55 protein-coding genes (2 of these 55 running past the window's edge) are annotated in these 55074 nt (G+C 61.0%); 30 read left to right on the top strand and 25 right to left on the bottom strand.

Annotated features, from left to right (window positions below):
* Both ACOYXG_RS18645 and ACOYXG_RS18640 read left to right on the top strand, forming a co-directional pair.
* Positions 1–1766: the 3' portion of a DUF4118 domain-containing protein gene (locus ACOYXG_RS18645; RefSeq protein WP_460353305.1), read on the top strand. It extends 886 nt beyond the left edge of the window; 1766 of the gene's 2652 nt are visible here — the last part of the coding sequence; its start codon lies off the left edge, out of view; the stop codon is at positions 1764–1766.
* Positions 1767–1814: 48 nt separating this feature from the next.
* Complete coding sequence (locus ACOYXG_RS18640; RefSeq protein WP_096794947.1) at positions 1815–2510, top strand: response regulator; 696 nt, start codon at positions 1815–1817, stop codon at positions 2508–2510.
* Between the two features lie 119 nt (positions 2511–2629).
* Here ACOYXG_RS18640 and ACOYXG_RS18635 read toward each other — a convergent pair whose 3' ends face one another.
* Positions 2630–3667, bottom strand: coding sequence for a patatin-like phospholipase family protein (locus ACOYXG_RS18635; protein WP_460353302.1), 1038 nt, complete (start codon positions 3665–3667; stop codon positions 2630–2632).
* A 216-nt stretch (positions 3668–3883) separates the two neighbouring features.
* Between ACOYXG_RS18635 and ACOYXG_RS18630 the strand changes: the two genes are divergently transcribed.
* The 3 genes from ACOYXG_RS18630 (at position 3884) to ACOYXG_RS18620 (ending at position 6031) form a co-directional block, all read left to right on the top strand.
* Entirely contained in the window at positions 3884–4162 is a 279-nt protein-coding gene (locus ACOYXG_RS18630; RefSeq protein ID WP_007963692.1) for a hypothetical protein, read from the top strand.
* 79 nt (positions 4163–4241) lie between these two features.
* Positions 4242–5009, top strand: a complete 768-nt coding sequence (locus ACOYXG_RS18625; RefSeq protein WP_460353299.1) for a CHAD domain-containing protein — start codon at positions 4242–4244, stop codon at positions 5007–5009.
* 227 nt (positions 5010–5236) lie between these two features.
* Positions 5237–6031 (top strand): acyl-CoA thioesterase, encoded by a 795-nt coding sequence (locus tag ACOYXG_RS18620; RefSeq protein ID WP_460353296.1) that lies wholly within the window; start codon positions 5237–5239, stop codon positions 6029–6031.
* 5 nt (positions 6032–6036) lie between these two features.
* Here ACOYXG_RS18620 and ACOYXG_RS18615 read toward each other — a convergent pair whose 3' ends face one another.
* The 3 genes from ACOYXG_RS18615 to ACOYXG_RS18605 all read right to left on the bottom strand — a co-directional run bounded on the left by ACOYXG_RS18615 (position 6037) and on the right by ACOYXG_RS18605 (position 9118).
* Positions 6037–6402, bottom strand: a complete 366-nt coding sequence (locus tag ACOYXG_RS18615) for an Mpo1-like protein (RefSeq protein ID WP_047295495.1) — start codon at positions 6400–6402, stop codon at positions 6037–6039.
* 213 nt (positions 6403–6615) lie between these two features.
* A complete protein-coding gene (locus ACOYXG_RS18610; RefSeq protein WP_460353293.1) occupies positions 6616–8097 on the bottom strand; it encodes a methyl-accepting chemotaxis protein in 1482 nt (493 codons plus the stop codon).
* A gap of 214 nt (positions 8098–8311) precedes the next feature.
* Complete coding sequence (locus ACOYXG_RS18605; RefSeq protein WP_460353290.1) at positions 8312–9118, bottom strand: TatD family hydrolase; 807 nt, start codon at positions 9116–9118, stop codon at positions 8312–8314.
* Positions 9119–9353: 235 nt separating this feature from the next.
* Between ACOYXG_RS18605 and ACOYXG_RS18600 the strand changes: the two genes are divergently transcribed.
* From ACOYXG_RS18600 to ACOYXG_RS18590, 3 genes are all read left to right on the top strand, one after another.
* Positions 9354–10775 carry an MltF family protein gene (locus ACOYXG_RS18600; RefSeq protein WP_097088316.1) on the top strand — a complete coding sequence of 474 codons (1422 nt, stop codon included), beginning with the start codon at positions 9354–9356 and terminating at the stop codon, positions 10773–10775.
* A gap of 108 nt (positions 10776–10883) precedes the next feature.
* On the top strand, positions 10884–11318 hold the full coding sequence (locus ACOYXG_RS18595; protein WP_007964771.1) for a DoxX family protein: 435 nt from the start codon (positions 10884–10886) through the stop codon (positions 11316–11318).
* 248 nt (positions 11319–11566) lie between these two features.
* A complete protein-coding gene (locus ACOYXG_RS18590; protein ID WP_003226820.1) occupies positions 11567–11875 on the top strand; it encodes a hypothetical protein in 309 nt (102 codons plus the stop codon).
* A 5-nt stretch (positions 11876–11880) separates the two neighbouring features.
* Here the strand turns inward: ACOYXG_RS18590 and greB are convergent, their stop codons facing one another.
* The 3 genes from greB to ACOYXG_RS18575 are packed head-to-tail and all read right to left on the bottom strand — an operon-like array spanning position 11881 to position 15600.
* Positions 11881–12378 carry a transcription elongation factor GreB gene (gene greB / locus ACOYXG_RS18585; RefSeq protein WP_016770885.1) on the bottom strand — a complete coding sequence of 166 codons (498 nt, stop codon included), beginning with the start codon at positions 12376–12378 and terminating at the stop codon, positions 11881–11883.
* A gap of 34 nt (positions 12379–12412) precedes the next feature.
* Positions 12413–14917: an ABC transporter permease gene (locus ACOYXG_RS18580; RefSeq protein WP_103368332.1), complete on the bottom strand. Its 2505-nt coding sequence runs from the start codon at positions 14915–14917 to the stop codon at positions 12413–12415.
* On the bottom strand, positions 14917–15600 hold the full coding sequence (locus tag ACOYXG_RS18575; protein ID WP_007964778.1) for an ABC transporter ATP-binding protein: 684 nt from the start codon (positions 15598–15600) through the stop codon (positions 14917–14919). The genes ACOYXG_RS18580 and ACOYXG_RS18575 overlap by 1 nt, the downstream gene beginning before the upstream one ends.
* 10 nt (positions 15601–15610) lie before the next feature.
* Here ACOYXG_RS18575 and ACOYXG_RS18570 point away from each other — a divergent pair, with 10 nt between their 5' ends.
* The 3 genes from ACOYXG_RS18570 to ACOYXG_RS18560 all read left to right on the top strand — a co-directional run bounded on the left by ACOYXG_RS18570 (position 15611) and on the right by ACOYXG_RS18560 (position 17675).
* Positions 15611–16216, top strand: coding sequence for an arylesterase (locus ACOYXG_RS18570; RefSeq protein WP_007964780.1), 606 nt, complete (start codon positions 15611–15613; stop codon positions 16214–16216).
* A 57-nt stretch (positions 16217–16273) separates the two neighbouring features.
* Positions 16274–16567, top strand: a complete 294-nt coding sequence (locus ACOYXG_RS18565; protein WP_460353284.1) for a hypothetical protein — start codon at positions 16274–16276, stop codon at positions 16565–16567.
* Positions 16568–16703: 136 nt separating this feature from the next.
* Positions 16704–17675, top strand: a complete 972-nt coding sequence (locus ACOYXG_RS18560) for a L,D-transpeptidase family protein (protein WP_027613458.1) — start codon at positions 16704–16706, stop codon at positions 17673–17675.
* A gap of 122 nt (positions 17676–17797) precedes the next feature.
* Here ACOYXG_RS18560 and oprI read toward each other — a convergent pair whose 3' ends face one another.
* Complete coding sequence (gene oprI, locus ACOYXG_RS18555; RefSeq protein WP_025113130.1) at positions 17798–18049, bottom strand: outer membrane lipoprotei OprI; 252 nt, start codon at positions 18047–18049, stop codon at positions 17798–17800.
* A 635-nt stretch (positions 18050–18684) separates the two neighbouring features.
* On the opposite strand from oprI, the gene ACOYXG_RS18550 reads away from it, so the two are divergent.
* Positions 18685–18966, top strand: a complete 282-nt coding sequence (locus tag ACOYXG_RS18550) for a GNAT family N-acetyltransferase (protein ID WP_003226804.1) — start codon at positions 18685–18687, stop codon at positions 18964–18966.
* A gap of 60 nt (positions 18967–19026) precedes the next feature.
* Here ACOYXG_RS18550 and ACOYXG_RS18545 read toward each other — a convergent pair whose 3' ends face one another.
* Together ACOYXG_RS18545 and ACOYXG_RS18540 are read right to left on the bottom strand one after the other, a co-directional pair.
* Positions 19027–20103 carry a 3-deoxy-7-phosphoheptulonate synthase gene (locus tag ACOYXG_RS18545; RefSeq protein WP_027613457.1) on the bottom strand — a complete coding sequence of 359 codons (1077 nt, stop codon included), beginning with the start codon at positions 20101–20103 and terminating at the stop codon, positions 19027–19029.
* A gap of 129 nt (positions 20104–20232) precedes the next feature.
* On the bottom strand, positions 20233–20676 hold the full coding sequence (locus ACOYXG_RS18540) for a PilZ domain-containing protein (protein ID WP_003226800.1): 444 nt from the start codon (positions 20674–20676) through the stop codon (positions 20233–20235).
* On the opposite strand from ACOYXG_RS18540, the gene ACOYXG_RS18535 reads away from it, so the two are divergent.
* The 5 genes from ACOYXG_RS18535 (at position 20675) to cysB (ending at position 24642) form a co-directional block, all read left to right on the top strand.
* The gene (locus ACOYXG_RS18535) at positions 20675–21061 is read left to right on the top strand and encodes a thioredoxin family protein (protein ID WP_115989230.1); all 387 of its coding nucleotides are present in this window, start codon (positions 20675–20677) and stop codon (positions 21059–21061) included. The two genes, ACOYXG_RS18540 and ACOYXG_RS18535, sit on opposite strands and share 2 nt — an antisense overlap.
* Positions 21062–22018 carry a putative 2-dehydropantoate 2-reductase gene (locus ACOYXG_RS18530; protein WP_027613455.1) on the top strand — a complete coding sequence of 319 codons (957 nt, stop codon included), beginning with the start codon at positions 21062–21064 and terminating at the stop codon, positions 22016–22018.
* A gap of 28 nt (positions 22019–22046) precedes the next feature.
* On the top strand, positions 22047–22952 hold the full coding sequence (locus tag ACOYXG_RS18525; RefSeq protein WP_027613454.1) for a 5'-nucleotidase: 906 nt from the start codon (positions 22047–22049) through the stop codon (positions 22950–22952).
* A 98-nt stretch (positions 22953–23050) separates the two neighbouring features.
* Positions 23051–23554, top strand: a complete 504-nt coding sequence (locus tag ACOYXG_RS18520; RefSeq protein ID WP_027613453.1) for a universal stress protein — start codon at positions 23051–23053, stop codon at positions 23552–23554.
* A gap of 113 nt (positions 23555–23667) precedes the next feature.
* Complete coding sequence (gene cysB / locus ACOYXG_RS18515) at positions 23668–24642, top strand: HTH-type transcriptional regulator CysB (protein WP_007908591.1); 975 nt, start codon at positions 23668–23670, stop codon at positions 24640–24642.
* Between the two features lie 9 nt (positions 24643–24651).
* On the opposite strand, the gene ACOYXG_RS18510 is transcribed toward cysB, so the two are convergent.
* Together ACOYXG_RS18510 and ACOYXG_RS18505 are read right to left on the bottom strand one after the other, a co-directional pair.
* Positions 24652–25134 (bottom strand): GreA/GreB family elongation factor, encoded by a 483-nt coding sequence (locus ACOYXG_RS18510; protein WP_003226791.1) that lies wholly within the window; start codon positions 25132–25134, stop codon positions 24652–24654.
* 2 nt (positions 25135–25136) lie between these two features.
* A complete protein-coding gene (locus ACOYXG_RS18505; protein WP_041069540.1) occupies positions 25137–25547 on the bottom strand; it encodes a hypothetical protein in 411 nt (136 codons plus the stop codon).
* 124 nt (positions 25548–25671) lie between these two features.
* Here ACOYXG_RS18505 and earP point away from each other — a divergent pair, with 124 nt between their 5' ends.
* Positions 25672–26814, top strand: coding sequence for an elongation factor P maturation arginine rhamnosyltransferase EarP (earP, locus tag ACOYXG_RS18500; protein WP_460353276.1), 1143 nt, complete (start codon positions 25672–25674; stop codon positions 26812–26814).
* Between the two features lie 48 nt (positions 26815–26862).
* Entirely contained in the window at positions 26863–27432 is a 570-nt protein-coding gene (locus ACOYXG_RS18495; RefSeq protein WP_003226785.1) for an elongation factor P, read from the top strand.
* 190 nt (positions 27433–27622) lie between these two features.
* Here ACOYXG_RS18495 and ACOYXG_RS18490 read toward each other — a convergent pair whose 3' ends face one another.
* The 3 genes from ACOYXG_RS18490 to ACOYXG_RS18480 all read right to left on the bottom strand — a co-directional run bounded on the left by ACOYXG_RS18490 (position 27623) and on the right by ACOYXG_RS18480 (position 29857).
* The gene (locus tag ACOYXG_RS18490; protein WP_333989037.1) at positions 27623–28042 is read right to left on the bottom strand and encodes an organic hydroperoxide resistance protein; all 420 of its coding nucleotides are present in this window, start codon (positions 28040–28042) and stop codon (positions 27623–27625) included.
* 320 nt (positions 28043–28362) lie between these two features.
* Positions 28363–28827 carry a MarR family winged helix-turn-helix transcriptional regulator gene (locus tag ACOYXG_RS18485; protein WP_096794958.1) on the bottom strand — a complete coding sequence of 155 codons (465 nt, stop codon included), beginning with the start codon at positions 28825–28827 and terminating at the stop codon, positions 28363–28365.
* A 73-nt stretch (positions 28828–28900) separates the two neighbouring features.
* Positions 28901–29857, bottom strand: coding sequence for a LysR family transcriptional regulator (locus ACOYXG_RS18480; protein ID WP_096794959.1), 957 nt, complete (start codon positions 29855–29857; stop codon positions 28901–28903).
* 110 nt (positions 29858–29967) lie between these two features.
* Between ACOYXG_RS18480 and ACOYXG_RS18475 the strand changes: the two genes are divergently transcribed.
* Positions 29968–30717 carry a sulfite exporter TauE/SafE family protein gene (locus tag ACOYXG_RS18475; protein WP_027613445.1) on the top strand — a complete coding sequence of 250 codons (750 nt, stop codon included), beginning with the start codon at positions 29968–29970 and terminating at the stop codon, positions 30715–30717.
* Here the strand turns inward: ACOYXG_RS18475 and ACOYXG_RS18470 are convergent.
* Positions 30707–31561, bottom strand: coding sequence for a LysR substrate-binding domain-containing protein (locus ACOYXG_RS18470; protein WP_025113145.1), 855 nt, complete (start codon positions 31559–31561; stop codon positions 30707–30709). The genes ACOYXG_RS18475 and ACOYXG_RS18470 overlap by 11 nt on opposite strands.
* Positions 31562–31657: 96 nt before the next feature.
* Between ACOYXG_RS18470 and ACOYXG_RS18465 the strand changes: the two genes are divergently transcribed.
* Both ACOYXG_RS18465 and ACOYXG_RS18460 read left to right on the top strand, forming a co-directional pair.
* Positions 31658–31879, top strand: a complete 222-nt coding sequence (locus tag ACOYXG_RS18465) for a DUF1127 domain-containing protein (protein ID WP_007964812.1) — start codon at positions 31658–31660, stop codon at positions 31877–31879.
* Between the two features lie 64 nt (positions 31880–31943).
* Positions 31944–33170, top strand: a complete 1227-nt coding sequence (locus ACOYXG_RS18460; protein WP_330206485.1) for a winged helix-turn-helix domain-containing protein — start codon at positions 31944–31946, stop codon at positions 33168–33170.
* A gap of 117 nt (positions 33171–33287) precedes the next feature.
* On the opposite strand, the gene ACOYXG_RS18455 is transcribed toward ACOYXG_RS18460, so the two are convergent.
* The gene (locus tag ACOYXG_RS18455; RefSeq protein WP_007964815.1) at positions 33288–34634 is read right to left on the bottom strand and encodes a class II 3-deoxy-7-phosphoheptulonate synthase; all 1347 of its coding nucleotides are present in this window, start codon (positions 34632–34634) and stop codon (positions 33288–33290) included.
* A 153-nt stretch (positions 34635–34787) separates the two neighbouring features.
* Here ACOYXG_RS18455 and ACOYXG_RS18450 point away from each other — a divergent pair, with 153 nt between their 5' ends.
* Positions 34788–35543, top strand: coding sequence for a spermidine synthase (locus ACOYXG_RS18450; protein WP_027613441.1), 756 nt, complete (start codon positions 34788–34790; stop codon positions 35541–35543).
* A 119-nt stretch (positions 35544–35662) separates the two neighbouring features.
* On the opposite strand, the gene ACOYXG_RS18445 is transcribed toward ACOYXG_RS18450, so the two are convergent.
* Positions 35663–36454, bottom strand: coding sequence for a crotonase/enoyl-CoA hydratase family protein (locus tag ACOYXG_RS18445; protein WP_134787011.1), 792 nt, complete (start codon positions 36452–36454; stop codon positions 35663–35665).
* Positions 36455–36875: 421 nt separating this feature from the next.
* On the opposite strand from ACOYXG_RS18445, the gene ACOYXG_RS18440 reads away from it, so the two are divergent.
* Positions 36876–38549, top strand: a complete 1674-nt coding sequence (locus tag ACOYXG_RS18440) for a DEAD/DEAH box helicase (protein WP_027613439.1) — start codon at positions 36876–36878, stop codon at positions 38547–38549.
* Positions 38550–38666: 117 nt separating this feature from the next.
* On the opposite strand, the gene ACOYXG_RS18435 is transcribed toward ACOYXG_RS18440, so the two are convergent.
* Positions 38667–39434 carry a DODA-type extradiol aromatic ring-opening family dioxygenase gene (locus ACOYXG_RS18435; protein ID WP_460353269.1) on the bottom strand — a complete coding sequence of 256 codons (768 nt, stop codon included), beginning with the start codon at positions 39432–39434 and terminating at the stop codon, positions 38667–38669.
* Positions 39435–39538: 104 nt separating this feature from the next.
* Between ACOYXG_RS18435 and ACOYXG_RS18430 the strand changes: the two genes are divergently transcribed.
* On the top strand, positions 39539–40192 hold the full coding sequence (locus tag ACOYXG_RS18430; protein ID WP_336839302.1) for a thiopurine S-methyltransferase: 654 nt from the start codon (positions 39539–39541) through the stop codon (positions 40190–40192).
* Between the two features lie 183 nt (positions 40193–40375).
* Here the strand turns inward: ACOYXG_RS18430 and htpX are convergent, their stop codons facing one another.
* Together htpX and ACOYXG_RS18420 are read right to left on the bottom strand one after the other, a co-directional pair.
* A complete protein-coding gene (htpX, locus tag ACOYXG_RS18425; RefSeq protein ID WP_007964827.1) occupies positions 40376–41263 on the bottom strand; it encodes a protease HtpX in 888 nt (295 codons plus the stop codon).
* Positions 41264–41567: 304 nt separating this feature from the next.
* Positions 41568–42779, bottom strand: coding sequence for a pyridoxal phosphate-dependent aminotransferase (locus ACOYXG_RS18420; protein WP_003226761.1), 1212 nt, complete (start codon positions 42777–42779; stop codon positions 41568–41570).
* A gap of 223 nt (positions 42780–43002) precedes the next feature.
* Between ACOYXG_RS18420 and msrB the strand changes: the two genes are divergently transcribed.
* The 3 genes from msrB to ACOYXG_RS18405 all read left to right on the top strand — a co-directional run bounded on the left by msrB (position 43003) and on the right by ACOYXG_RS18405 (position 44443).
* Entirely contained in the window at positions 43003–43398 is a 396-nt protein-coding gene (gene msrB / locus ACOYXG_RS18415) for a peptide-methionine (R)-S-oxide reductase MsrB (protein WP_460353264.1), read from the top strand.
* Positions 43399–43499: 101 nt separating this feature from the next.
* Entirely contained in the window at positions 43500–43985 is a 486-nt protein-coding gene (locus tag ACOYXG_RS18410) for a glutathione peroxidase (RefSeq protein WP_027613435.1), read from the top strand.
* Complete coding sequence (locus ACOYXG_RS18405) at positions 43982–44443, top strand: MarR family winged helix-turn-helix transcriptional regulator (protein WP_027613434.1); 462 nt, start codon at positions 43982–43984, stop codon at positions 44441–44443. Before ACOYXG_RS18410 ends, ACOYXG_RS18405 begins: the two co-directional genes overlap by 4 nt.
* Here the strand turns inward: ACOYXG_RS18405 and ACOYXG_RS18400 are convergent.
* Positions 44427–46748 (bottom strand): hybrid sensor histidine kinase/response regulator, encoded by a 2322-nt coding sequence (locus ACOYXG_RS18400; protein WP_210558379.1) that lies wholly within the window; start codon positions 46746–46748, stop codon positions 44427–44429. The two genes, ACOYXG_RS18405 and ACOYXG_RS18400, sit on opposite strands and share 17 nt — an antisense overlap.
* 165 nt (positions 46749–46913) lie before the next feature.
* On the opposite strand from ACOYXG_RS18400, the gene ACOYXG_RS18395 reads away from it, so the two are divergent.
* Both ACOYXG_RS18395 and ACOYXG_RS18390 read left to right on the top strand, forming a co-directional pair.
* Positions 46914–47804 (top strand): ATP-binding protein, encoded by an 891-nt coding sequence (locus ACOYXG_RS18395; protein WP_027613432.1) that lies wholly within the window; start codon positions 46914–46916, stop codon positions 47802–47804.
* Positions 47801–48283, top strand: a complete 483-nt coding sequence (locus ACOYXG_RS18390; RefSeq protein WP_460353259.1) for a GAF domain-containing protein — start codon at positions 47801–47803, stop codon at positions 48281–48283. The genes ACOYXG_RS18395 and ACOYXG_RS18390 overlap by 4 nt, the downstream gene beginning before the upstream one ends.
* Here the strand turns inward: ACOYXG_RS18390 and ACOYXG_RS18385 are convergent, their stop codons facing one another.
* The 3 genes in view from ACOYXG_RS18385 to ACOYXG_RS18375 are tightly spaced (at most 48 nt apart) and all read right to left on the bottom strand, a layout consistent with a single transcriptional unit that may run on beyond the window.
* Complete coding sequence (locus ACOYXG_RS18385; RefSeq protein ID WP_460353256.1) at positions 48284–51229, bottom strand: HD domain-containing phosphohydrolase; 2946 nt, start codon at positions 51227–51229, stop codon at positions 48284–48286.
* 48 nt (positions 51230–51277) lie between these two features.
* On the bottom strand, positions 51278–54916 hold the full coding sequence (locus tag ACOYXG_RS18380) for a transporter substrate-binding domain-containing protein (RefSeq protein ID WP_460353254.1): 3639 nt from the start codon (positions 54914–54916) through the stop codon (positions 51278–51280).
* A gap of 8 nt (positions 54917–54924) precedes the next feature.
* Positions 54925–55074: the final stretch of a response regulator transcription factor gene (locus ACOYXG_RS18375; RefSeq protein WP_027613428.1), read on the bottom strand. The gene runs 477 nt beyond the window's last position; only the last 150 of its 627 coding nucleotides appear in the window; its start codon lies off the right edge, out of view; the stop codon is at positions 54925–54927.

The following is a 55074-nucleotide window of genomic DNA, read 5'->3' as shown; positions in this document are numbered from 1 at the left end:
TGCAAAATGCCCAGCAACTGGCCGAACGCCTCGGCGGCGAAGTGGTATTGCTGCGCGCCGGCGAAGTGGCGAAAACCCTGATCCAGCATGCCGCCGAACGCCGTGCGAGTCTGCTGCTGGTCGGGCAGTCGCGGCCGAGTCTGCGCCGTCGCCTGTTCGGTGGCGGGCTCGCCGCGCGTTTGCTGCGCCAGGCCCACGGCCTGGAAATCAACGTCCTCGACAACGACCATGAACACCCGCAATCGCGCCTGAGAACTACGCCGACGCTGGTCTGGTTCGACTATCTGTTGGCGCTGGTTGCCACGCTGTTGGCCAGTGCCCTGGCCTGGGCGGTATCGAGTATTTTGCCGCTGCCGAACATCTCGTTGGTGTTCCTCGCGGCGGTGTTGCTGGTGGCGGTGCGCAGCAGCCTGGGCCCGGCGCTGGCCTGCGCGGCGTTGTCGTTTCTGACCTACGACTTCCTGTTCATTCCGCCGAATTTTTCCTTCGCCATCCAGCGTGAAGAAGACGTTCTGACCTTGCTGTTCTTCCTGCTGATGGCGGCGCTCACTGGCAACCTCGCGGCGCGTCAGCGGCGGCAGTTGCAGGCATTGCGCGATACGCAAGAAGAGACCACGGAGCTGCTCGACCTGTCGCGCAAACTGACTGCGGCGACGGATCGTCAGGCAGTGATCAGCGCTGCTGCGCAGCACCTCAACGGCTGGAGCGATCTGCAATTGTGCCTGCTCAACCGCGACGGCCAGGGCGGCTGGAAAGTCGAGACCGGCGGGCCTCTGGAATTCAGCGAATCGGAACGCGCCGCCGCCGACTGGGCCTGGCAACACGATCAACCGGCCGGCATGGGCACCGGCACGCTGCCGTTCGGTCGCTGGTGGTGGTGGCCGCTGTCGGTGGAGGACGGGCCGCTGGCGCTGCTCGGGGTCTGCGCCAAAGAAGGCCAGACCTTGAGCGGACAGCGTCGACGCTTGCTCACTGCCTTGAGTCAGCCACTGGCTCAGGCACTGGCCCGTGCGCAACTGGCGGACGATCTGGAAGCTGCGCGCCTGCACGGCGAAACCGAGCAATTGCGCAGTGCGCTGCTGGCCTCGGTATCGCATGATCTGCGCACACCGCTGACCGCCATGCGCGGCAGCATCGACAGTCTGCTGGCCCTCGGCGAAGCGATTCCGCTGGAGGATCGCCGCGAGTTGCTCGAAGGCACCCGCGACGAAGCCGAACGCCTCGATCGCTATATTCAGAACCTGCTGGACATGACCCGCCTCGGCCACGGTGCATTGAAGCTCGCGCGCGACTGGGTAGCGCCGGCGGACATCGTCGGCAGTTCGCTAAATCGCCTGCGTGCGGTGCTTGCGCCGTTGCAGGTCAGCACCGACGTGCCGTCCGAGTTGCCGCTGCTGTTCGTGCATGCGGCGCTGATCGAGCAGGCGCTGGTCAATGTGCTGGAAAACGCCGCACGCTTCTCGCCGGTTCACGGTCGTTTGCAACTGAGTGCCGGGGCGAGTGAAGACGAGATTTTCTTCACGGTCAGCGATGAGGGGCCGGGGATTCCCGAGGACGAGCGAGCGAAAATTTTCGACATGTTCTACACCGCCGCGCGTGGCGATCGCGGTGGGCAGGGCACCGGTCTGGGACTGGCGATCTGTCAGGGCATGGTCGGCGCGCATGGCGGGCGGATCAGTGTCGCCGACGGCATTGACGGGCGCGGCACCAGCATCACTCTGCACCTGCCGTTGCAGACGCAACCGGGGATGGACAATGAAGCCTGATCACGACTGCGCTACTCTCTTCCCAATCTTTTGTGTTGATGTGAATTCATGAGCCAGACCGCGACCATTTTGGTCATCGATGACGAACCGCAGATCCGTAAATTCCTGCGCATCAGCCTCGCCTCACAAGGCTACAAAGTGCTGGAGGCCGGCACCGGCGCCGAGGGGCTGGCCCAGGCGGCGCTGAACAAGCCCGACCTGCTGGTGCTCGACCTCGGCCTGCCGGACATGGACGGCCAGCAGGTGCTGCGCGAGTTTCGCGAGTGGGCCACCGCGCCGGTGCTGGTGCTTTCGGTGCGGGCCAGCGAAGGGCAGAAAGTCCAGGCGCTGGATGGCGGCGCCAATGATTACGTGACCAAGCCGTTCGGCATTCAGGAGTTTCTCGCCCGGGTTCGCGCGTTGTTGCGTCAGGCACCGGCCGGCGAGGCCCAGCAAGCGGCGCTGACGTTCGGCCCATTGACCGTGGATCTGGCCTATCGACGAGTGCTGCTCGACGGTGCCGAAGTGGCGCTGACTCGCAAGGAATACGCAGTGTTGGCGCAACTGGCACGGCATCCGGGCCGGGTGATCACCCAGCAGCAATTGCTCAAGGACATCTGGGGGCCGACGCATACCGAGGACAGTCACTACTTGCGGATTGTGGTCGGGCATTTGCGTCAGAAGCTGGCGGATGATCCGACGCGGCCGCGGTTTATTGTGACGGAGGCGGGGGTTGGATATCGGTTGTTGAGTGATGTTGGCTGATCTGGCCTCTTCGCGAGCAGGCTCGCTCCCACACTGGATCTGCGTCGTTCACAAATCCCCTGTGGGAGCGAGCCTGCTCGCGAAGATGTCATCAAACACACCCGAGAAATCAGGCCCGATCAACCCTGCTCACTCTCATACCGATCCAGCGTATCCCGCGCAATCTCCCGCCCCAGCGCGATCAGTTCCGGCGCCTTGTAGAACTCGAAAAACCGGCACACGCGCTTCGGCACATTGATCAGAATGTCCGGCGGATAGCCGGCGATCTTGTACTGCGCCAACGAGGTCTGCATCACCTCGAAACTCTGGTTGATCAGGTCCAGCAGTGACGCCGGCCCGACGTTGTCGATGATGAAAGAACCGGTGGCGGACTTCGGTGCGCCTTCGCGCTCAGGGGCGGCTGCCGGTTGCTGACTTTCCGGTTCGCTGCCTTCCAGCCACGGGTTGATGTCGGCGGCTTCGGCGCGCAGCGCTTCCTGTTCCAGCAACAGCAATTGCTCGGCCTGTTTGCGGCGGAACGGCATCTTCGAACCCAGCGAACTGAGCAAACTGTCGAAGCCCGAACGAAACGCGGGCGGGCGCTGAATCACCGGCAATTTGTAGTGGCGCTGGTTGGTCGCGTTGAGGTTGACCGCGATGATCAGGTCGCAGTGGCTGGAGACCACCGGCACGATCGGCAACGGGTTGAGAATGCCGCCGTCCACCAGCATCCGGTTGCCTTGCATCACCGGGGTGAACAGGCTGGGAATTGCCGCCGAGGCGCGCATCGCCTGATGCAGGCAGCCTTCCTGAAACCAGATTTCCTGTTGGTTGGTCAAGTCGGCAGCGACGGCGGTGTAGGGAATGCGCAGGTCTTCGATATTGATCTCGCCGACGATCTTGCGGATCTGCCCGAAGACCTTTTCGCCACGTATCGCCCCGAGGCGAAAACTCACATCTACCAGCCGCAGCACATCCAGATAGTCGAGGGTTTCGATCCAGGTGCGGTACTCGTCAAGTTTGCCCGCCGCATAGATCCCGCCGACCACCGCGCCCATCGAACAACCGGCAATGCAGGCAATGTCGTAACCGCGTCTTTCGATCTCCTCAATGACCCCGATATGGGCATAGCCCCGGGCGCCACCGGAGCCCAGCACCAGTGCGACACGCTTTTTCATCAAACTTCCTCCCGACAAGGCTCCACAATGCACCCTTCGGGGGGCGGGCGACAATCGGCAGGGTCGCTGGAGACGGCAGGAGCGTCGTTTTTTCGATACTCCGTGACCGCTCGGCGCTATGCTTTGGTCGCCGCAGATTCATGGGGCGCCAAGGCACTTTTCCCGCGCCGCAACGTCTTACCTGCACGACTGTTGACCTATTTTGAGGTGTGAGTGATGAAAGCCTGGATCTGTGTGCCGTTGATCGCGCTGGCATTGGCCGGTTGCGCGGGCAAGACTGCTTATCGGGACAGCTGTGGCAGTCAGCTGGATGCGGCGTGGCATGAACTGGACCTGGCCAAGGCCGAGGGTTTCGCCGGCACGGTCAGCTACTCCAAGGCGCTGTCGTTGCTGACGGCGGCCAAGACTCAGCAGCAATTCGAAGGCTTTGAAGGCTGCAGCAACAAGGCCGAGAAAGCCCGTTTCTATATTCGCGAATCCCGCGCAGGGCGCTAAGCTGCTGACTTGACGCAAGGATGCGCCTGCCTTCTGACGGCAGACTCATCCTTCAAGCCATGTGAATCAGGAGCAAGTGATGTCTGCGTTGGTGGATCGGTTGGTGGCTCATGTCCTGAGCTTGGAAGTGCGGCTGCTGGCCTGTCAGGCGCGACTGACTGCGCGTACCGACCCTGAGGCGCTGCACGACTTGCGCACCACGGTGCGGCGCTTGCGCAGCCTGTTGCGACCCTTGCGTGGTTTGCCCGGAGTCGAGCAACTGGAAGGTGCCGCCTCGGCGGTCGGTCAGTTGACCACCCCGTGGCGCGATCGCGAGGTACTGGCGGCGTACCTGCTCAAGCATGATCAACCGCAAGCCGCACAGCGACGCATGGCGCAAATGGACGAAGCCTATCCAGCATTGGCAGCGAGCGCCGAAGTGGCTTCGCTGCTGATTATCCTCGATGCCTTCCCGCGATTCCTGCGTGCTTCCGAGCGTCAGGGGCTGCTCAAGGATCTGGGCAAACGCATCGAAAAACGCCTGCACAAACAATGGAAGAAGCTCGACGAGGCCCTGCACGATCCGGCCCACGACCGCCATCGTCTGCGCTTGCTGATCAAGCGCGTGCGTTATGGCATCGAAGCCTATCCGGAACTCGATCGCCTGCCTGAGCCGGCGCTGGCGCGGTTGAAGTCGGCGCAGGGCGCGCTGGGTGACTGGCACGATTGCTGGCAGTGGCTGGCGCGGGCCGAACTGGAAAGCGATCTGCAACCGTGCGTCGCGACCTGGCAGGCGGGCCTGATCAAGGCAGAAGCCAAGGCCGATCGGGTGCTCGACAAACTCAGCACTGCCTGCTTCAAATCCTGAATTCTCCATAGAACCTTTGTGGGAGCGGGCTTGCTCGCGAAAGCGGTGTATCAGTAGACAGATCGGTGACTGACACACCGCTTTCGCGAGCAAGCCCGCTCCCACATTCGAATATCTTCCTGACCTTAAGGCCTTTCTGTCAGTCCATTTGACCGGAATAGACGCTGCGGCGCTCTGCCATGCTGGTTAAGATCGCTGCATTCCTTTTTTCGCTTGCCGAGGTTGTCATGCGCTTTTCCGATCTGATCGAGGCGGTTCGTCGCCAGCCAGAAGTGACCATTCCCGCCGAGTGGGGTCAGGGGCGAGCCAGTTTTGGTGGCCTGGTGGCGGCGCTGCAATACGAGACCATGCGCGCGAATGTGCCGGCGGATCGCCCGGTGCGTTCGTTGGCGATCACTTTTGTCGGCCCGGTCGAGCCGGAAATTCCGGTGCGTTTCGAAGTTGACGTGTTGCGCGAAGGTAAAGCGGTCAGCCAGGTGCTGGGCCGGGCTGTGCAGAACGGTCAGGTGGTGACAATTGTGCAGGGCAGCTTCGGCGCTTCGCGACCTTCGGAAGTGGCCGTTGCCGCCTATCCGGCAGCCGAAATGAAACACTGGGACGAATGCCAGGAGTTGCCCTACATCAAGGGCGTGACCCCGGAATTCATGCGGCATCTGGCGATGCGCTGGAGTGTCGGCGGCATGCCGTTCACCGGCAACAAGTCGCGACAGATGGGCGGCTGGGTGCGTTTGCGTGGCGATGTGAAGGAAGAGCCGGTCAATGAGGCGCATCTGCTGGCGCTGGTGGATGCGTGGCCACCGGCCTTGTTGCCGTACCTGAAGAAACCGGCACCGGGCAGTACGCTGACCTGGACCATCGAATTCGTTCAGCCGTTACGCGAGTTGAGCACCTTGGACTGGTGCAAATATCTGGCAGACATCGAATACGCCGCCGACGGCTATGGTCATGTCGCCGCCAAGCTGTGGAGCGCGGAGGGAGAGTTGATCGCCATGAGTCGGCAGACCGTGACGATTTTTGCCTGAGTCACTCAATGCCGACGGTGGCGCTCCCGCCAGGCGCGCCACCAGCCGCCACTGAGGAAAAACCGCGGAAAGGTCAGAAACTGCTCGACCAGCAAGCGCGACACGGCATCTTTACGATCACTGAACGGCTCGGAGGCTTGCGCCTCCAGGCTGTGGCCGTGGCGCTGTAGACCCAGCGCCGCGACGATACCGATCACACCGATGGCGACACTGGCCAGACTCAAGCTGAACACGCCGGACACGATCAACAGAAATGCAACGATGAACAGCGGCACGGCAATCAGGTGCAGCACCAGATTGGTCGGATGCTGGTGATTGTTCGGGTACGCGCGCCATTGCCACGCGGGAAGATTGGGGTGACGTTTGCCCATGTTGACTACTCCTCGATCCATGTTGAACACATGCTTGAAGAATAGGCCGGGGCGGGTGGGGCGGCGAATCAAGGTTGGCTATGGTGGTAATAGGTGCAATGGCTGGATTCGATGGTGTTGCAATTGACGCCATCGCGAGCAGGCTCACTCCTACAAAGGATCTGCTGCGCACACAAATCCCCTGTAGGAGTGAGCCTGCTCGCGATGAGTCCCTTAAAGTTTGAGTTGACCGATGGCCTTGCTCAATTCCCCGGCCAACGTCGCCAACTCATTACTGGTAGTCGCCGAATCCACGGTCTGTTGCACGGTGTTTTCGGTCACATCACGAATGCTTACCACCGCCCGATTCATCTCTTCCGCGACCTGACTCTGCTGCTCCGCCGCCACCGCAATCTGCGTGTTGCTCTCGCGCATCTGCGCCACCGCGCCAGTGATTTCCGCCAGCGCCTCGCCAGCCTCCTGCGCCTGCTGCACGCAGTCGTCGGCCTTGTACGAACTCTCCTGCATGAAGTCCACCGCATCGCGGGTGCCGGCCTGCAGCGCCGAAACCATGGTGGTGATTTCATCGGTGGAGGTCTGCACGCGCTTGGCGAGATTGCGCACCTCGTCGGCGACCACCGCAAAACCACGGCCCATCTCGCCGGCACGCGCCGCTTCGATGGCGGCGTTCAGCGCCAGCAGGTTGGTTTGCTCGGCGATGCTGTGAATCACACTGACTACGCCGTTGATCTTCTGGCTGTCTTCGGCCAGGCGCTGGATCATTTCGGCAGTCTGCTGCACACCGCTGGAGAGTCCGGCAATCGACTGTTGCACGCGGCTGACCACTTGCTGGCCACTGCCGGCCAGACCATCGGCGGTCTGCGACAGGTCGCGGGTGGCACCGGCGTGCTGGGCGATGTGATAAACCGTGGCGGTCATTTCATTGATCGCAGTGGCGGCCTGATCGGTTTCGCTCTGTTGACCGAGCATGCCGTGGCGCACCTCGTTCATGCTCGCCGCCAGACGCGCAGCGCCGACGTCCAGTTGCCGCGCGGTTTTGGCAACGGTGGTGACCACGCGCTGATAACCGGCCTGCATCGCGTTGAACGCATTGGCCATTTGCCCGACTTCGTCCTTGCAGGCCAGCGGCACACGGGCCGAGAGGTCACCACTCTTCTCTACATGCAGCATCACGTCTTTCAAGGTGTTGAGCTGACTGAGCAGGAAGCGGATCAGCAGTTGCGAGGCGCCGAGCATGGCCAGCATCAGGATGAACACCGCCACCGCGTAGTTGGCAAAGCGTTCGCTGAACACTTGCGCCAGGCTCGGGCCATAGGCGATGACCGCGACTTGCTGGCCGTCGCCACGGCTGAACACTTCAGCGCCCAGCAGCGGGTTGTTGCCGAACAGCGGCAGATGATTGATCTCGTTCCAGCCGTTGCTATCGCTGATCTCCAGCACGGGTTGATCGTTGAGGCGCGGCGCTTCACCGCGTTTGAAGGTCAGTACCTGATCGGCCTTGGGCAACGCCTGCCCGGTCGGCCAGGCCTTGAGCAATTGTGCCTGGGCTTGCGCGGAGGTTTTCGACGCGTGACTGCGTGCCTGCTGCTCAAGCTGCACGGCATACAGCACCAGCAGCAGGGTGGTGACGAAAGCGACCGCATTGACCGCCCAGAATTTGTATTTCAGCGAGATATTGCTAAGCCAGGCACCCATGGAGGTCTTCTCTGATAGCGGAAACAGTTTTGGCAAGGTGCCAGCATTGTGCCGCTATGCAGATCTGAAGATCTTGATACAGGTCAACAGGTTCTACGCTGAGCCCCTTTGTGGGAGCGGGCTTGCTCGCGAATGCGGTGTGTCATTCAGCTCATTTCTGCCTGATACACCGCTTTCGCGAGCAAGCCCGCTCCCACAGGGGGATTCTGGCGTGTCAGGGCAGGGCGGGGAGGTTGAAGAACGCGCGGGCACACGCCGTTGTGTGCGCAGCCAGATCTTCCTCGGTCTCGCCCCGATGCAGCGCCACTTCGCGCAGCACCTCGGTCAGATACGCCGGTTCATTGCGGCCGTTCTTCGGCTTTGGGCGCAAGGTGCGAGGCAACAGGTACGGCGCGTCGCTTTCGAGCATCAGTCGTCCGCGCTTGATCTCCTTGACCAGCGGGTGCAGATGCGTGCCCCGGCGCTCGTCGCAGATCCAGCCGGTGATGCCGATGTGCAGGTCCAGATCGAGGTAACTGAACAGGGCTTTTTGCTCGCCGGTAAAGCAGTGCACCACGGCGGCGGGCAGTTGATCGCGGAAGTCCCTGAGGATTTCCAGCAGACGCTGACTGGCATCACGTTCGTGCAGGAACACCGGCAACTGCAGTTCTACCGCCAGCGCCAGATGTTCTTCGAGGACTTTTTCCTGTTGCGGGCGCGGCGAGAAATCACGGTTGAAATCCAGTCCGCATTCACCCACGGCGACCACGTTTGGCTCTTGCAGCAGACTGCGCAAACGACGCGCGCTGTCAGCGTTCCAGTCACTGGCCGAATGCGGGTGAATGCCAGCGGTGGCAAACAGCCGCTGGCCGCTTTTATCCAGTTGCCGGCAGAGCTCCAGCGCCTGCTCGCTACTCTCGACGCTGGTGCCGGTCAGCACCAGTTGGCAGACCCCTGCAGCGTAGGCGCGGTCGAGCACGGCCTGATGTTTTTCGGCGAAACTGGGGTTGGTCAGGTTGACGCCGATATCGATGAGTTGCATGGTTCTACCTCGGGCCGAAGGCCGGAAAGCATACCAGAGCTGTAGATTTATAAGAAAAGCCAAGAACTACAACGAGTTATAGCTGTCTTTTGATGCCGTGACGTAGCCCGGGTTGGCAGAAAAGCCATCGCTGTGCCAGTCTCTCGCACTTTGCCAGCGCTCCAGGCGCTCTGTTTTCGTCGGTGATTTCGACCGTTCAGCGGTGAAATCGCCCCGTATTTTTTCCGGAGAGTGGATGCATCGTCCCTCGGTTTTGCTCCTGTTGTGCGCGTCACTGCTGCTGCCGATAACGGCGGTTGCGCGCTTGCCCGGGCCACAGCAAGCCGTGCCGGCCGCCAAGGTTCGTGACCTGTCGGAGATCCGCAGCAGTCGCGTGTTGCGCGTGCTGGTCAATCAGAGTCGCAACAGTTCCGGTGAAGTCCAGGGTCAGGCCATCGGCGTCGAATACCATCGCCTGCGCGCCTTCGAGCAATACCTCAATGGCCACGCCCGCGATGGTCAGGAAATTACCCTCAAGATCATTCCCAAAGCCAAGGATCAGCTGCTCGGCGCGTTGCAGCGTGGTGAAGGTGATCTGGTCGCGCCCGGTGAGCTGCTCGATCTGCAACCCGGCCACGCGGTGGCCAGCAGTGAGCCGATCGCCAGCAACGTGCCGCTGGTGCTGGTCGGCATCAAAGGCGAGCGCCGTTACACCAAGGTCGAGCAGCTTTCCGGCAAAACCCTGGCCTTGCCCACCGGCAGTGCGGCGGGGGAGGCGGTCAGCCAGCTCAATCAGAAACTGGCGTTGCACAAACTGGCGCCGATCAAGATCGAATGGGTCGATCCGACGCTGGCCGTTGAAGACGTGCTGGAGATGGTGCAGGGCGGGATCTTCCACCTGACCATCGTCGAGCAACCGATCGCCGAGCGTTGGGGCAAGATTCTGCCCAAGCTGCGTTTCGACCGGCAGTTGATGATCAGCGAACCGGGTGAGGAATACTGGTTCGTGCGCCGGGATGCCTCGATGCTGCGGGCGAGCATCGATCGCTTCCTGGGCGGCTACAGGAAGCCGGCGAACGAGGATGCAGAGTTTCTGCGGATCTATCGACGGCTCTACCAAGTGCACTATCCGTTGGCCAAGGCTGACCGCCAGCGTCTGGAAAAACTGCGCCCGACCCTGCAAAAACACGCCGACGCGCAAAGCATGGACTGGCTGAATCTGGCGGCGCTGGCCTTCAAGGAGTCAGCCCTGCAACCCAGCGCCCGCAGTGGCAGTGGTCCGACCGGGTTGATGCAGATCACCCCGTCCGCAGCGCAGCGAGTCGGTGTGAACAACATCCAGAATCTCGATGCGAATGTGCAGGCCGGGGCCAAGTACCTGGCGATGATTCGCCGCAAGTTTTTCAACAGTCCGAAACTCAATGAGCGCGAGCGCATGGCCTTCACCCTGGCGGCCTACAACATCGGCCCGGAGCGGGTGCAGGGCATGCGTGCCGAGGCACGGCGGCGCGGGCTGAATCCGAACCAGTGGTTCTTTCAGGTCGAGCGCATCGCCATGGAGCAGGTGGGCATGGGCCCCGTCAGCTATGTTAATAGCGTGAACAAGTATTACTTGGCGTTCGACCGGGAGCGGGAGTCGCTGGAGCCCCGGGGACAGAAAGTCGCTTCACGGAAATGATCTAATAATTTGATTGTTATGGCGGAATAATTGCGCTTTTAACATGAATTTAACTGATTAATATAGCGGCCAATCCCAACACACTTATCGCAAAACAAGGAATGCCCCATGAGCTCTCTGATCAACAAGGTTCTGTTCACTCGCGCCGGTTACGGCCTGACCATTCTGCGTATCGCGGTCGGCGTGATCTTCGCCGCCCACGGTTCGCAAAAACTGTTTGGTCTGTTCGGTGGTTACGGTCTGGCGGGCACCGCGCAATACATGGACAGCATCGGTCTGCACCCGGGTTACCTGATGGCCACGCTGGCCGGCGGTACCGAGTTCTTCGCCGGTCTGGCGCTGATCATCGGCCTGCTGGTGCGCCCGGCGGCGCTGGGTCTGACCTTCCTGTCGCTGGTGGCGATCTTTACCGTACACATCAGCAACGGTCTGTTCATGGCCAACAACGGTTACGAGTTCGCCCTGGCGCTGCTCGGTGGCAGCCTCGCGGTGATGATCGAAGGCGCCGGCAAGCTGTCGGTGGATCGCGCCATCGCCGGTTGAGCGCTCTGGCTCAAGCAAAAGGCCCGCATTGTGCGGGCCTTTTTTGTTGCGGCCGATTCTTGACACTCATCGGTCACGTTATCTAGGATGTTGCTCATGCGCCGATTTAAACAGCTACTTGCGGGGCGCCAGGTGACTCAGACAGTTGCCGTCAGAAGCCGGAACAGGGCTTCGAAATACCGCTAAAGCGCTGGTTCGGTGTTGCCTCTCACCTGCCATGCAGACTTTTGAGGCAGAGACACGACACGATGAATGCACTACGCCCTCCAGCACGTCCCGCGCCGATCACGGCACATATCACCCAGCGCAACCCGAAAATCCTGCTTGGCGGCAAACATCAGCCAACGCTGTTGCGTTATCTCGATGGCTGGCCACGTCGCAGCGGCGGTCCTGCCGCGTTCCTGATCCAGTTCGTTGAAGATGGCGAGTCGCTGGCGCGGTTTGCCAGTGACAGTTTTGACCTGGCGGTGATTCAGGCACCGAGCGCTGAAGACGCGCCGGAAATGATCAAGCAACTGACCCGCGTTGCGCGGCAGGGTTTGATCACCCGCCGCTGAAACGCTCAGGGATATTCGATCGCCACGATATAGACAAACTGCTCACCGGTTGGCGTCTGTACCCGGACTTCGGCGTCCAGCGCCTTGCCGATCAAGGCGCGGGCCAGTGGTGAGTCGATGCTGATCAGACCCAGTTTCAGATCCAGTTCATCCGGGCCGACGATGCGGTAGCGTGATTGCTTGCCGTCTTCGTCCTCGATGGTGACCCAGGCGCCGAAGTAGACCTTGTTCGGATCGCTGGGTTTTTCGCTGACGACCTTCAGTGCTTCGAGACGCTTGGTGAGAAATCGCACGCGGCTGTCGATCTCGCGCAGCATTTTCTTGCCGTAGGTGTACTCGGCGTTTTCCGAACGATCACCCTGCGCCGCTGCTTCGCTGACCGCTTGCGTTACCTGCGGGCGGCGCACATGCCACAGCTCATGGAATTCGGCGCGCATCCGCGCTTCACCTTCAGGGGTGATCAGCGCGGTGCCGGCGGTGCGGGGAGGGCGATAACGGCTCATGGCAACTTCTTGTGGTGACGAAGGCTGGAGTCTATCAACCCTCGCGCAAGACTGTCAGCGGACTCGCATTCAGCGCTCGACGTGTGCCGAACACGCCGGCACCGCCAATCAGCGCGGCGCCAATCAACGGCAGCATCAGCAACCACGGATGCGGATGCCATGGCAGATCGAAGGCAAAGCGATACAACACCAGACTCACCACTTCCGAACCGATGGCCGCGAGCAAGCCGCTGACCGCACCGAGCAAGCCGAACTCGATGCGCCGCGCCTTGATCAGCAACTGCCGTTGGGCGCCCAGCGCACGCAGCAGCGCACCTTGGCGAATGCGTTCATCCAGGGTTGCCTGCAAGCCGGAGAACAGCACCGCCATCCCCGCCGCCAACACAAACAACAACACGTATTCCACCGCCAGGGTGACCTGGGCGAGGATGCTGCGCAGTTGTTCGAGCAAGGCTTCGACCTGAAGGATGGTCACCGCCGGGAAGGCTCGCGACAGCTCGACGATCTGCTGATCGTGACCGGGGGCCAGATAGAAACTGGTCAGGTAAGTCGCCGGCAGATCCTTCAGGGTGCCGGGCTGGAAGATCATGAAGAAGTTCGGCTGGAAGTTGTCCCAGTTGATCTCGCGCAGGCTGGTGACTTTCGCTTCACGATTGACCCCGCCGACGCTGAACACCATGTGATCGCCGAGTTTGAGCTTGAGGCTTTCGGCGACTTTACCTTCAACCGACACGCCCGGTACGTCGTCCGAGGGTTGCCCGGTCCACCACGTACCGGCGGTGAGCTTGTTACCGGCCGGCAGGTCGGCGGCCCAGGTCAGGCTCAAGTCACGTTGCACGGCACGGTCGCCGGCCGAATCCTTGCTGACGATCTGCTGCACCGGTTCGCCGTTGATGCTGATCAGCCGTCCCGGCACCACCGGGTACAGCGGCGCCGCTTGTGCGGACACCTTGATCAAGTGATCGGTGAAGGCCTGTTTGTCCGCCGGCAGGATGTTCAGGGCGAAGTAGTTGGGGGCGTTTTTCGGTAACTGGTTTTGCCAGGTGTCGAGCAGCTCGCCACGCAGCAGGGCGATCAGCGCCATCGACAGCAGGATCAAACCGAACGCCAGCGCTTGCCCGGCCGCCGCCAGCGGATGACGCAACAACTGGCCCAGACCGAGACGCCACGGCAGCGGCGCGCGGGCGAGCATTCGGCGCAGGCTGTTGAGCAACAACAGCAGCAAGCCACCCAGCACCAGCGCAGCGACCACGCCACCGCCAAGCAGGGCGAAGGTCAGCAGCAGATCCAGACTCAGGCGCCACATGATCAGGCCCAGTGCACCCAGCGCCGCGCCATAGACCATCCAGGTGCTCGACGGAATCGGCAGCATGTCGCGGCGCAGTACCCGCAGCGGTGGCACCCGACCCAGCGCGGCAAGTGGCGGCAGGGCGAAGCCGGCCAGCGCCACCAGCCCGGTGCCGATCCCGGCGAGCGCCGGAAACAGACCGCCGGGCGGGACGTCCGCTGGCAGCAGATCATGCAGCAGGGCAAACAGGCCCAGTTGCGCCAGCCAGCCGAGCACTGCGCCGCTGAGGGCAGCGAACAGGCCGAGTACGGTCAGTTGAATGCTGAACAGCAACATGGTTTCCCGACGCGACAAACCAAGGCAGCGCAGCAAGGCACTGGCATCGAAGCGGCGACTGGCGAAGCGGTTGGCCGACAGCGCCACGGCCACGCCGGCCAACAGCACCGCGACCAGACTGGCCATGTTCAGGTAGCGCTCGGCCTTGCCCAGCGCGCCGCCGATCTGCCGGTTACCGTCGCGCGCATCCTGAATGCGCTGATTGGCGGCCAGACCGGGTTTGAGCAGTTGTCGGTAGGTTTCCAGCGCCTGCGGTTCGCCGCGCCACAACTCGCGATAACTCACGCGGCTGCCGGGCTGGACCACACCAGTGGCGGCGAGGTCCTCGAGGTTGATCATCACCCGAGGCGTGAGGCTGTAGAAGTTGCCGGCGCGATCCGGCTCGTAAGTCAGCACGCGGGTCAGCTTCAGGGTTTTCATGCCGACGTCGATGCTGTCGCCGATCTTCAGATCCAGCGCAGTCAGCAGACGAGCTTCAACCCACGCTTCACCGGGTTGCGGCTCGCCGCCCGAGGTTTCAGCGGCAAACGGGGCCGGGGCACTTTTCAGCTCGCCGCGCAGCGGGTAGGCGCGGTCGACGGCTTTGATGCTCGATAACTGAATGCCGTTGTCGGTGGCAATGACGCTGGAAAACTCCACCACCTGCGCATGATTCAAGCGCAGCTCGGTACCGCTGCGAATCTGTTCGTCGCGGGCCGGCGAGCTGCCCTCAAGCACCAGGTCGGCGCCAAGGAACTCGGTGGCGCGCAGCATCATCGCACCGTTGAGGCGGGCGCCGAAGTAGCCGATGGCAGTACTCGCCGCGACAGCCACGACCAAGGCAAAAAACAACACGCGCAATTCGCCGGCGCGGGCATCGCGCATGAGTTGACGTAGGGCGAGACTGAACAGACGCAACAGCGGCAGACGTGCCATCAAGGCTCCAGAGGGGCAACCAGCAGCCCGGCTTCAAGTCGGATCAGGCGCCGGCAGCGATGGGCCAGGCGTTCGTCGTGGGTCACCAGCACGAGGGTGGTGCCGCGTTCCTTGTTCAGTTCGAACAACAAGTCGCTGATGCGCTCGCCGGTGTGGCTATCGAGGTTGCCGGTGGGCTCGTCGGCGAACAGCACGTCCGGCTCGGCAGCGAAAGCCCGGGCAATCGCCACGCGCTGTTGTTCGCCGCCGGAGAGCTGGCGCGGCGAGTGTGTCAGGCGCTGGCCGAGACCGACCCGTTGCAGCAGTTCGGTGGCGCGTTCGCGGGCGTCTTTGCGGCCATCGAGTTCCAGCGGCAGCATGACGTTTTCCAGGGCGTTGAGGCTGTCGAGCAACTGGAAGGATTGAAAGACGAAACCCACGTGTTCGGCACGGATGCGCGCGCGCTGGTCTTCGTCGAGATTGCTCAGGCCTTGCCCCGCGAGGATGACTTCGCCGCTGCTTGGCAGGTCGAGGCCGGCGAGCAGGCCGAGCAGGGTGGATTTGCCGGAACCGGACGCGCCGACGATGGCCAGGCTGTCGCCCTGGTTCAGTTCCAGGCTGAGTTCGTGCAGGATAGTCAGTTCACCTTCCGCGCTGGGAACCACTTTGCTGAGGTTCTTCGCGGTGAGAATGCTTGCGCCCATGGAGAATCCGATGCGTGTTTGGTTTTTGAGTGCTGGCCTGGCCTTGATGTGCATGGCCCAGAACGCAGCGGCGGGTACTGTCCTGATCGTTGGCGATAGTATCAGCGCCGGTTTCGGACTGGATACCCGCCTGGGGTGGGTATCGCTGCTCGAGCAACGGCTCAAGCAGGAGGGTTTTGACGACAAAGTGGTCAATGCCTCGATCAGCGGCGACACCAGTGCCGGAGGCCAGGCGCGCCTGCCGGCGCTGCTTGCAGAGCACAAGCCGGAACTGGTGATCCTCGAGCTTGGGGGCAATGATGGCCTGCGCGGAATGCCGCCAACGCAATTGCAACAAAACCTTGCGGCGATGATCGACAGCTCGCGCCAGAGTGGCGCCAAGGTGTTGCTGCTGGGCATGCAATTGCCGCCCAACTACGGCAAGCGTTACACCGATGCCTTTGCCGAGGTCTACGGCAAACTTGCGGACGATAAAAAAATCCCGCTGGTGCCGTTTTTCCTCGACGGCGTGGGTGGGCATCCCGAGCTGATGCAGGCCGATGGTCTGCACCCGGCCGCCGGGGCTCAGGGCAAGTTGCTGGAAAATGTCTGGCCGACGCTAAAACCGCTGTTATGAGGCTTTTCTAGTGGCAGGCTTTCGGCTAATGTGGCGCCCCCTTATTTGGAGCCCCCGATGCCGCGTCCTGCCTGGTCCCTGTTTGCCTACCAACTGATCGAGCCTGACGAACAGCTGGATCTGTTCGCCTGCCAGGAAGTGCGGGTGCATCTGGTGACCCGTCAGCTCGAACTCGGTGGCTCGGCAGACCGCACGTTGTGTGGCAGTCTGCTTCCAGCCCAACCGCGTTTGTCGAGTGTGGATCGTCGGGTGTTTCAGGATCAGCGTCTGTGTTCGTTGTGCCGGGCGATTCTCGAGTCGCAGAAGCGCGGCACCTCGCCGATCTGGCCTGAGTTGCGTTTCGAACTCTAGGATCAACAGATCGCAGCCTGCGACAGCTCCTACATGAAGACTTCTGGCTGGCCATCGGCGCATCTCCCCGAATTCCCGAGGTGCGGTGTACAATCGCGCTCTTATACCCTTGTTGATCATGCGAAGGATTTTCCGGATGTTGCCGCGCTTTCCTGCCGTCACCCGCTGCCTGTCACTTGCCGCCCTGTGTGTGGCCGGTCCCGTTGCTGCATTGGAGTTTCCCCTGCCACCACCCGGTGAGGACATCATCGGCCAGGTGCAGGTGATCAAGGCCAAATACGAAGACACCTTCGCTGACCTGGGCACCAAGTACGACCTGGGTTATTCGGAAATGGTCGCGGCCAACCCGGGCGTCGATGCCTGGCTGCCGGGCGCCGGTACCGAAATCGTCCTGCCGACCCGGTTCATTCTGCCGCCGGGTCCACGCGAAGGCATCGTGATCAACCTCGCCGAGTACCGCCTCTACTACTACCCGAAAGGCCGGAACGTGGTGTACACCTTCCCGCTGGGGATTGGGCGTGAAGGTTGGGGCTCGCCAATCGCACACACCTCGATCACTGCCAAGACGCCGAACCCGACCTGGACCCCTCCGGCGTCGATCAAGGCCGAGCACGCCGCCGACGGTGATCCGCTGCCGAACGTGGTACCGGCCGGCCCGGACAACCCGCTGGGGCCGTTCAAGTTCACCCTGGGCACTCCGGGCTACCTGATCCACGGTTCGAACAAGAAGTTCGGCATCGGCATGCGCACCAGCCACGGCTGCTTCCGCATGTTCAACAACAACGTGCTGGAAATGGCGGCCATGGTGCCGGTCGGCACTTCGGTGCGCATTCTCAACGATGCGTACAAGTTCGGCAGCAGTGGCGGCAAGGTCTATCTGGAAGCGCACACACCCATCGATGACAAGGGCAACCCGTCGGTGGTCGACAAGCACACTGCAGTGATCAATGCGATGCTCAAGCGCGAAGATGTCACCAACAACCTGCGCGTGAACTGGGATGTCGTGCGTGATGTGGTAGCGGCCGAAGATGGCCTGCCAACTGAAATCGGCACACCGAATACCTCGGCGCCGATGGTCTCGAACACCCCGATCGACCTGCAGCAGTAAGTCGATCAAAACCCGCAGGCGCGTGCAGCGTCGGCGGGTTTTTTATTGCCCGGGGGAAAGTACCGGCAATAAAAAAGCCGACCCAAAAAATGGGTCGGCTTGATAACAATCCCGAGGGATTATTACTTGCGGCTAGCTTTGTCCAGCATACGCAGAGCACGCTCGTTAGCTTCGTCAGCAGTCTGTTGTGCTTTTTGAGCAGCAGCCAGAGCTTCATCAGCTTTACGGTATGCTTCGTCTGCACGAGCTTGAGCGCGAGCAGCTGCGTCTTCAGTAGCGGTCAGACGTGCTTCGGTTTCTTTCGATGCGCTGCTGCAACCGGTAGCCAGAACTGCGGCCAGAGCCAGAGCAGAGAATTTCAGAACGTTGTTCATCGTGTTCCCCTTCAAGGACTTTCAATTAAGTGGCTTTCTCCTCCGATTGAGGAAATAGCCGGCGTACATACTACCCATTACTTGTAGTAAGTAAACTGACGGAGCGCAAGAAGCAAAAAAAATTGTAGGCGTTGATTCTTTTTCGAGCAACTTTTAACCGGGCTGTATAAAAAATATCCAGCTGCAGGCCCCGGCCTGAGCGTGTTAATGAGAAAAAGTTCCCGTTGTCCGGTGCTGTTTCTGCGTCTTGCACCAAGTCTGCCTAGATGAATTCGTCTACACTTTTGTTCCGATTTTGCATGACACCTCACATATCTTTGTCGCTCTTGAGGTGACTTTAAAGAAGAGGCTGCGTCTTAAGTCTCGACATCCGGCAATGTTCAGGCGAGTGCCTGGGGAAGATCGTCCCCGCGCCTGCCACTACGCCCATCGGAGTCACCCGTTCAACGAGCATGATGACGAGCGCACCTTGAGCATTTTCGCCAATGGTGCCTACTATTTATGACGTGCTCGATTGCGCGAGACCGGTGTGGTTTTTCTCGGTGTCCATCAGGCACGGGGTGGCGTAGATGTTCCTTCGCCGGAAAAACATCGGTAAGGTAGGGGTCAGAATTCGAGACCCGCGAGGAGTAGTGATGAGCGAGGCGTTGTCCATCCACCATGACCAGGCTGGTCATCAGTTCGAGACCAATGTGGACGGTCATCGTGCCTACCTGACCTATATGGATCTGGGGAAACAGACCCTGGATATCTATCGCACCTTCGTGCCCAACGCCTTGCGCGGCCGTGGCATTGCCGCCGCGCTGACCGAAAGCGCGCTGCAGTACGCCGAAGAAATGGGCTACACGGTGATCCCGTCGTGCTCCTACGTCGAGCGCTACATGGAACGTCATCAGCGCCGCGCCGCCAAGATCTGAATCGCACACACGAAAACGCCGGGCAATGCCCGGCGTTTTTTTATGCCCGTGAAACGCTGATCAGCTGCGCTGACGTTTCGGCAGAACATCCTTGAGCTTGGCGTGCATGCCGCGCAGGGTGTTCTCGGTGGCGGACCAGTCGATGCAGGCATCGGTGATCGACACGCCGTATTGCAGGTCGGCGAGGTCTTTCGGGATGGCCTGGCAGCCCCAGTTCAGATGACTCTCGACCATCAGGCCGATGATCGACTGGTTGCCTTCGAGGATCTGGTTGGCGACGTTCTCCATCACCAGCGGTTGCAGGGCCGGGTCCTTGTTGGAGTTGGCGTGGCTGCAATCAACCATGATGTTCGGTTTGATTTTCGCCTTGTTCAGCGCCTGTTCGCACAGGGCGACGCTGACCGAATCGTAGTTCGGCTTGCCGTTGCCGCCACGCAGCACCACGTGACCGTAGGCGTTGCCCTTGGTGGTGACGATCGACACGCCACCTTCCTGGTTGATACCGAGGAAACGGTGCGGGCTGGACACCGACTGCAGGGCGTTGATCGCCACGGTCAGGCCGCCGTCAGTGCCGTTCTTGAAGCCGACAGCCGAGGACAGGCCGGAAGCCATTTCACGGTGGGTCTGGGATTCGGTAGTGCGTGCGCCGATGGCCGACCAACTGATCAGGTCCTGCAGATACTGCGGGGAGATCGGATCGAGGGCTTCGGTGGCGGTTGGCAGGCCTTTCTCGGCCAGGTCCAGTAGTAACTGGCGACCGATATGCAGACCGTCCTGAATCTTGAACGAGTCATCCAGGTACGGATCGTTGATCAGGCCTTTCCAGCCAACGGTGGTTCGTGGCTTCTCGAAATACACGCGCATGACCAGATACAGGGTGTCGGAGACTTCCTCCGCCAGCACCTTGAGGCGATCGGCGTATTCGTGGGCAGCCTTGATATCGTGGATCGAGCACGGGCCGATCACTACGAACAGACGGTGGTCGGTGCCATCAAGAATGTTGCGAATGACTTCGCGGCCCTTGGTGACGGTGCGCAGCGCAGCATCGCTCAGAGGGATATCACGCTTGAGCTGATCGGGAGTGATCAGGGTCTCGTTAGAGGCGACGTTTAGGTCGTTGATCGGTAAATCAGCCATCGTTTACTCGTCAGGTCACGGGTGCCGGCCGCCAGCGATCCCCGCGCGGCGGAGCACAGCAGATTTAAGCGCGTCGGGGAGCCGAACCTTAGCGCGTCAGACGCGGCTCGACAATGGGCAAACGCCGCTTTAATCCAGCACTGGCTGGGCAAAAGCCTTGCGCACGCTGTCGTGGGAGAACTCGTCGGCGTGTTGTTCGACCCATTGCAGGGCCAGCGCCTGAATATCCTGCAGATCGTCGTGGGCCTCGTTCATGCGGCAATAACGTTCGATCTGGCACACCTGTTCGCCCATCCGGGCACTGAACAGCGTCTGCTCATCGGTGAACGCGATCCCCACCAGATAGCCCTTTTTGCGCCGCAGACACCACGCGACATAGCCCGGATAACAGATCTCGGCGTTGAGTGTCGGCATGCGCACCTGCAGCGCCGTGCCGTGGCGCCAGGCGCGGTGATAATTGCAAGCGATCCCGCCGAGGCTGATAGTGTGCAGCTGTTGCCTGGAAATACACTCGGGCTTGAGCAAGGTTAATTCAACCGGCACTTCGTCCGGATGAGGAATGAAACGTCCCATGAGCACAGACTCCCTGTGTCGGCCATTTGACATTGTTTCACCCAGTATAGTGGTCGAATCCGAGCTGACCGATTTCGACGCCGACCAGCGGCTGCTGGCGATGAGCGGCGTTTCGCTGGTGATTTTCACCAGCGTCGGCTGTTCCAGCTGCCGCTATGCCAGAGAGGTGTTGCCCGGGTTCGAGCTGGCGGTGGATCGCCTGTGCTGGATCGATGCCGGCGACAACGGCGGGTTGGTGGAGCGTTATCAGGTCTTTCATTTGCCGGCGCTGTTTGTGGTGCGCGACGGCGAGTTCTTTGGGGCATTGCACACGCGTCTGACCGCCGTTGCGCTGAACGCGGCAGTGGCGCAGGCGCTGGGTCGAATTGCAGAGGAGTTGCCATAGATGGTGGGAGCAGACAGCAAACCGGTGATCGGGATTATCGGCACCGGGGCCATTGGCGGGTTTTACGGTCTGATGCTGGCGCGGGCCGGTTTCGATGTGCACTTTTTACTGCGCAGTGAATTCTCGGCGGTGGCCGAACGTGGTTTGCAGGTGGACAGTGCCGTGCATGGCACCCTGACGCTGAACCCGGTGCAGGCGTATGCGAAGGCCGAGGACATGCCGGCTTGCGACTGGTTGCTGGTCGGCGCCAAGACCACCAGCAGCGCTGGTCTGGCCCCGGCGATCATTGCTGCGGCCAGGCCCGGCGCGAAAGTGCTGGTGCTGCAGAACGGTCTGGACGTCGAAGACAGCTTGCGCGAGTTGCTACCCGATTCCCTGCATCTGCTCGGTGGTCTGTGCCTGATCTGCGTGCATCGCGAAGGGCCGGGACACATCACCCATCAGGCCTTGGGTGCGGTGAATGTCGGCTATCACAGTGGCCCGGCGGCGGATGAAGCGGCGCGCATGGCGCTGGTCGAGGAGGGTGCCGGTCTGTTCCGCGCCGCTGGCATCGATTCGCAGGCGATGCCCAATCTGCAACAGGCGCGCTGGCAGAAACTGGTGTGGAATATTCCCTACAACGGTCTCTCGGTGTTGCTCGGCGCCGGCACCACGCCGCTGATGGCCGACGCGGACAGTCGCGCGCTGATCCAGGCGTTGATGGCCGAAGTGGTGCAGGGCGCCAGGGCCTGCGGTCACGACGTTCCGCCCGGTTACGCCGAGTACCTGTTCATGATGACCGAGAAAATGCCCGACTATTGGCCGAGCATGTACCACGATTTCCTGCATAAACGGCCGCTGGAACTGGAGGCGATTTATGCCCGGCCACTGGCCGCAGCCAAAGCGGCAGGCTGTGAGTTGCCACGGATCGAAGCGCTGTATCGCACATTGAGTTTTATCGACCGACGCAACACTTGAGTCGGTTTTCGGGGGAGTGGGGGTAGGCATGGCCAAGAACATCGATGACAAACTGGTGCTGGCGATTTCGTCTCGCGCCTTGTTCGACCTGAGCGAGAGTCATAAGGTCTATCTGGCGAGCGGCGTCGAAGCCTATCGGCAATACCAGATTGAACACGAAGACGAAATTCTCGCGCCCGGTGATGCATTCCCGCTGGTGGAAAAACTCCTGAGCCTCAACAGTCGCCTCGACCGCGCCCGGGTCGAGGTGATTCTGGTTTCGCGCAACAGTGCCGACACCGGCCTGCGCGCGTTCAACTCGATCGATCATTATGGGCTGGACATCTCGCGGGCGGCCTTCGTCGGCGGGCGCAGTCCGTATCCCTATCTCAAAGCGTTTGGCTGTGACTTGTTTCTGTCCACCCACGCCGAGGATGTGCGCGCCGCGCTGGACGCCGGGTTTGCCGCGGCGACGATTCTCTCCGGCGGCGCCAGTCGCGCGGCCAGTGATGAGTTGCGCATCGCCTTCGACGGCGACGCGGTGTTGTTCTCCGACGAATCCGAGCGCGTTTATCAGGCCGGCGGGCTGCTGGCGTTTCAGGCAAAGGAACGCGAGTCGGCGCGCGAGCCATTGCGCGGTGGGCCTTTCAAGGGGTTTCTGGCGGCACTCAATGCGCTGCAACGCGAGTTCCCCGAAGACGACTGCCCGATTCGCACGGCGCTGGTTACCGCGCGTTCGGCGCCGGCGCATGAGCGGGTGATCCGCACCTTGCGCGAGTGGGACATCCGCCTCGACGAGTCGCTGTTTCTCGGCGGGCTGACCAAATCGGCGTTTCTCGAAGCCTTCGCTGCCGATGTGTTCTTCGACGATCAGACCGGCCACTGCGAGGCCGCCCGCGAAGTGGTCGCCACCGGTCACGTACCGCATGGCATCAGTAACGAACCGTCGATCTAAAGCCCCAGTGCTTCAAGACGTTGCGTCGCACGTCGTACTCGCCAAGGCACTGCTAAGCTGAATCAAATCTCCGCCATGTTGGCACGCGAGGAGGTCATATGATTCGTTCGATGCTGTATGCCACTGACCTCGGTCTGTACGCACCTTTAGTGATGCAGCATGCCCTGGCGCTGGCGCGGACATTCAATGCCGACTTGTATGTGGTGCATGCAGTGGAGCCCATGGGGCTGTTTGCCGAGTCGGTGTTGCAGAGTTATCTCGACGAACAGGCATTGAACGAATTTCACAGTCAGGGTCTGAAAACTGTCATCGCCAATATCGAGCAACGGGTGCTGGACAGTTTTCGCGAAGAGCTGGGCGACGAGGGCGAGCAGGATCTGCAGCGGATTTGCGCGGTTCGGGTGGTGCAGGGCGATCCGGCGCAGGTGATTCTCGACCAGGTGCAGAAACTCTCTGTGGATTTGCTGATCGTAGGCACTCACAGCCACGGCGTAGGGGCGGAAACGCCTTTGGGGCGCACGGCGACTCGGGTCCTGCAATTGGCCAAGGTGCCGGTTTATCTGGTGCCATTGGTGGAGCGCCGGCGCCGGGGGGATCGCTGAAGCGGGAATAATGGCCTTTTGATAAAAAAGTTCTAGATTTATTCATCAAACCATTAATATAGTTATATACCGTCGCTGATGCCCGTGGCGTCTACCTGCTTTGAGGGATACATATGAAGCTTCAACAATTGCGCTACATCTGGGAAGTGGCGCACCACGACCTCAACGTTTCCGCTACCGCCCAAAGCCTTTACACCTCGCAACCGGGTATCAGTAAACAGATCCGCCTGCTGGAAGACGAACTTGGCGTTGAAGTGTTTGCCCGCAGTGGCAAGCACCTGACCCGCGTCACCCCGGCCGGCGAGCGCATCATCACCACCGCAGGCGAAATCCTGCGCAAGGTCGAAAGCATCAAGCAGATTGCCCAGGAATTCTCCAACGAGAAAAAAGGCACCCTGTCGATCGCCACCACCCACACCCAGGCGCGTTATGCATTGCCGCCGGTGATCAGCAATTTCATCAAACAATACCCGGACGTGGCGCTGCACATGCACCAGGGTTCGCCAATGCAGATCGCCGAGATGGCCGCTGACGGCACCGTCGATTTCGCCATCGCCACCGAAGCGCTGGAGCTGTTCGGTGATCTGGTGATGATGCCGTGCTATCGCTGGAACCGTTGCGTGGTCGTGCCCCAGGGCCACCCCCTGACCAAGCTGCCGAAGCTGACCCTCGAAGCGCTGGCCGAATACCCGATCGTGACTTACGTGTTCGGTTTCACCGGCCGTTCGAAACTCGACGAAGCCTTCAGTCATCGTGGCCTGACGCCGAAAGTGGTGTTCACCGCGGCCGACGCCGACGTGATCAAAACCTACGTGCGTCTGGGCCTGGGTGTGGGCATCGTTGCCAAAATGGCGGTCGACACCAAGCTCGATAACGACCTGGTGGTGCTGGATGCCAGCGAGCTGTTCGAGTCGAGCATCACCAAGATCGGTTTCCGTCGCGGTACTTTCCTGCGAGGTTTCATGTGCGACTTCATCGAGAAGTTCGCCCCGCACCTGACCCGCGAAGTGATGGCCAAAGCCATCCAGTGCCACAACAAGCAGGAACTGGAAGAGCTGTTCGACGGCGTCGAACTGCCGGTCCACTAAGACCCTGCCTCAAAGCACCTCGGTGACAGCAAACTGTTGCCGGGTGCCCGCCACCAGGATCTCCACTTCATCGCCCTCGAACTTGCCCAGCAGGCTTTTGCCCAGCGGCGAGCGCGGGGTGATGACGGTAATCGGCTGACCCACCACATCGACTTTCAGGCCCGCCGCATCCGGGGCCAGAAACAGCCATTGCTCGCGACCCTTTTCGTCCTCCAGACCGAGCAGGGCGCCGATCTCGATGCCGCGATTTTCGTCATAGGCACGCAGTGTCAGGTTCTGGCACAGCGCCAGTGACTGCCGGATTTCCTCGACCCGTTTCGCCTGACCCGCCGCCAGATAGGAAGCCTCAAGCCCTAGCGTGTCGTATTTGTTCTCGGCGATGTTCTCTTCGTGGGTCGCGGTTTCGTAAGCGGTCTGCGCGGCGCGTTCGGCGATGTCGAGGTCGACGCGCAGTTTGTCGAGAATCAGTTGATGGACGGTGTGTTTGTTCATGATCAATCGCAAAATTGCAAAACGTTGGCGCGGCTCTTTTCGCTCGGCGCGGTCTGGTCCTGTTGCAGCCAGAACTGGCATTTCGGATTTGACTGGTTGCGACTGCTGCCGCGAGCCTGATCCAGGCGCGCCTGCTGCTCGTTCTTGCGCAGGTTTTCTTCGTACTGTTCGAACAGCGGACTCTGTGGCGGAATGTCCGGTTGTACCTGAACGGCCGCTGGCGGCTTGGCCAGTTGCTGCACCGCCTGAGCAACCGGTGCCAGTTGCTCGGTCAACACAAAACGCGAAATCAGCCAGCAAGTCAGGGCAATGGCCAGAAAACCCAGCCACATGCCCAGGGCAATGCTGCCGGTCAGTTGCAGCGCGCTAAGCTGAACGGGCAACGGGCGACGCGGGTTGGGGCGATAGGGCATGGCTGCCTCCTGGCGGATGATTGCGGGCAAGTGGCGATTGTCGCACGAAGATTAATCGCCGTCGGCTCTTCTGCGCGAGGTCATTTATGCGGACAATCAGCGCTTTTGCCAACGGGAGTCTTGCATGCCGATACCGAAAACCCGCTGGGATATTTTTTGCACCGTGGTCGACAACTATGGCGACATCGGCGTGACCTGGCGTCTGGCCCGGCAACTGGTAGCCGAGCATGGGCTGGCGGTGCGCCTGTGGGTCGATGACCTGCGCGCCTTTGAACGTATCTGCCCCGAGATCGACATCCACCTGGCGCAGCAATCGCAGCAGGGCGTCGAGGTGCGGCATTGGCCGAGCGACTGGCCGCAGACGGAGGCGGCGGACGTGGTGATCGCCGCATTTGCCTGTCAGCTGCCATCGGCGTACATGGACGCCATGGCCGAGCGGCAACAGCCACCGCTGTGGATGAACCTCGATTACCTCAGCGCCGAAGACTGGGTCACCGGTTGTCACGGTTTGCCGTCGGTGAAGTACAAGTCGGTGCAGAAATTCTTTTTCTTTCCCGGATTTCAGCCGGGGACGGGCGGCTTGCTGCGTGAAAGCGGTCTGCTTGAGCGGCGTCGGCAATTTCAGCAGGACGCGGCTGCGCAGCGACAATTCCTGCAAGGCCTGGGCGTAGATCGCGCAGCGGACGCACAACTGATCTCATTGTTCGCCTATGAAAATGCCGGGCTGGCCAGTTGGCTGGATCTGCTGGCGGCCGACAGCACGCCGACCCATCTGCTGGTGCCGGAAGGGCGGATTCTCGGTGACGTTGCGCGCTGGCTCGGGGTCGATGCGTTGGCTGTCGGCGATCTGGACGTGCGTCAGGCGCTGACGGTGCAGGTGCTGCCGTTCGTCCGTCAGGATCAATACGATCAGTTGCTGTGGTGCTGCGACTTCAACGCGGTGCGCGGTGAAGACTCGTTCGTCCGTGCACAGTGGGCCGGGCGACCGATGCTCTGGCACATCTATCAGCAGGACGAAGACATTCACCTCGACAAGCTCGATGCCTTTCTCGCGCTCTACACCAAAGGGCTTTCCCCGGCCGCTGCCGAGGCGATGAGCGGTCTGTGGCGGGCCTGGAGTGCCGGGAAACCGATTGGCGAGCACTGGCTCCAGGTCCGTAAACACTGGCCAGAACTGCAGGAAAACGCCGAGGCGTGGTGTCTGGAACAAGGCTTGCAGGCGGATCTTGCCGCAGCGCTGGTACAGTTTTACCTAAATTGGATATGATACGCGGCCTAGATTTTTGTAAATCCCATCCAAATTCGGATATTCGCAATGAAAACTGGTAAAGAACTCAAACCCGGTACCGTGATCCGTATCGACAACGATCCTTGGCTGGTTCAGAAAGCTGAATTCACCAAGTCGGGCCGTAACAGCGCGATCATGAAGACCAAGCTGAAGAACCTGCTGACCGGTTACAAGACCGAAACCGTTTACGGTGCGGACGACAAGCTGGACGACGTGATCCTCGACCGCAAAGAAGCGACCCTGTCCTTCATCAGCGGCGACACCTACACGTTCATGGACACCACTGACTACACCATGTACGAACTGAACGCCGAAGACATCGAAAGCGTTCTGCCTTTCGTTGAAGAAGGCATGACCGACGTTTGCGAAGCCGTGTTCTTCGAAGAGCGTCTGGTTTCCGTAGAACTGCCGACCACCATCGTGCGTCAGGTTGACTACACCGAAGGTTCCGCTCGCGGTGACACTTCCGGCAAGGTGATGAAGCCTGCCAAGCTGAAGAACGGTACCGAGCTGTCGGTTGCTGACTTCATCGAAATCGGCGACATGATCGAGATCGATACCCGCGAAGGCGGTTCCTACAAAGGCCGTGCCAAATAAGCACTGCTTTTTACGGAAAGAAAAAGCCCGACCATTGAGTCGGGCTTTTTTGTGCCTGCGGTTCCACGTCTACCACCGGACCCTGTGGGAGCGAGCTTGCTCGCGAATAGGCCCGGTCAGACAACCTGTGTGTTGAATGACACACCGCATTCGCGAGCAAGCCCGCTCCCACAGTGGATTGGTGTTGTTCTCAAACGGTGGTGTGCAGGCGTACGTCAACGTTGCCACGGGTGGCGTTGGAGTACGGGCAGACCTGGTGCGCCGCGTCGACCAGTGTCTGCGCGTCGGCTTGTTCCAGACCCGGCAGGCTGATGTGCAGGTCAATGTCCAGACCGAAGCCGCCAGGGATCTGGCCGATACCGACATGAGCAGTGATCGAGGCATCGTCGGGGATTTTGCGTTTGGTCTGGCTGGCGACGAATTTCAGTGCGCCGATGAAGCAGGCCGAGTAACCGGCAGCGAACAGTTGCTCAGGGTTGGTCGCTGCGCCGCCGGCACCGCCGAGTTCTTTCGGGGTAGCGAGTTTGACGTCGAGGATGTTGTCGCTGGAGATCGCACGACCATCACGGCCGCCAGTGGAGGTTGCGATTGCAGTGTAGAGAGTTTGCATGGTGTGGGCCTCGTTGGGTGTCTGTTTTTGCGCTAATTGTTTGCGCGCTAAGTAAGTGCGATAGGAATGTAGCTCGCTAATGTTTAGTGCGCAAGATAATTTTCTGAAAAATATGCGCTTCGACGAAGGACTGGTTCGTTTGGTTAGCCTGGAAGGCGCGGTTTAGAGAGGATGGCGGGAAGGTCAGGCGTGGAAAAATATTTTTCAGACAACGAGATTACCTGTAGGAGTGAGCCTGCTCGCGATAGCGATGCAGCAGTCAACACGATGGCGGCGCGTTCACCGCTATCGCGAGCAGGCTCACTCCTACAGTGGCGGGCTCAGGCCAAACTGTTTTGCAGATGGTTGCGTAGGGCTTGCAACTCAGATTGAAGCTTCTGCAGGCGTTCGAGGGTGAAACCACTGGCGCCGAGGATGCATTGTGGAATGGTTTGCGCCTTGTCGCGCAGTGCTCGACCTTGCTCGGTCAACTCGACAATCACCACACGCTCATCTTCACGACTGCGCGTGCGGCTGAGCAAGCCTTCACCTTCTAGCCGTTTGAGCAACGGTGTCAGCGAGCCTGGATCGGTCAGCAACCGCGTGCTGATTTCGCCCACGGTCAAACCATCCTTTTCCCACAGCACCATCATCGCCAGATACTGCGGATAGGTCAGGCCCAGCGCTTGCAGCAGCGGCTTGTAGACCTTGGTCATCATCAGCGAAGTGGAATGCAGGGCGAAGCAGGCCTGATTATCCAGCAGCAGGTGATCGCAGTTGTCGGGGGTGTCGCGTTCGGTGGTCATGGCAAAGCCTTGTTCGGTGATGGGCTTGAATCTAGCGCCCGAATGTTTAATGCGCCAGATAATTATCCAGGATCTAGTGTCGGCCCAGCTCGCGTTGCAGCGCCAGATCCCACGGTGGCACCGGGCTGAAGCGGGTCTTGAGGTATTCCAGAAGCAGACGGCTGCGCGAGTGGGTCTGCTGTTCCATGCGCAGCGCATAGATGCCGGTGCTTTCCGGTTGCGGCAGGCCGTTCTCGCAGAACAGCGGCAGCAGTTCGCCGCGCAGCAGGTACTCACTGGCCAGCCAGGTCGGCAAATGCGCGATGCCCAGCCCGGCCAGAGCACCGCACACCAGCGCTTCGGCATTGTTGGCGCTCATGCGGATGCGCGCGGGGCGATGCAGTTGCATTTGCCCGTCCAGTTCGAAGCGCCAGGCGAAGGGCGGGGCGAGACCTTCCCAATCCAGCCCGTCATGTTCACTCAACTGCGCGGGATGGCGCGGTGCGCCACGGCGTTTGAGGTAGTCGGGGCTGGCGCAGGCAATGCGCACCATGCTCGCCAGCGGCGTGGCGACCAGCCGCGTATCGGCCATTTGCCCGGCGCGCAGCACCAGATCGACTTTGCCCAGATTCGAGCCGTGCATGTCGATGAAGCTGTCGATCAGGTGCAACTGCACGTCGAGGCCCGGGTACAGCACCAGAAAGTCAGCGATGACCGGCGCGAGATGGCGGCGACCAAAAGCGGCCGGGGCATCGATGCGAATCAAGCCTTCCGGCGCACTGCTCAACGACACCGCCTCGGCGCGGGCCAGTTGCAGTTCGCTGACGATGCGTCGTGCTCGCTCGGCAAACGCTAGACCTGCCGGGGTCGCCCGCACGGCGTGGGTGCTGCGAATGAACAACTGGCTGCCGACCGCGCTTTCCAGGCTGTCGATGCGCCGCGCCACGGCGGAAGGCGTCAGCGGATGCCGACGAGAAGCTGCAGAAAAACTGCCGCTCTCCAGTACATCGAGAAACAGTCCGAGCTGTTCGGTCAACTGATTGGGATTCATGAGTGCTACGGTGCTTGTGCGACATTGGCATAGCCATTGTGCGTTGCTGTGCGTTTCCCCGCCAGCCTCGACTGCGTAGGATGAATCGCCTGACGGATGAGGACATCGCTGTGATCGAGTTTTTGTTGTACCTGCTGTTTGGCGCCGCCCTTGGCACATTGGGCGGGATCTTCGGCATCGGCGGTGGTTTGATCGCCATCCCGCTGCTGGGCGTGTGGTTTGGCCTCGATCAGCAGATCGCCCAAGGCACGGCGCTGGTGATGGTGGTGCCGAACGTGATGCTGGCGCTGTGGCGCTATCATCAGCGCAATCGCATCGAGCTGCGTCATGCGCTGCCGTTGGCGGTCATGGGTTTTTGCTTTGCGTGGATCGGTTCGATCTGGGCGGTGGGCATCGATGCGCAAACCATGCGTATCGGCTTTGTCGCTTTCCTTGTGGTGCTCTCGGCGTACAACCTGCTGAAGATGTTCGGCAAGAAAACCGCCGTGACCTCCGAAATGCGTTACTCATGGCCATGGCTCGGTGTTTTGGGCGCAGCGTCCGGGACCATGGGCGGTTTGTTCGGTGTCGGCGGGGCCGTGGTGGCGACGCCAGTGCTGACCAGTCTGTTCGGCACCAGCCAAGTGGTTGCTCAAGGCTTGTCGCTGGCTCTGGCGTTGCCAAGCACCGGCGTGACCCTGGTGACCTACGCGGTGCATCACGAAGTGGACTGGATGATCGGCCTGCCGCTGGCCATCGGCGGTCTGGCCAGCATCAGTTGGGGGGTGAAAGTCGCCCACGCCATGCCGGAAAGGCTCCTGCGCGGGCTGTTCTGCGGTTTTCTGGTGCTGTGCGCGGTGATGCTCGCGTTTAAAGTTTGAAGCCTTCGACGATGTGTTCGGCCAGGCATTCGGTGATCGGCGACGGATTGTTCAGGTTGCGGATCAGCATGATGCTGGCCTCAGGCAACAGCGGTAGATCCTCGGCGGCGCCGAGAATGCGCATGTCCGGGGTGATCAGGCTTTCCAGTTGCGCGGTGATCGCCAGACCCGCGCTCACTACCGCCATCAGCGCCGACAGACTGGTGCTGTTGTAGGCGATGCGGTAGTCGCGGCCCATCGCGTCCAGCGCATTGCACGCCCACAAACGGCAGAAACAATCACTGTTGAACATGGCCAGCGGCAACGGCGTCTGCTCGTGGGCGCTGAAATTCTGCGCCTCGGCCCAGACGAAACGCTCCTTACGCAGCAACTGACCGATCTCGTTGCCCGGCTCGCGGGTGACAATCGACAGGTCCAGATCGGTGCGCTGCAACAGCTGTTTGCTGGACTCGCAATGCACCTCGATCTGGATCAGCGGGTAGAACTGAGCGAACCGCGAGAGGATCCCCGGCAGAAACCGCATCACGTAATCGTCCGGCGTGCCGATGCGCACGGTGCCGACCATGTGCGGCTCGCGCAGCGTGTTGAACACTTCGCTGTGCAATTTCAGGATGCGTCGCGCATAACCCAACAGCACCTGGCCTTCGGCGGTCAGACGTACCTGGCGGCCGTCGCGCTCGAACAACTGACGTTGCAGCACGTCTTCTTCGAGGCGCTTCATCTGCATGCTCACCGCCGATTGCGTGCGGTTGACCATTTCGCCGGCGCGGGTAAACCCGCCTTGATCGGCAATCGCGACGAAGGTGCGCAGGACATCGGTATCGATACTGGGGTAGGCCGACAATTGATGAATCTCCGTGATGAATGCCATCAGAAACATTCGTTGGATTGATCTTAGCGCCAGCGCGAGACTTGAGCCATCCACAAGGAGGGCAACACGATGAAAGGTCAAAGAGAGTATGTAGACGACACAAAATTTTCTGGCCACGGCCATATCGTTTCCGACCTGCTGCACAAGTTTAGCCGCTGGTACGAACTGCACCGTGAGCGTGAGTTGCTTGCCAGCCTGAGCGACGAAGCGCTGAAGGACATCGGGGTCAGCCGTGCCGACGTCGAGCACGAGGCCATCCGGCCGTTCTGGGACGATCCGATGCATAAATGATCAGGGCCTTACTACACAAACCACTTTCAGGTGAGGTAGGTTGCGAGCAGACAAGGAGATGCTCATGCCCGCGACTCTGGCCTTTTCCCTCAAACAGGCGCGACGTCTGGCGCTGGCTGCCCAAGGGTTCAATGGGCGCCAGCCGCCGACCGTCAAGGCGCCGCAACTCAACCGGCTGATCGAACGGCTGGGGCTGTTGCAGATCGACTCCGTCAACGCCGTGGTGCGCTCGCACTATCTGCCGCTGTTTTCCCGTCTGGGTTCCTATTCTTCCGATCTGCTCGACCAGGCTGCCTGGAGTTCGGGCCGTCGGCGCACGCTGTTCGAATACTGGGGCCACGAAGCGTCGTTGCTGCCGCTGGCGATGTATCCGTTGATGGGGTGGCGGATGCAGCGGGCCAGAACTGGCAGAGACATCTATCAGCAACTGGCGAAGTTTGGTCTTGAGCAGCAGGACGTCGTGCGCCGGGTTTTAAGCGCGGTTGAGGCGCGCGGTGCATTGGGCGCCGGCAGTCTGTCGACCCGCGAGGACAAGGCCGGGCAATGGTGGGACTGGAGCGCGGAAAAGCATGCGCTGGAATGGTTGTTCGCCGCCGGTGAAGTGACCGTCGCCGGCCGCCGCGGTTTTGAGCGTTTGTATGATTTGCCGGAGCGGGTGATCCCGACAACGATTCTGCAGCAGCCGTTGCCGGATGAAGCCGAAGCACAACGTGGTCTGCTGCTGCACGCGGCCCAGGCATTGGGCGTCGGCACGGAAAAGGATCTGCGCGATTATTTCCGCTTGAACCCTGGCGATGCGCGACCGCGTCTGGCGGAGCTGGTCGAGGACGGGCAATTGCAGACCTGCGAAGTCGCTGGCTGGCGACATATCGCCTACTGCCTGCCAGAGCCGAAAGTCCCGCGAAAAGTCGTCGCCAGTGCGCTGTTGTCACCGTTTGATTCACTGATCTGGGAGCGCAGTCGCACCGAGCGCTTGTTTGACTTCCGCTATCGGCTGGAGATTTACACGCCGCAGGACAAGCGGGTCTACGGCTACTACGTGTTGCCGTTTCTGCACAATGAGCGGATTGCGGCGCGGGTCGATCTGCGCGCCGAGCGGGCGTCGGGACGATTGGCGGTGCATGCAGTGCACGAGGAAGAGCCGGGGCTGGACGAAGAGGGGATGCTGGCGCTGGCGTTGAATTTGCGGCAGATGGCCGATTGGCTGGGGCTTGCGCGAGTGCAGCTTAATTGTCAGCGCGAGAGTGCGGGGCGGTTGCGGGTGGCATTGGCTGAAGTCTGTAGTGACTGAGCTGGCCTCTTCGCGAGCAGGCTCGCTCCCACATGGGTTTTGTGTACGACACAGATCCAGTGTGGGAGCGGGCTTGCTCGCGAAGGCGGCCTGCCCGACGCTAAAAATCTGACTGATTCAGCGGCGGACTTGTTTCAGGGTTTCCGCGATCAAAAACGCCAGTTCCAGCGACTGATCGGCATTCATCCGCGGGTCACAGTGGGTGTGATAACGATCCGACAACCCGTCTTCAGTGATCGGCCGCGCACCACCGATGCACTCGGTGACATTCTGCCCGGTCATCTCGATATGAATCCCGCCGGCATAAGTGCCCTCGGCTTCGTGCACCTGGAAGAATTGCTTCACCTCACCCAGGATCTGCGCGAAGTCGCGGGTCTTGTAGCCGCTGCTGGCCTTGATGGTGTTGCCATGCATCGGGTCGGAGCTCCACAGCACTTGCTTGCCCTCACGCTGCACCGCGCGGATCAGCGCCGGCAGGTGATCGCCGACCTTGTTCGCACCCATCCGCGCAATCAGGTTCAGGCGCCCCGGATCGTTGTCCGGGTTGAGCACGTCGATCAGGCGAATCAGATCATCCGGGTTCATGCTCGGGCCGACTTTCACCCCGATCGGGTTGTTCACCCCGCGCAGGAACTCGACGTGAGCGCCGTCGAGCTGACGGGTGCGGTCGCCGATCCACAGCATGTGCGCCGAGCAATCGTAGTAATCGTTGGTCAGGCTGTCGCGACGCACGAAGGCTTCTTCGTAGTTCAGCAGCAGCGCTTCGTGGGCAGTGAAGAAACTGGTTTCGCGCAGTTGCGGCGAGCTGTCCATGCCACAGGCGCGCATGAACGCCAGGGTTTCATCGATGCGGTCGGCGAGGTGGCTGTACTTCTCGGCCAGTGCCGAGTTGGCGATGAAGTCCAGGTTCCACTTGTGCACTTGATGCAAATCGGCAAAACCGCCCTGGGCGAAGGCGCGCAACAGGTTCAGGGTGGCGGTGGACTGGTGGTACGACTGCAGCAGGCGCTCCGGATCCGGCACGCGGCTCTTTTCGTCGAAGCCGATACCGTTGACGATGTCGCCACGGTAGGCCGGCAGGGTCACGCCGTCGATAGTTTCATCGTTGGCCGAGCGCGGCTTGGCGAACTGGCCGGCCATGCGCCCGACCTTGACCACCGGGCAACCGGCGGCGAAGGTCATGACGATCGCCATTTGCAGCAATACTTTGAACGTGTCGCGAATCTTCGCCGCCGAGAACTCGGCAAAGCTTTCCGCGCAATCGCCGCCCTGCAGCAGGAACGCCCGGCCCTGAGTCACTTCGGCAAATTGACGGCGCAGCTCGCGTGCTTCGCCGGCAAACACCAGCGGCGGATAACTGGCCAGGGTCTGCTCGACCTGGCGCAGATGCGCCGCGTCAGGGTATTGGGGTTGTTGCTGGATCGGCAGGGCGCGCCAGCTGTCAGGGCTCCACGGTTGGCTCATCACGGTCTCTAATTGGTTCTACGCACGGGAAGCCCATGGTAGCAGTAATTAGTGCGTGACCTGCTCCCGCCCCATCACCGACAATCGCCGCTTTGCCACGGCGCCGCAGCGGTGCCATCGCGTCACCGCGCCCGGTGACCATCAGGAGACGAAATGACTGAGGAGCGCGTCGAGCTGTTGCTCGCCGAGGTACAGGATGAGTTCGGCGTGATTCGCGTGCTGGAAGTGGCCGATTACCGCTTTCTGGAATTTGGCGATGCCATCGAGCAGAGCTGCGTGTTCACCGCCGATCCGAGCTGGCTCGAATATGACTACACCCGGGCGATGCTGATTGGCGCGTTGTGCCATGAGCAACCGGAGAGCGCGCTGTTTCTCGGCCTCGGTGCCGGCACGCTGACCCAGGCCTGCCTCAAGTTCCTGCCGCTGGAAGACGTCGAAGCTATCGAACTGCGTCCGGACGTGCCGCGCCTGGCGATCGAATATCTCGGCCTGGATGACGACCCGCGCCTTTACATTCGGGTCGGCGATGCGCTGGAACTGCTACCGACGGCCGAGCCTGCGGATCTGATCTTTGTCGATCTGTACACCGATGTCGGCCCAGGTGTCGGGCACCTGGCCTGGAGTTTTCTCGGCGACTGTCAGAAGCGTCTGAACCCGGGCGGCTGGCTGGTGATCAACCAGTGGGCTACCGATGACGGCAAACCGTTGGGCGCGGCGTTGTTGCGCGGGCTCTATCACCGGCATTACTGGGAGCTGCCGGTGAAGGAGGGCAATGTGATTCTGATTGTGCCGGCGGATCTGGATCAGGAACTCGACATGCAGGCGCTGACCGCCCGCGCCGAAGTGCTGGCGCCACGGCTGGGTTATTCGCTACAGTCGTTGATCAAGGCGATTCGCCCGGCGACATGAGTTGCCAGTGATGGCCCCTTCGCGAGCAGGCTCGCTCCCACATGGGGCCTGTGGCACTCACACAATTTTCTGTGGGAGCGAGCCTGCTCGCGAAGAGGGCCTGATAACCCGCGAATATTTCAGATCCCTTTGAAGATGCCCGGGCGCCGCTCCACCAGCGACCGCACCCCCTCCTTGGCATCCTCACTTCCCAGCAACTTCTTCACCAGCGCCGGCAATCCCTGCGCCGCCGCCGTCTCGCCTTCATACCGCGCCTGGCGCGCCGACATCAGCGTTGCCTGCACCCCCAACGGTGCCTGCCGGGCAATCCGTTCGGCCAGTTCGATCGCCCGGGGCAACAGATCCTCACTGGCCATCACTTCCTGCACCAAACCCAGACGCAACGCATCGTGGGCATCAAACTCATCGCCGGTCAGCAACCAGCGCATCGCGTTGCCCCAACCGGCCACTTGGTGAAAGCGCAATGTCGCGCCACCAAACGGAAAAATCCCCCGCTGCACTTCCATTTGCGCGAAGCGGGTATTGCTCGCGCACAGGTTGATATCCGCGGCCAGCATCAACTCGATGCCGATGGTCAGGCAGTAGCCTTGCGCAGCAACAATTACCGGTTTGCTCACTCGCGGTCCGACGAAAACACCCCATGGGTCGCAACCGCCGGTCGGAACCTGCCAGCCTTCGGCGAGGGCGGCGCTGGCGTTGAGCAGATCCAGACCGGCGGTAAAGTGTTCGCCATGCCCGAACACCACCGCCACCCGCGCCTCGCTGTCGGCCTCGAACTCGCCGTAGGCCAGGCTCAAGTCATTGAGCAGATCGAGGTCGAAGGCGTTGCGTTTGGCGGCCCGGTCAAGGCCGATCAGGTGGACATGACCACGGCGTTCACGGCTGACGCGGCCGGGGCAGGGCTGATTCATGGAGAAATCCTCGGGCGGGAAGGGCGGGTGCAGCGACGGTATGCCGCACATCGGTGAATCGTTTAAGCGTCATCACCCGCAGGGCCGGGCCTTTGCAAAATAGACCTTCGCACGATTATCCGCAAAACCCCGTTACACAGCGGTGACACAGCGATTCAGCTGATAAAAAAAGCTCCCTTTTTGGGCAAATTCCGGTATAGTGCGCGCCGGCCTTTAACCGGGCCGCGTTTAGGTAGCGCAATTCCCCGAAGTCAGCTTCGGCTGCACGTCCGCACTGCGGGCTCTTCCTTGACGATTCTTTTTCATTCATACGTTTTCGCAAATCCCCGCCGACAAAGCTGCCAGGGCGACTCTTGAGTCTCAACACGGCATGTGCAGCTTTGGAGCATGGGTCTTTGCGGATGCACTTAGAGGCAGACCCATGACCCAGGAAATCGGCGGCTTCGCCGCTCTTGAACTTCATCCCAATATTGTCGCTGCAGTAGTCGCTACCGGCTATGAAGAGCCTTCGGCCATTCAGCAGCAGTCGATCCCGATCATCCTCGCCGGTCACGATATGATTGGTCAGGCGCAAACCGGTACCGGTAAAACCGCTGCCTTTGCCCTGCCTATCCTGCACCGCATTGATCCGTCCAAGCGCGAGCCGCAAGCTCTGATCCTGGCCCCAACTCGTGAGTTGGCGCTACAAGTTGCAACCGCTTTCGAAACTTACGCCAAGCAAATGCCGGGCGTAACTGTTGTGGCTGTCTACGGCGGCGCGCCGATGGGCCCACAATTGAAAGCAATCCGTAATGGCGCACAGATCGTTGTCGCCACTCCGGGCCGTCTGTGCGACCACCTGCGTCGCGACGAAAAAGTCCTCGCTACCGTGAACCACCTGGTTCTGGACGAAGCAGACGAAATGCTCAAACTCGGTTTCATGGACGACCTGGAAGTGATCTTCAAGGCCATGCCGGAAACCCGTCAGACCGTATTGTTCTCGGCAACCCTGCCGCAGTCGATCCGTGCCATCGCCGAGCGCCACCTGCGCGATCCGAAGCACGTGAAGATCCAGAGCAAGACCCAGACCGTTACCGCGATCGAACAGGCTCACCTGTTGGTTCACGCTGACCAGAAGACCTCCGCCGTTCTCAGCTTGCTGGAAGTGGAAGACTTCGACGCGCTGATCATGTTCGTGCGCACCAAGCAAGCGACCCTGGATCTGGCCAGTGCCCTCGACGCCAAAGGCTACAAGGCCGCTGCGCTGAACGGTGACATCGCCCAGAACCAGCGTGAACGCGTCATCGACTCGCTGAAAGATGGCCGCCTGGACATCGTTGTCGCGACCGACGTGGCTGCCCGTGGTCTGGACGTTCCGCGCATCACCCACGTATTCAACGTGGACATGCCGTACGACCCGGAATCCTACGTGCACCGTATCGGCCGTACCGGCCGTGCCGGTCGCGAAGGTCGCGCACTGCTGCTGGTGACTCCACGTGAGCGCCGCATGCTGCAAGTGATCGAGCGTGTCACCGGCCAGAAAGTTGCCGAAGTGCGTCTGCCGGACGCTCAGGCTGTGCTCGATGCACGCATCAAGAAACTGACCAACAGCCTGTCGCCGCTGGTCGCTGATGCTGAGTCGACTCACGGCGAACTGCTGGATCGCCTGACTGCCGACATCGGTTGCACTCCGCGTGCACTGGCTGCAGCTCTGCTGCGCAAGGCTACCAACGGTCAAGCGCTGAACCTGGCGGCGATCGAGAAGGAACGCCCACTGGTGCCAAACAATGCACCGCGTGGCGACCGTCCTGAGCGTTCCGGTGATCGTCCTGAGCGTGGTGACCGCGAGCGTCGCGCGCCAATGCCTCTGGGCGAAGGTCGTGCCCGTTGCCGTACCGCGCTGGGTGCGCGTGACGGTATCGCCGCCAAGAACCTGCTGGGCGCGATCCTCAACGAAGGTGGTCTGGCCCGCGAAGCGATCGGTCGCATCCAGGTGCGTGACAGCTTCAGCCTCGTCGAGCTGCCGGAAGATGGTCTGGACAAACTCCTGACCAAGCTGAAGGACACTCGCGTCGCTGGCAAGCAGCTGAAACTGCGTCGCTACCGCGAAGATTGATCCGCCCTTGGGCTGATTGATCGAACATGAAAAATCCCCGACTGGTTCGGGGATTTTTTTTGCCTGCTTTTTGCCTCGCCCCACAACCCTGTGGGAGCTGGCTTGCCAGCGATGACGTCAACCGAAGCGATAAATATCCATACCCAGCGCGCCCATCGTGAAACCTTTATGCGCTACGCGGAACTCACCTCCCGCGCCACGGGCAAAATACAGCGGCAGCAAATGCTCGTCACTCGGATGGCTGCGCACCGCATTGGGCGCCTGCTGACGATAATCGTGCAGTGCCGCCTCATCGTCGGCCGCCAGCTTGTCGATCATCCAGTCACGGAAGTCCCGTGCCCACAGCTCGACGCTTTCCGGGCCGGCGTGCCAGTCCAGTTCGCGCAGGTTGTGGGTGATGCTGCCGGAGCCGATCAGCAGAATGCCCTGCTCGCGCAGACTCGCCAGCGCTTGTCCGACACAGGTTTGCAACACCGGGCCGCCGCGACTCGGCAGCGACACCTGCACCACAGGAATATCCGCCTGCGGGTACATCAGCGACAGCGGCACCCAGACGCCGTGATCGAACGGTCGTTGCGGATCGAGGCGTGCCGGCAGATGCGCGGCGTCAAGCAATTCAGCCACTTCGGCTGCCAGTTGCGGATTGCCCGGTGCCGGGTACTGCACTTCGAAAAGGGCACGCGGGAAGCCGCCGAAGTCATGCCAGGTTTCCGGACGAGGATTGCTGCTGACCAGCAGTTCCTGGCTTTCCCAGTGGGCAGAGACGATCACGATGGCTTTAGGCCGCGGCAGTTCGGCCGCCAGACGCGCCAGCGCCGGGCCACTGGCACCGGGTTCCAGTGCCAGCATCGGTGAGCCGTGGGAGATAAACAGGCTGGGAAACATGGAAAGGTTCCTGAGCGGTAAGATGGCCTCATCTTCAGTCAGATCATTGATCTAAATCTAATATAAGTTTTAACGCCTTTTGATCGAATTTTTTGGGGTGATGCATGCAGCCTGAGTTTTGGCACAAGAAGTGGGAATCCAATCAGATCGGCTTTCATTTGCCTGAGGTGAACCCGTATCTGCAGCGGCACTGGCCGCAACTGGCGATCCCGGCCCAGACCCGGGTGCTGGTGCCGCTGTGCGGGAAAAGCCTGGATCTGTTGTGGCTGGCCGGGCGCGGGCATCAGGTGCTCGGAGTCGAGCTGTCGCTGAAGGCCGTCGAGGATTTTTTCAGTGAGCATCAGGTAACGCCGCAGGTCATTGCCAAGGGGCCGTTCAAAATCTATCGCGCCGATTCCATCGAGTTGTGGTGCGGTGATTTCTTTGCGCTGACAGCCGACGATGTAGCGGATTGCGCGGCGTTGTACGACCGGGCAGCGCTGATTGCCTTGCCGGCTCCGATGCGTGAGCGCTATGCGGCGCATTTGCAGCAGATCCTGCCGCACAGTGTGCAAGGGTTGTTGATCACCCTGGATTACGATCAGGCGCAGATGTCCGGGCCACCGTTTGCGGTGAGCGATGATGAGGTGCAGCGCTTGCTGGGCGAAGTCTGGCAGGTGCAGGTGCTTGAGGAGCAGGATGTGCTGGCGGAGAGTGTCAGGTTCCTGCAGGCGGGGGTGACGCGGTTGGAGGAGCGGGTTTACCGGGTTTCCTCGTGATACATTTTTGCTGACAGTGCCGGCCCCTTCGCGAGCAGGCTCGCTCCCACACTAGATCTGTATACAAGAATCCAATGTGGGAGCGAGCCTGCTCGCGAAGAGGTCATCAGCAACAACCATTATTCGCATGTACAAAAAAGGCCCGCATCACTGCGGGCCTTTTTCATGGTCACACCGGTCGAATCAACCGCGACGACGCAGCGCGTCGATACGCTCTTCCAGCGGCGGGTGGCTCATGAACATGCGGGCAAAGCCTTGTTTGATGCCGCCGTTGATGCCGAATGCGTTGAGGGTGTCCGGCATGTGCACCGGCAGGCCCTGTTCGGCGCGCAGGCGTTGCAATGCACCGATCATCGCATTGGTACCGGCCAGACGTGCGCCGGCTTCATCGGCACGGAATTCGCGTTTGCGCGAGAACCACATGACGATGGCGCTGGCGAGAATGCCCAGTACCAGTTCGGCGAAGATCGTCGCCACGTAGTAGGCAATGCCCTGGCCTTCTTCGTTCTTGAAAATCACCTTGTCGACGAAGTTGCCGATGATCCGCGCGAAGAACATCACAAAGGTGTTCACCACGCCCTGTATCAGCGCCAGGGTGACCATGTCACCGTTGGCCACGTGACCGATTTCGTGGGCCAGAACGGCTTTCACTTCATCTGGCGAAAAACGTTCGAGCAGGCCCTGACTGACCGCGACCAGCGCGTCGTTCTTGTTCCAGCCGGTGGCGAAGGCGTTTGCTTCGTAGGCCGGGAAAATACCGACTTCGGGCATCTTGATCCCGGCTTCGCGGGACAGTTGCTCGACGGTTTGCAGCAGCCATTGCTCATGCCGGGTACGTGGCTGGCTGATGATCTGGGTGCTGGTGCTCATCTTCGCCATCCACTTGGAGATGAACAGCGAGAACAGTGAACCGGCGAAACCAAAGACCGCACAGAAAACCAGCAGCTGACTGAGGTTGAGATCAACCCCGTTGGCCGCCATGAACCCGTTGAAGCCGAACAGGCTCAGGGTGATGCTGGCTATCAGCACGACCGCCAGGTTAGTGGCCAAAAACAGCAGGATGCGCATCATGGTTGTAGAAATCTCCTCAAGCTAAAGATGTAGCGTACTGCGGGGTATATAAGGTGCGGCACCGGGTGATTCAACCGAGTGACTATTTCAAACTGTGTCCTACAGCGGATTCCCGAGTCGGCAGGTCATTGCCCACGGCCAAAACCGAAAGGGATGACAGCCAGCCGTTACCCGCCGCCACTGCGCCAGAGGCGGGTGGGCCCTATGAATCGCAAGTGTAGAAGGCGCAGCGAGGCGGGGAGAGCAGAAGTGTTGCTGAATCAGACAGTGCGCAACGTTCGGGCCGTTGCGCACCGTTGACCGGTTACTGGCGGTAGGACTTGAGGAAGTTGCCGATGCGGCCGATGGCCATTTCCAGATCGTCGACGCGGGGCAGGGTCACCACGCGGAAGTGATCCGGCCACGGCCAGTTGAAGGCCGTGCCTTGCACCACCAGCAGCTTCTCGGAGAGCAGCAGGTCGAGGACGAATTTTTCGTCGTTGTGGATCGGGCAGACTTTCGGGTCGATCCGCGGGAACGCATACAGCGCGCCCATCGGCTTGACGCAGCTGACGCCCGGAATGTCGTTGAGCAGCTCCCAGGTACGGTTGCGCTGCTCCAGCAGCCGGCCCTGCGGCAGCACCAGGTCATTGATGCTCTGATAGCCGCCGAGGGCGGTCTGAATCGCATGCTGACTCGGGACATTGGCACACAGGCGCATGTTGGCCAGCATGTCGATGCCTTCGATGTAGCTCTGGGCATTGTGTTTCGGCCCGGAGATGGCGATCCAGCCGGAGCGGAAACCCGCCACGCGATAGGATTTCGACAGGCCGTTGAAGGTCAGGCACAGCAGATCGGGCGCCAGCGAAGCGGTGCAGATGTGCACGGCGTCGTCGTAGAGGATCTTGTCGTAGATCTCGTCGGAGAACACCACCAGGTTGTGCGCGCGGGCGATTTCCAGCATGCCCAGCAGCACTTCCTTCGAATACACCGCGCCAGTCGGGTTGTTCGGGTTGATGATCACCATGGCCTTGGTGTTCGGGGTGATCTTGGCCTTGATATCGGCCAGATCAGGGAACCAGTCGGCGCCCTCGTCGCACAGGTAGTGCACGGCGTTACCGCCGGCCAGGCTCACGGCGGCGGTCCACAGCGGGTAGTCTGGGGCCGGCACCAGCACTTCGTCGCCGTTGTTGAGCAGCGCCTGCAGCGACATCACGATCAGCTCGGACACGCCGTTGCCCAGGTAGATGTCTTCGATGCCGACACCTTCGACATTCTTCTGCTGGTAGTACTGCATCACCGCTTTACGTGCACTGAACAGGCCTTTGGAGTCGCTGTAGCCCTGGGCGGTCGGCAGGTTGCGGATCACATCCTGAAGAATTTCGTCCGGCGCTTCGAAACCAAACGGCGCCGGGTTGCCGATGTTCAGCTTGAGGATGCGCTGGCCTTCCTCCTCCAGACGTTTGGCGTGCTTGAGCACCGGGCCGCGAATGTCGTAGCAGACGTTGGCGAGCTTGTTCGATTTGCTGAACTGCATGGCGATGTGATCCCGAAAATGAACGATCCAGACGGCGGATGGCCAACCGTACTGGGATTCCTGCGTCTTCGCACAGGCGGAGTCTTGCGCCATGGCGCCGAGAATCCGTTTGAATGCGCCCGGTCTGGCTGCCAGACTGGCGTGTGACGAGGCGCAATCATACGTGCCACCCGATCCGTGGAAAAGGTACAGATCGGGCTTTTTCAGCCGCTGAGGTGTGATGATGGAAAAGTTGGAAAAAACCCTGGAAGAATGGCGGGCGATGCTCGACCCCGAGCAGTACAACGTGTGCCGTCTCAGTGCGACCGAACGGCCGTTTTCCGGCAAATACAACGACACCAAAATCGACGGTGTCTATCACTGCGTCTGCTGCAATGAGCCGCTGTTCGACTCCACGACCAAATTCGATTCCGGCTGCGGCTGGCCGAGCTTCTACGCGCCGATCGGCGAAAGCGCCATGACCGAGATCCGCGATACCAGCCACGGCATGATCCGCACCGAGGTCAAATGCGCCCGCTGCGATGCGCATCTGGGCCACGTGTTCCCCGATGGTCCACCACCGACTGGCTTGCGTTATTGCATCAACTCGGTGTGCCTGAATCTCGAGCCGCGCGAGTAAGCGGACGGGCGACCTGCGGGTCGCCATTCGGATAATTAAATTGCACACAATTTAATTGCTCGCTATGTTTGGCCTTTCCCGATAACCCGTGGAGCCGTCTCATGAGCGACAACCTGCTGAATATCCCCGTCACCACCATCAAGGGTGAGCAAAAGACCCTGGCCGATTTTGCCGGCAAAGCGGTGTTGGTGGTCAACACCGCCAGCAAATGCGGCTTCACCCCGCAATACAAAGGCCTGGAAGAGCTGTGGCAGACCTACAAGGATCAGGGCCTGGTGGTATTGGGATTCCCGTGCAATCAGTTCGGCAAGCAGGAGCCGGGCAACGAGGGGGCGATCAGCGAGTTCTGTGAGCTGAATTACGGCGTGAGCTTCCCGCTGTTCAAGAAGATCGACGTCAACGGGTCTGATGCGCATCCGCTGTTCGTGCAGTTGAAAAAGCGCGCTCCGGGTTTGCTCGGCTCCGAGGGCATCAAGTGGAACTTCACCAAGTTCCTGATCGGCAAGGATGGGCAACTGGTCAAGCGTTTCGCCCCGACCACCAAGCCGCAGGACATCAGCGGCGAGATCGAAGCCCTGCTCAAATGAACAGCCTGCCCGACGATTCGCTGAAGCTCGACAGTCAGTTGTGCTTCAAGTTGTACGCCGCGTCCCGGGCGGTGATTCGCGCTTACAAGCCGATGCTCGATCAACTCGGCCTGACCTACCCGCAGTACCTGGCGATGCTGGTGCTGTGGGAGTGGCAGGACAGTGCACCGGAGCAACCGACGGTCAAGGCGTTGGGCGAGCGCCTGGCGCTGGACTCCGGCACCCTGACGCCGTTGCTCAAGCGTCTTGAACAATTGCAGTGGGTGCAACGCCAGCGTTCGGCGCGCGACGAGCGTGAAGTGCATCTGAGCCTGACCGCGCAAGGCCAAGCGCTGCGCGAGCAGGTCGGGCCGCTCAAGGCCCGGTTGTTGTGCGACAGCGGGGTGGATCTTGATCGGCTCAACGATTTGCGTAATGGCCTCGATCACTTGCTGGGACAGATCAAAGCGCTGACGTAGCCGGCATCCACTGGTCGAGCAGGGCCGCCAGCTCTTCGCGGCGGAACGGCTTGGCCAGGTAATCGCTCATGCCGGCCGCACGGCAGCGCTCGCGTTCCTCGGACATGGCGTTGGCGGTCAGCGCGACGATCGGCAAATGCGGCCAGCGCCCGCTCTGGCGGATCTGCCGGCTCGCTTCGTAGCCGTCCATCACCGGCATGTTGCAGTCCATCAGCACCAGATCGAACTCATCGTGCTCCAGTTGATCCAGCGCCTCGGCACCGTGGGCGGCGACCACCACGTCGCAACCGAGCTTGCCGAGCATGCCTTTGGCCACCAGTTGATTGACCGGATTGTCCTCCACCAGCAGCACCTTTCCGCGCCGCCGGACCGGCTGGCTCTCGAGGCGCGCGTCGTTGCTCGTGGTGACATCGGCCAGCAGAATGCGCCGCAGGATCTGGTACAGCGCGTTGCGTGCCAGCGGTCGGGCTTGTTGCTGCAATGGCGCCAGAGCGGCGGCTTCTTCGCCGGGCATGAAACTGCCATAAGCGGTTACGACGAGGATCGGTGCGCTGATGGTCGGGCGCAGACTGAACAGGCATTCCGGGCAATCGGTTATCAGCAGATCGGGTGACAGGCCCAGCAACGGGTCATCCATGGTGCGCTGCTCATAGGTCACGCCCCACACCGGCAGCAATGTCTTGAGCAGTTCCGCCAGCCCGCTGCTGGCGGCCGTGATCGCCAGCACCTTGCCGTGCAGTGGCGGCGGCATGACCGCCCGGGTGTGACACAGCAGTGGCAGGTCGGCACAGAACTGACTGCCGAAACCGGCCTCGGAACTGATGGTCAATCGGCCTTGCATGGCCTCGCACAGGTTGTAGGTCAACGCCAGACCGAGACCGGTGCCGCCGTACTGCCGGGTGATGCCGGCACCGGCCTGGGTGAACGGCTGGAAGATTTTCACCTGGGCATCCTGAGCGATGCCGATGCCGGTGTCGCAGACTTCGATGCGCACCCCGTCCTTGTGGGCGGACAGGCGCACATCGACCCGGCCGAAGCGGGTGAACTTCAGGGCATTGGACAGCAGGTTGCTGACGATCTGCCGTACCCGGGTCGGATCCCCCAGCACCAGCGCGGGGAAGTGCGGGTCGATCAGGCAAGTCAGCTCGACGCTCGGCGCAGCGTTCTGCGACAGCAGGTTGGCGGTGTCCTCGATCAGTGAGCCGAGGTCGAACGGGATGTGTTCGAGCTCCAGTTGCCCCGCATCGAACTTGGACAGGTCGAGAATATCGTTGAGCAGTTCCACCAGCACTTTGCCCGAATCGTGGGCAATCGACAGCTGTTGCTGCTGCTCGGCATTCAGCGGCCCATCGAGGGACAAGGCGATCATCCCCAGCAGGCCGTTGAGCGGGGTGCGGATCTCGTGGCTCATGTTGGCGAGGAATGCCGAGCGCGCTTCGGCCATGTCCAGTGCGGTGCTGCGAGCGACTTCCAGTTCTTCGTTGGACTGGCTGAGCCGGGTGTTGATGGCCTTGAGCTCGGCAGTGCGGGCCGAGACGATGTGCTCCAGTTGCCCGAGGTAATCGGTGAGGCGGTTTTCCGCGTTGCGCCGTTGCTGGATTTCCGTGGCGATATTGTCGAACTGCTGGTTGGCGACTTTGACCAGTACGCCGATCTCGTCATTGGCGTGGCCGGCAGGACATTCCAGGGTCGTCGGTTCTGCGCTGCGTGCGTCACGCGCGCTGAGTTCCCGGATCAGGCGCACCAGTGGCTTGGTCAGCATCACGTAGAACAGCGCCAACAGGATCCCGGTGAGAATCAGGCTGCGGGCAAAGCCGTTGAGCAGGGTGACTTCGGCGCGGCGCAGAAACCGGCTGCCGAACGCGTAGGTATCGACCTCCAGGCTCAGCGTGCCCAGTGATTCCTCGGGCAGGTGGTCGAGGTATAGGCGGTCTTCGAACTGGCGCTTGGCACCGAACAGAAAGTCGCTGATCACCCGGTAACCGCTTTGCAGCTCCGGGCGCTTGACGTTGGCCAGGACGTTGCCGTTGTTGTCGGTCAGTTGCGCCGAGATGATCGCCGGCGAACGCAACAGGCCCAGGGTCAGTTCCTGCGCCAGTTCCGCATCGATGTTGTAGGCGATTCGCGACGCCGGATTGTGGCTGATTTCCAGCAAAGACAGGATTTCACGGTTGATGGAGGCGTCTTCGCTGGCATAATCGATGCCGATTTGCAGCAGGCTGAGCAGCGTGCCCAGAACGAACCCGACCAGCACCGTGAATCTGGCTTGCTTGTATGACAGCCGGTGGGTGAATTTGATATCCATGGGGTGTTGAACCACTTCCGTTTCCCTTCGCTGCTCAAGCATAGTCGATCATGTATGGATACCGAGGTTCCCGAAGCGCCTTGTAACAAGGCTTGAACGGGGATTGAGATCTGTCTGTCGTCGCTGGATCGACATCATCACTGTGAACGTGCCCGAGGAGAAGACGTGGATTCCCGATTGAATGCTTTTCTTGAACGCGCCGAGTCGGTTCTGGCGCGGATCGAACCCTTGCTGCCGGCGCCGCGTCCGCTGATCGACTGGGAAACCTGCCTGGCGGCGCGCTGGCAGCGTGACGGGCGCAGCGGCTATTTGCTGCCGCTGGAAGTCAGCCTCGACATGCGCCTGTCCGACCTGATCGGTGTCGACCGTCAGTTAGAACAACTGGGCCGCAACACTCAGCAGTTTCTCGACGGCATGCCGGCCAACCATGCGCTGCTCTGGGGCTCGCGCGGCACCGGTAAATCGTCGCTGGTGCGCGCGCTGCTGGCCGAACACGCCAAGGCCGGCCTGCGTTTGATCGAAATCGAGCGCGACCATCTGGCCGACCTGCCGCGCGTGGTCGAGCAGATCGGCAAACTGCCGCAACGCTTCGTGCTGTTCTGCGATGACCTGTCGTTCGAATCCGGCGAAGGCGATTATCGCGTGCTGAAAAGCGTGCTCGACGGCTCGCTCGAACAGGCCCCGGACAACGTTCTGCTGTACGCCACTTCCAACCGCCGCCATCTGGTGCCGGAAAAGGAAAGCGACAACGAAAACTGGAAGCGCGTCGACGGCGAGCTGCATCCGAGTGAGGCGGTGGAAGACAAGATCGCCTTGTCCGACCGTTTCGGCCTGTGGTTGTCGTTTTATCCGTTTACCCAGGAACACTTCCTCAACGTCGTCGAGCACTGGATCGGCCAGTTGGCCGCCAAGGCCGGCTTGAGCTGGCAGCGCGACGAAGAGCTCGACATCCTCGCCGTGCGCTGGGCAACCGGGCGCGGCAATCGCAACGGACGTTGCGCGTACCAATTCGCCCGTTACTGGGTGGGACTGAAATTGCTGGAGCACAAGGCATGATTGATTTGCAACAAAGCGGCCAGGGCCTCGAAGGCTATGGCATGTTGGCCGCACAACTGGAATCGCTGCTGGCGGACGAGCGCGATTTCATCGCTAACGCCGCGCAGTTTTCGGCGTTCCTGTTCAATCAACTCGACGATTTGAACTGGGCCGGTTTCTACCTCAATCGCAACGAAGAACTGGTGCTTGGCCCGTTTCAGGGGCAGATCGCCTGCGTGCGCATTCCGTTCGGTCGCGGTGTGTGTGGCGCAGCAGCGGCCAGTCGACAGACCCTGCGCGTTGAAGACGTGCATGCGTTCCCCGGTCATATCGCTTGCGACAGCGCCTCCAACAGCGAGCTGGTAGTGCCGCTGGTCAAGGACGGTCGGTTGATCGGCGTACTTGATCTCGACAGCCCGAAACTCGCACGTTTCGGCACCGCCGATCAGTCCGGAATCGAGCAACTGGCGGCGATTTTCCTGCGTCTGACCGACTGCTGATCAGGCACTCAGGCCAGCCTTGCGCAACAGGCTGGCCGGATCCACCACATCGATCTGGCGCGGATCGAGAAACCGTGCGGCGTACTGCATGTACACCCCATCGTTGATGAACAGCGCAAACAGCTCGGGGTCGATGTGCGCCTCGCGGGACATGGTGGCCATGATCCCCAGGGCTTCACTCAAGGATTTGGCCTTCTTGTACGGTCGATCCGCCGCTGTCAGTGCCTCGAAAATATCGGCAATCGCCATCATCCGTGCCGGCAGGCTCATGTCCTCGCGCTTCAGGCGTTTGGGATAACCGCTGCCGTCCATCTTTTCGTGATGCCCACCGGCGATTTCCGCGACGCTGTCCAGGTGCCCGGGGAAGGGCAGGTGGCTGAGCATCAGGATCGTCTGCACCATGTGGTGATTGATGATGTAGCGCTCTTCGCGGGTCAGCGTGCCCCGGGCAATGCTCAGGTTGTACAGTTCGCCGCGATTGTATTTGTAACGCGGCACATCCAGTTTGAACCCCCACGGATTGTCTTCCGGAATCAGTTCGCTGTCGGCGCGTTCGATCAGGTGTTCGGGCTTGTCCGCCAGCAGTGGCTCGCTGACTGGCAGATTCGCCGCCGGCGTTTGCGCCTGGCGGCGGTTTTCCTCCCATGACACCCCCAGGCGATCATCGAGGGTGCGCATCCAGCGCCGCTCGGCAATGCGTTCAAGGCGCTGCAGATCGGCGGGTGCCATGGCCTCACCGCCCAGATTGCAACGGGCAACGAAGGCAAAGTCATCGTCCAGTTGCGTCAACGTGGCGTCACGCAGTTCGCTCAGTTGTGCCGCGTCGCCGCCCAGCGCCAGTGCCTGCCAGTAGCCGATCCAGGCATCGCGCTTGAGCACCTCGAAACGGGTGCGGATTTCGTGGATGCGATCGTTGAGGGTTTCCAGTTTGGTCGCCTTGTCGACGACATACTCCGGCGTCGTGACTTTGCCGCAATCGTGCAGCCAGGCCGCAATGTGCAGGGCTTCCCATTCATCTTCACTGGGCTGATAGCTCTGGAACGCCGGCGCCTGACTGGCGGCCGCGGCCTGCGCGAGCATCAGGGTCAGTTCCGGCACGCGCTGGCAGTGGCCACCGGTGTACGGGCTCTTGGCGTCGATGGCGCCGGCCAGTAACTGGATGAACGCATCGAGCAACTGTTTCTGCTTCGCTTGCAGGCGCTGACTTTCGATACTCACCGCCGCCGCACCAGACACGGCTTGCAGGAAGGCGATGCGGTCCGGGCGCAGTTTTTCCAGGTCCTGAGCGCTGCCGCTGTCGTTGATCAGCAGAAGCAACAGGCCGATGGTTTCGTTGTGCCGATTACGCAGGCGGATGCCGATCAGGTGGATGCGCGGCGACTGCATGGCCAACAGGACTTTCTGCAAGTCCCCGGCCTGCTCGAAGCCAAGGCTGCTGACCACGTTGTCAGCGTTGATCAGTTGCTGGAACCACGCCGGCCCTTGATCGGCCAGGAGATCCCGGCCCAGCACAGCGAACTCGCCCGGCTCGTGCGAAGCGCCGTCAATAACCAGTCCGTAAGGCTCCATCCGGTTGCCATCGCTTTCGCGCAGATAGATCAACCCCGCCTGCGCCTGGGCGATCTGCGCCGTTTCGAACAGCACCCGTTGCAGCAGCGGGGCGAAGCGGGTTTCGGCGCAGAGGCTGTCGGTGATGCGGAAGAAACTGGCGAGCGTGTCCTTCATGCGCGCCATCGACAGGCTCAACTGGTCAACCTCCAGCACCGGCGAGCGGCGGGTGACCGGAAAGTTGAAATCGAAACTGCGGATCGCGTCGGCTTCCTTGACCAGCGCGTGCAACGGTTTGACCAGAATCCGCGAGATCAGCCAGCCCAGCGGCAGGCACAGCAGCAAGATCGCCAAGGTGATCAGCGCGCCTTGCCAGCGCATGCGGTAGGCATCGGCAAGCAGTTCGTCCTCGGGCACCAGCAGGGCCATCTGCAAACCTTTCGGCCCGCCTTCCTGCAGGGTGCTGCGGGCGACGATCCAGTGGCGGCCATTGACGTCGAGCCGTTTGCCCGGATGGGCGGTGGACAGCAACGCGTGCAGATTCGGGCTGAGGTCGGCCGCTTTGGCCAGGCGTGCGCTGCTGTCGTCGACGATCAGCCGGCTGCTGTCCGGATAGGCCACCGCATTGCCATCGGCATCGAACAGCACGATTTCGGTCGAGGGGGTGACCACATGCTTGGTCAAGGTGGCCGAGAGTGCCTCCAAAGTCAGATCGGCACCGATCACACTGGTTGCGCTGCTGCGTCGAGCCAGGGTGGTGCCCACATTGTGCGTGGAAAAAAATACATAGGGTTCGGTGGTGATCTGATCGCCCTGTTGCAGGGCGTTGTTGTACCAGTTGCGGGTACGCGGGTCGTAGCGGTCGTCGGGATTGGTGTCGCGTCCGACAGGCGTCAGCGTCTGGTCGAAGAACAGTGACTGCGACAATACGGTGCCGCTGGCGTCGTGCTCGATGCTCCAGACCTGATAGGCCGCTGTTGGTGGTGCCTTGAGCAGGGTTTTCAGCGCGCTGGTGCGCAAGGGCCGGACCATGAAGAAATCGCCGTTGCCGTACCCCAGATACAGCGAGGCGAGATCGGTGTTGTCCTTGAGCGACTGACTGAACGGCTTGAGCAGCGCCAGACGCTGTTGCAGGTTCGGCGCCTCGGCCGCCTGATTGTCGGCCAGCAGGCTCAGCAGGTGCCGGATCGGTTCGTAGGTTGAATGCAGGTCCAGGCGCACATCCTGTTCGATGCGATTGAACAGGTTTTCACTGCTCGACAGGATGATTCGGGTGGTCTGGCGATAATTGAACAGCCCCAGCACCACGCCTGTGAGCAACAGCAGAAAGGTGAACATGACGCTGATGTGCACGTGCAACGGGAACCGGCGTTGATCCGGGCGCAGTGGGCTGGGCATTGCTGACTCTCCATTGAAGTAAACACACTGCTCAGCGTCCAAGCATAGTTAAGGCTCGGTCATTGTGCTTTCTTCGAACGGTTCCAGTTGTTGCCGCAACGCCTGCTCCAGTTCGAGCATGGCTGCGTCGGTGGCCTCGACGCAGCGCACGATGGTCGGTGCGGGCGTTGTCTGCATGCAGGCCTGTTCCAGCGCATCGCAACAGGCGATCAGACGCGAGGCCTGGGCGATCCGGGCGGCGCCTTTGATCTTGTGGGCGACCAGCGCCACTGCCTGACGATCATTGCAGGGGGCCAGGGCTAATAATTCCTCGCGATCGAGACGGCTGCTCTTGAGCAATTGCGTGAGCAGACGCCGGACTTGCAGCGGGTTGCCGCCAGTCAACTGACTCAACCCGTCAAGATTGAACGCCGGTTCAAGCGTCGCGGGCTGCAGACCATTGATCCAGTGGCTCAGTGCGCTAAGGCTCAACGGTTTGAACAGACAGTCATTCATGCCGGCCTGTTTGCAGCGCTGTACTTCTTCAGGCTGCGCGTTGGCCGTGAAACCCAGCACGGTACACGGAGGGCGGCCAGTGCGTTGTTCCTGTTGGCGGATCGCCTCGGTCAGTTCGTAGCCGTTCATCAACGGCATGTTGCAGTCAGCGATAACCAGGTCGAATGCACCGGTCTGCCATTTCTCGAATCCACTCCGACCCTCTTCGGCGAGGGTGAATCGGTGCCCGAGGAACTCCAGTTGCTGGCACATCAGCAGGCGATTGGCCGGATGATCGTCGACCACCAGAATGTTCAGTGGTGCAGAGGTTTGCAGCACAGGCTCGGTTTTTGCCGTGGTCACCTGGCACGGCAGCGTCTGCAGCGGCAGCGACAGGCAGACCTGGGTGCCGATCCCCGGCTGGCTGCTCAACTGCAACTGCCCACCCATCATTTCACACAGGTTGCGACAGATCACCAGCCCCAGGCCTGCGCCGCTGCGAGCTTGCTGCCGGCCACTCTCGGTCTGGGCGAACGGCTCGAACAGGCGTTGTTGATCTTCGATGCTGATGCCGACCCCGGTGTCCTGGATCGTCAACTGAACGAGCGAGCATTGGCCCGGCCCGTTGGGCAGCACATCCAGATTGATCCGCACCTGCCCGGACTCAGTGAATTTGATGGCATTGCTGATCAGGTTCGACAGGATCTGCTTGAAGCGCAACGGATCCAGTTCCACGTCAACCTGCAGCCCGGGCGGATTGATGATCAGCGGCAGGAGGAGGTTTTTCTGGCGGGCGAGGCCGTCGAAGATCCTGACCACCGACGCCACTGTTTCGACCAGATTGACCCGTTCCGGGCTCAGGCTCAGGTGCCCGGATTCGATCCGCGCGATATCGAGAATGTCGCCGATCAGGCCCAGCAGATCCTTGGCCGAGCAGTAGGCGGTTTCGATGGAGGAGCGATCCGGAGCCTGATCGTTCATGCGTTCGAGCGTCAGTTCGAGCATGCCGATAATGGCATTCATCGGCGTGCGGATTTCGTGGCTCATGGTGGCCAGAAAGGTACTTTTGGCGCGGTTGGCGTTGTCCGCCTGTTCCTTGGCCCGGCGCAGTTCATCGAACAACTGGCGACGTTCACTGATGTCGATCCAGCCGCCGATGATCCCTTGCACATCGCCACTGGAGTCGCGGTACGGCAGGATCCAGTGGTAGATCGTCAAACGCCGGCCACCGATGTGCAGCGGTCGATCGAGCAGCAGAGGCGTGCCTTCGGCCACCACCCGCTGGTAATCCGCCTGGTATGCCTGGGCTTCGAAGGCGTTGCTCAGGGTGCCCTGCATGACACTTTTGCCGATCACGTCTTCGCGTTTGGCGTTGAAGGCTTCGAGGTAGCTGTCGTTGCAGCTTTGCAGCAGACCCTGGCGGTCGCGCACGTAGATCGGGTGAGGGGTGCCGTTGACCAGTGAACGCATGAATTCGAACTGATCGTTGAGTGCCCGTTCGGCGGCCTGGCGTTGCTTGATCTGGCGACGCATGTAGGCGTTCCACAACAGCGACAGCAGCAGCAGGCAGGCCGCGCCGATCAATTGGTAAAACAGGCGCTTGTAGTGATGCCAGTTGCTTTGAGCCGCATTGGAGAAACCGCGCCAGCGACTGTTGATGACCCCCAGTTCCTCCGGTGTGATGCTCAGCAGCGCCTTGTCGAGGATCGAGCCCAGTTCGGCATTGTCACGGGCGCTGGCCAGCGAGAAGGCCGCCTGACGTGTGCCCAGGGTGGTGGTGATCTGCAACTGATGTTCGAAGATCCGCGACGAAATCAGATAATTGGCAATCACCAGCGAGGCGACGGCGCCATCGGCCTTGCCTTCGGCGAGCAAGGTTGCGGCACCGAAAGTGTCGGAGGTTTCGATCAGGTGGATGTTGGGGAATTCGCGGCGCAGGTAATCAGCCATGGGACTGCCTTGGGCAATCGCCAGGTATCGGTTCTTGAGCTGGGTGGGATGTGTCGGGCTGTCAGCGGATTTGCGCGTCAGCAGGACGAAGGAGTTTTCCAGATAGGGACGGCTGAATTGCAGGGTCTTTTCCCGTTGGGGGCTGGGTAGCAACGCGGCGATCAGATCCGCCCGATGTTGATTGATCTGCTCGATCATTTCTCCGTCACTGCGGCTGCGGACCAGTTCGAAGCGCAGGCCGGTACGCAGGCGCAGCAGTTCGAGCAGGTCGGCGGTGATGCCTCGCAGGTTGCCGTCGCTGTCGAAGAATGTCAGCGGCGCGAACGCCTCGTTGACGACGACGCGCAGCACCGGGTGCTGTTTGAGCCACTGTTCTTCGTGGTGGGTCAATTGCAGCTTCTGGTCGGTCAGCAGAATGTCGCTGCCGGCGCTCCAGCGCTTGGCGATGTTGTCCCGTTCGCTGGCCGGTATGGCTTGCAGCACGGTGTTGATGATCGCCAGCAGTTGCGGGTTGTCGGCGTGAACGGCAAAGCTGAAACCATGGGCTTCCTGTTTGCCGAAATTGGCCATGCGAATGTTGTTCAGATAACCCTTGTTGATCATGTAGTGGGTGGAAATGGTGTCACCCAGAAACACGTCAGCTTGATCGAAAGCTACCGCGTTGATTGCGTTTTGATAGGAGGGATAGGACGTCAGGATGGCTTTGGGATACTGCGCCTTGACCTCATCCTGGGGCAGATAGTGATAGACCATGCTCAGCCGCAGACCGGCCAGGCCTTCAGTCAGCGAGCGGGTCTCGCCTTCGCGGGTAACCAGAACCGGCTGATCGATGGCGTAGGGCGTTGAAAGCAGGATATTTGCGTTACTGGCCTCGAAACCGTTGGCCGTACCGAGCATGTCGACCTGACCTGCTATCAACGCCTGCAAGGCGGCTTCCCGTGAGGCAAAGCGCTTGACCCGGATTGGCAAACCGACAGCCTGTTCGAGCAGACCGGCGTAGTCGGCGGTAAAACCTTCGTAATCACGACCGCTGGCGGTCATGTCGAACGGCGGATAGTCCGGCGCGGAAGTGCCCAGTACCAGTTCGCGGCGACTCTCCAGCCATTGCCGTTGCGCGGGTTCAAGGGACACGGATGGCGCTTCGTGGCCCGAGCGGCTGCGCAGCACATAATCTTGCGCGGTGACGAAGCTGGCATGCACCTGAGTCGTCAGGCACAGGCTGACGCAACATAGGGCGAGACAGATCTTTAAACGACTGGGCATTCAGGCTCTCACACTAGCGCGTTGCGTTTGGCCATCTCGATCAGTTCCACCAGAGATCTGGCCTTGAGTTTTTGCATCAGGCGTTTTTTGTAGGTACTGACTGTCTTGTTACTGAGAAACATGCCCTTGGCTATTTCCTTGTTGGTGCGTCCCTGGGC

Source organism: Pseudomonas sp. G3-39 (genome assembly GCF_054790485.1).
The sequence above is the reverse complement of the archived record's forward strand: the minus strand, read 5'-3'. Positions and strand labels throughout refer to the sequence as shown.

Excerpts from the sequence above, each read along its gene's own strand:
- ACOYXG_RS18640 (WP_096794947.1), top strand. The coding sequence starts at position 1,815 with ATGAGCCAGACCGCGACCATTTTGGTCATCGATGACGAACCGCAGATC.
- ACOYXG_RS18635 (WP_460353302.1), bottom strand. The coding sequence starts at position 3,667 with ATGAAAAAGCGTGTCGCACTGGTGCTGGGCTCCGGTGGCGCCCGGGGC.
- ACOYXG_RS18630 (WP_007963692.1), top strand. The coding sequence starts at position 3,884 with ATGAAAGCCTGGATCTGTGTGCCGTTGATCGCGCTGGCATTGGCCGGT.
- ACOYXG_RS18625 (WP_460353299.1), top strand. The coding sequence starts at position 4,242 with ATGTCTGCGTTGGTGGATCGGTTGGTGGCTCATGTCCTGAGCTTGGAA.
- ACOYXG_RS18620 (WP_460353296.1), top strand. The coding sequence starts at position 5,237 with ATGCGCTTTTCCGATCTGATCGAGGCGGTTCGTCGCCAGCCAGAAGTG.
- ACOYXG_RS18615 (WP_047295495.1), bottom strand. The coding sequence starts at position 6,402 with ATGGGCAAACGTCACCCCAATCTTCCCGCGTGGCAATGGCGCGCGTAC.
- ACOYXG_RS18610 (WP_460353293.1), bottom strand. The coding sequence starts at position 8,097 with ATGGGTGCCTGGCTTAGCAATATCTCGCTGAAATACAAATTCTGGGCG.
- ACOYXG_RS18605 (WP_460353290.1), bottom strand. The coding sequence starts at position 9,118 with ATGCAACTCATCGATATCGGCGTCAACCTGACCAACCCCAGTTTCGCC.
- ACOYXG_RS18600 (WP_097088316.1), top strand. The coding sequence starts at position 9,354 with ATGCATCGTCCCTCGGTTTTGCTCCTGTTGTGCGCGTCACTGCTGCTG.
- ACOYXG_RS18595 (WP_007964771.1), top strand. The coding sequence starts at position 10,884 with ATGAGCTCTCTGATCAACAAGGTTCTGTTCACTCGCGCCGGTTACGGC.
- ACOYXG_RS18590 (WP_003226820.1), top strand. The coding sequence starts at position 11,567 with ATGAATGCACTACGCCCTCCAGCACGTCCCGCGCCGATCACGGCACAT.
- greB (WP_016770885.1), bottom strand. The coding sequence starts at position 12,378 with ATGAGCCGTTATCGCCCTCCCCGCACCGCCGGCACCGCGCTGATCACC.
- ACOYXG_RS18580 (WP_103368332.1), bottom strand. The coding sequence starts at position 14,917 with ATGGCACGTCTGCCGCTGTTGCGTCTGTTCAGTCTCGCCCTACGTCAA.
- ACOYXG_RS18575 (WP_007964778.1), bottom strand. The coding sequence starts at position 15,600 with ATGGGCGCAAGCATTCTCACCGCGAAGAACCTCAGCAAAGTGGTTCCC.
- ACOYXG_RS18570 (WP_007964780.1), top strand. The coding sequence starts at position 15,611 with ATGCGTGTTTGGTTTTTGAGTGCTGGCCTGGCCTTGATGTGCATGGCC.
- ACOYXG_RS18565 (WP_460353284.1), top strand. The coding sequence starts at position 16,274 with ATGCCGCGTCCTGCCTGGTCCCTGTTTGCCTACCAACTGATCGAGCCT.
- ACOYXG_RS18560 (WP_027613458.1), top strand. The coding sequence starts at position 16,704 with ATGTTGCCGCGCTTTCCTGCCGTCACCCGCTGCCTGTCACTTGCCGCC.
- oprI (WP_025113130.1), bottom strand. The coding sequence starts at position 18,049 with ATGAACAACGTTCTGAAATTCTCTGCTCTGGCTCTGGCCGCAGTTCTG.
- ACOYXG_RS18550 (WP_003226804.1), top strand. The coding sequence starts at position 18,685 with ATGAGCGAGGCGTTGTCCATCCACCATGACCAGGCTGGTCATCAGTTC.
- ACOYXG_RS18545 (WP_027613457.1), bottom strand. The coding sequence starts at position 20,103 with ATGGCTGATTTACCGATCAACGACCTAAACGTCGCCTCTAACGAGACC.
- ACOYXG_RS18535 (WP_115989230.1), top strand. The coding sequence starts at position 20,675 with ATGAGCACAGACTCCCTGTGTCGGCCATTTGACATTGTTTCACCCAGT.
- ACOYXG_RS18540 (WP_003226800.1), bottom strand. The coding sequence starts at position 20,676 with ATGGGACGTTTCATTCCTCATCCGGACGAAGTGCCGGTTGAATTAACC.
- ACOYXG_RS18530 (WP_027613455.1), top strand. The coding sequence starts at position 21,062 with ATGGTGGGAGCAGACAGCAAACCGGTGATCGGGATTATCGGCACCGGG.
- ACOYXG_RS18525 (WP_027613454.1), top strand. The coding sequence starts at position 22,047 with ATGGCCAAGAACATCGATGACAAACTGGTGCTGGCGATTTCGTCTCGC.
- ACOYXG_RS18520 (WP_027613453.1), top strand. The coding sequence starts at position 23,051 with ATGATTCGTTCGATGCTGTATGCCACTGACCTCGGTCTGTACGCACCT.
- cysB (WP_007908591.1), top strand. The coding sequence starts at position 23,668 with ATGAAGCTTCAACAATTGCGCTACATCTGGGAAGTGGCGCACCACGAC.
- ACOYXG_RS18510 (WP_003226791.1), bottom strand. The coding sequence starts at position 25,134 with ATGAACAAACACACCGTCCATCAACTGATTCTCGACAAACTGCGCGTC.
- ACOYXG_RS18505 (WP_041069540.1), bottom strand. The coding sequence starts at position 25,547 with ATGCCCTATCGCCCCAACCCGCGTCGCCCGTTGCCCGTTCAGCTTAGC.
- earP (WP_460353276.1), top strand. The coding sequence starts at position 25,672 with ATGCCGATACCGAAAACCCGCTGGGATATTTTTTGCACCGTGGTCGAC.
- ACOYXG_RS18495 (WP_003226785.1), top strand. The coding sequence starts at position 26,863 with ATGAAAACTGGTAAAGAACTCAAACCCGGTACCGTGATCCGTATCGAC.
- ACOYXG_RS18490 (WP_333989037.1), bottom strand. The coding sequence starts at position 28,042 with ATGCAAACTCTCTACACTGCAATCGCAACCTCCACTGGCGGCCGTGAT.
- ACOYXG_RS18485 (WP_096794958.1), bottom strand. The coding sequence starts at position 28,827 with ATGACCACCGAACGCGACACCCCCGACAACTGCGATCACCTGCTGCTG.
- ACOYXG_RS18480 (WP_096794959.1), bottom strand. The coding sequence starts at position 29,857 with ATGAATCCCAATCAGTTGACCGAACAGCTCGGACTGTTTCTCGATGTA.
- ACOYXG_RS18465 (WP_007964812.1), top strand. The coding sequence starts at position 31,658 with ATGAAAGGTCAAAGAGAGTATGTAGACGACACAAAATTTTCTGGCCAC.
- ACOYXG_RS18460 (WP_330206485.1), top strand. The coding sequence starts at position 31,944 with ATGCCCGCGACTCTGGCCTTTTCCCTCAAACAGGCGCGACGTCTGGCG.
- ACOYXG_RS18455 (WP_007964815.1), bottom strand. The coding sequence starts at position 34,634 with ATGAGCCAACCGTGGAGCCCTGACAGCTGGCGCGCCCTGCCGATCCAG.
- ACOYXG_RS18450 (WP_027613441.1), top strand. The coding sequence starts at position 34,788 with ATGACTGAGGAGCGCGTCGAGCTGTTGCTCGCCGAGGTACAGGATGAG.
- ACOYXG_RS18445 (WP_134787011.1), bottom strand. The coding sequence starts at position 36,454 with ATGAATCAGCCCTGCCCCGGCCGCGTCAGCCGTGAACGCCGTGGTCAT.
- ACOYXG_RS18440 (WP_027613439.1), top strand. The coding sequence starts at position 36,876 with ATGACCCAGGAAATCGGCGGCTTCGCCGCTCTTGAACTTCATCCCAAT.
- ACOYXG_RS18435 (WP_460353269.1), bottom strand. The coding sequence starts at position 39,434 with ATGTTTCCCAGCCTGTTTATCTCCCACGGCTCACCGATGCTGGCACTG.
- ACOYXG_RS18430 (WP_336839302.1), top strand. The coding sequence starts at position 39,539 with ATGCAGCCTGAGTTTTGGCACAAGAAGTGGGAATCCAATCAGATCGGC.
- htpX (WP_007964827.1), bottom strand. The coding sequence starts at position 41,263 with ATGATGCGCATCCTGCTGTTTTTGGCCACTAACCTGGCGGTCGTGCTG.
- ACOYXG_RS18420 (WP_003226761.1), bottom strand. The coding sequence starts at position 42,779 with ATGCAGTTCAGCAAATCGAACAAGCTCGCCAACGTCTGCTACGACATT.
- msrB (WP_460353264.1), top strand. The coding sequence starts at position 43,003 with ATGGAAAAGTTGGAAAAAACCCTGGAAGAATGGCGGGCGATGCTCGAC.
- ACOYXG_RS18410 (WP_027613435.1), top strand. The coding sequence starts at position 43,500 with ATGAGCGACAACCTGCTGAATATCCCCGTCACCACCATCAAGGGTGAG.
- ACOYXG_RS18405 (WP_027613434.1), top strand. The coding sequence starts at position 43,982 with ATGAACAGCCTGCCCGACGATTCGCTGAAGCTCGACAGTCAGTTGTGC.
- ACOYXG_RS18400 (WP_210558379.1), bottom strand. The coding sequence starts at position 46,748 with ATGGATATCAAATTCACCCACCGGCTGTCATACAAGCAAGCCAGATTC.
- ACOYXG_RS18390 (WP_460353259.1), top strand. The coding sequence starts at position 47,801 with ATGATTGATTTGCAACAAAGCGGCCAGGGCCTCGAAGGCTATGGCATG.
- ACOYXG_RS18385 (WP_460353256.1), bottom strand. The coding sequence starts at position 51,229 with ATGCCCAGCCCACTGCGCCCGGATCAACGCCGGTTCCCGTTGCACGTG.
- ACOYXG_RS18380 (WP_460353254.1), bottom strand. The coding sequence starts at position 54,916 with ATGCCCAGTCGTTTAAAGATCTGTCTCGCCCTATGTTGCGTCAGCCTG.